44 protein-coding genes, 4 tRNA genes and 3 rRNA genes (2 of these 51 cut by a window edge) are annotated in these 57,671 nt (G+C 36.7%); 42 read left to right on the top strand and 9 right to left on the bottom strand.

Going from position 1 to position 57,671, the window contains the following annotated elements:
- A protein-coding gene (gene alr, locus LB888_RS03890; protein ID WP_318753694.1) for an alanine racemase crosses the window boundary here: on the top strand, positions 1 to 370 show its 3' end. Its footprint begins 791 nt before the window's first position; the window shows 370 of its 1,161 coding nt (coding positions 792-1,161); its start codon lies off the left edge, out of view; its stop codon occupies positions 368 to 370.
- A gap of 9 nt (positions 371 to 379) precedes the next feature.
- Positions 380 to 1,015 (top strand): MBL fold metallo-hydrolase, encoded by a 636-nt coding sequence (locus LB888_RS03885; protein ID WP_318753693.1) that lies wholly within the window; start codon positions 380 to 382, stop codon positions 1,013 to 1,015.
- Positions 1,016 to 1,122: 107 nt separating this feature from the next.
- Here the strand turns inward: LB888_RS03885 and cbpA are convergent, their stop codons facing one another.
- Together cbpA and LB888_RS03875 are read right to left on the bottom strand one after the other, a co-directional pair.
- On the bottom strand, positions 1,123 to 1,701 hold the full coding sequence (cbpA, locus tag LB888_RS03880; RefSeq protein ID WP_318753692.1) for a cyclic di-AMP binding protein CbpA: 579 nt from the start codon (positions 1,699 to 1,701) through the stop codon (positions 1,123 to 1,125).
- A gap of 199 nt (positions 1,702 to 1,900) precedes the next feature.
- Positions 1,901 to 2,362 (bottom strand): low molecular weight protein-tyrosine-phosphatase, encoded by a 462-nt coding sequence (locus tag LB888_RS03875; RefSeq protein ID WP_078755532.1) that lies wholly within the window; start codon positions 2,360 to 2,362, stop codon positions 1,901 to 1,903.
- A 194-nt stretch (positions 2,363 to 2,556) separates the two neighbouring features.
- Here LB888_RS03875 and LB888_RS03870 point away from each other — a divergent pair, with 194 nt between their 5' ends.
- On the top strand, positions 2,557 to 3,720 hold the full coding sequence (locus tag LB888_RS03870; RefSeq protein WP_318753690.1) for a galactokinase: 1,164 nt from the start codon (positions 2,557 to 2,559) through the stop codon (positions 3,718 to 3,720).
- A gap of 36 nt (positions 3,721 to 3,756) precedes the next feature.
- Positions 3,757 to 4,803, top strand: a complete 1,047-nt coding sequence (locus LB888_RS03865; protein WP_318753689.1) for an aldose epimerase family protein — start codon at positions 3,757 to 3,759, stop codon at positions 4,801 to 4,803.
- Positions 4,804 to 5,050: 247 nt separating this feature from the next.
- On the opposite strand, the gene LB888_RS03860 is transcribed toward LB888_RS03865, so the two are convergent.
- The gene (locus tag LB888_RS03860; protein WP_318753688.1) at positions 5,051 to 5,980 is read right to left on the bottom strand and encodes an AraC family transcriptional regulator; all 930 of its coding nucleotides are present in this window, start codon (positions 5,978 to 5,980) and stop codon (positions 5,051 to 5,053) included.
- A gap of 270 nt (positions 5,981 to 6,250) precedes the next feature.
- Here LB888_RS03860 and LB888_RS03855 point away from each other — a divergent pair, with 270 nt between their 5' ends.
- The 3 genes from LB888_RS03855 to LB888_RS03845 all read left to right on the top strand — a co-directional run bounded on the left by LB888_RS03855 (position 6,251) and on the right by LB888_RS03845 (position 9,930).
- The gene (locus tag LB888_RS03855; RefSeq protein WP_276934125.1) at positions 6,251 to 7,318 is read left to right on the top strand and encodes a galactose ABC transporter substrate-binding protein; all 1,068 of its coding nucleotides are present in this window, start codon (positions 6,251 to 6,253) and stop codon (positions 7,316 to 7,318) included.
- Between the two features lie 103 nt (positions 7,319 to 7,421).
- Positions 7,422 to 8,930, top strand: a complete 1,509-nt coding sequence (locus LB888_RS03850) for a sugar ABC transporter ATP-binding protein (RefSeq protein WP_318753951.1) — start codon at positions 7,422 to 7,424, stop codon at positions 8,928 to 8,930.
- Positions 8,923 to 9,930: an ABC transporter permease subunit gene (locus tag LB888_RS03845; RefSeq protein ID WP_318753687.1), complete on the top strand. Its 1,008-nt coding sequence runs from the start codon at positions 8,923 to 8,925 to the stop codon at positions 9,928 to 9,930. Before LB888_RS03850 ends, LB888_RS03845 begins: the two co-directional genes overlap by 8 nt.
- 104 nt (positions 9,931 to 10,034) lie before the next feature.
- Here the strand turns inward: LB888_RS03845 and LB888_RS03840 are convergent, their stop codons facing one another.
- A complete protein-coding gene (locus tag LB888_RS03840; protein WP_318753686.1) occupies positions 10,035 to 10,883 on the bottom strand; it encodes a Cof-type HAD-IIB family hydrolase in 849 nt (282 codons plus the stop codon).
- A gap of 119 nt (positions 10,884 to 11,002) precedes the next feature.
- Between LB888_RS03840 and manA the strand changes: the two genes are divergently transcribed.
- The 3 genes from manA (at position 11,003) to LB888_RS03825 (ending at position 13,018) form a co-directional block, all read left to right on the top strand.
- On the top strand, positions 11,003 to 11,956 hold the full coding sequence (gene manA, locus LB888_RS03835) for a mannose-6-phosphate isomerase, class I (RefSeq protein ID WP_318753685.1): 954 nt from the start codon (positions 11,003 to 11,005) through the stop codon (positions 11,954 to 11,956).
- A gap of 12 nt (positions 11,957 to 11,968) precedes the next feature.
- Entirely contained in the window at positions 11,969 to 12,577 is a 609-nt protein-coding gene (locus LB888_RS03830; RefSeq protein WP_318753684.1) for a class I SAM-dependent methyltransferase, read from the top strand.
- 213 nt (positions 12,578 to 12,790) lie between these two features.
- Complete coding sequence (locus LB888_RS03825; RefSeq protein WP_318753683.1) at positions 12,791 to 13,018, top strand: hypothetical protein; 228 nt, start codon at positions 12,791 to 12,793, stop codon at positions 13,016 to 13,018.
- Here the strand turns inward: LB888_RS03825 and LB888_RS03820 are convergent.
- The gene (locus LB888_RS03820; protein WP_318753682.1) at positions 13,015 to 13,443 is read right to left on the bottom strand and encodes a PPC domain-containing DNA-binding protein; all 429 of its coding nucleotides are present in this window, start codon (positions 13,441 to 13,443) and stop codon (positions 13,015 to 13,017) included. The two genes, LB888_RS03825 and LB888_RS03820, sit on opposite strands and share 4 nt — an antisense overlap.
- 464 nt (positions 13,444 to 13,907) lie before the next feature.
- Here LB888_RS03820 and LB888_RS03815 point away from each other — a divergent pair, with 464 nt between their 5' ends.
- From LB888_RS03815 to LB888_RS03740, 16 genes are all read left to right on the top strand, one after another.
- Positions 13,908 to 16,325, top strand: coding sequence for a beta-glucosidase (locus tag LB888_RS03815; RefSeq protein WP_318753681.1), 2,418 nt, complete (start codon positions 13,908 to 13,910; stop codon positions 16,323 to 16,325).
- Positions 16,326 to 16,817 (top strand): GtrA family protein, encoded by a 492-nt coding sequence (locus LB888_RS03810; RefSeq protein WP_412928254.1) that lies wholly within the window; start codon positions 16,326 to 16,328, stop codon positions 16,815 to 16,817.
- Positions 16,818 to 16,881: 64 nt separating this feature from the next.
- Positions 16,882 to 17,898 (top strand): glycosyltransferase family 2 protein, encoded by a 1,017-nt coding sequence (locus LB888_RS03805; RefSeq protein ID WP_318753680.1) that lies wholly within the window; start codon positions 16,882 to 16,884, stop codon positions 17,896 to 17,898.
- A gap of 167 nt (positions 17,899 to 18,065) precedes the next feature.
- Positions 18,066 to 18,776 (top strand): LytTR family DNA-binding domain-containing protein, encoded by a 711-nt coding sequence (locus LB888_RS03800; protein ID WP_318753679.1) that lies wholly within the window; start codon positions 18,066 to 18,068, stop codon positions 18,774 to 18,776.
- Positions 18,776 to 20,086 (top strand): sensor histidine kinase, encoded by a 1,311-nt coding sequence (locus LB888_RS03795; RefSeq protein ID WP_318753678.1) that lies wholly within the window; start codon positions 18,776 to 18,778, stop codon positions 20,084 to 20,086. The genes LB888_RS03800 and LB888_RS03795 overlap by 1 nt, the downstream gene beginning before the upstream one ends.
- A 21-nt stretch (positions 20,087 to 20,107) precedes the next feature.
- A complete protein-coding gene (locus tag LB888_RS03790) occupies positions 20,108 to 21,997 on the top strand; it encodes a DUF2207 domain-containing protein (RefSeq protein WP_318753677.1) in 1,890 nt (629 codons plus the stop codon).
- Between the two features lie 2 nt (positions 21,998 to 21,999).
- Positions 22,000 to 22,833 carry an MBL fold metallo-hydrolase gene (locus LB888_RS03785; protein ID WP_318753676.1) on the top strand — a complete coding sequence of 278 codons (834 nt, stop codon included), beginning with the start codon at positions 22,000 to 22,002 and terminating at the stop codon, positions 22,831 to 22,833.
- Between the two features lie 631 nt (positions 22,834 to 23,464).
- On the top strand, positions 23,465 to 24,751 hold the full coding sequence (locus tag LB888_RS03780; protein ID WP_318753675.1) for a S1C family serine protease: 1,287 nt from the start codon (positions 23,465 to 23,467) through the stop codon (positions 24,749 to 24,751).
- A 406-nt stretch (positions 24,752 to 25,157) separates the two neighbouring features.
- Positions 25,158 to 26,706: ribosomal RNA gene (locus LB888_RS03775) — 16S ribosomal RNA — on the top strand.
- A 69-nt stretch (positions 26,707 to 26,775) separates the two neighbouring features.
- Positions 26,776 to 26,849 (top strand) — tRNA-Ile (locus LB888_RS03770).
- 42 nt (positions 26,850 to 26,891) lie between these two features.
- Positions 26,892 to 26,964: transfer RNA gene (locus LB888_RS03765), tRNA-Ala, on the top strand.
- A 200-nt stretch (positions 26,965 to 27,164) separates the two neighbouring features.
- Positions 27,165 to 30,045: ribosomal RNA gene (locus LB888_RS03760) — 23S ribosomal RNA — on the top strand.
- An 83-nt stretch (positions 30,046 to 30,128) separates the two neighbouring features.
- Positions 30,129 to 30,244: ribosomal RNA gene (gene rrf / locus LB888_RS03755) — 5S ribosomal RNA — on the top strand.
- The 16S, 23S and 5S rRNA genes sit together here with 4 tRNA genes alongside, the layout of an rRNA operon.
- Positions 30,245 to 30,262: 18 nt before the next feature.
- A tRNA-Asn gene (locus LB888_RS03750) sits at positions 30,263 to 30,335 on the top strand.
- Positions 30,336 to 30,357: 22 nt separating this feature from the next.
- Positions 30,358 to 30,430: transfer RNA gene (locus LB888_RS03745), tRNA-Thr, on the top strand.
- 483 nt (positions 30,431 to 30,913) lie between these two features.
- Positions 30,914 to 31,159 (top strand): hypothetical protein, encoded by a 246-nt coding sequence (locus tag LB888_RS03740; protein WP_318753674.1) that lies wholly within the window; start codon positions 30,914 to 30,916, stop codon positions 31,157 to 31,159.
- 1,116 nt (positions 31,160 to 32,275) lie between these two features.
- On the opposite strand, the gene LB888_RS03735 is transcribed toward LB888_RS03740, so the two are convergent.
- The gene (locus LB888_RS03735; protein ID WP_318753673.1) at positions 32,276 to 34,162 is read right to left on the bottom strand and encodes a heavy metal translocating P-type ATPase; all 1,887 of its coding nucleotides are present in this window, start codon (positions 34,160 to 34,162) and stop codon (positions 32,276 to 32,278) included.
- Positions 34,163 to 34,363: 201 nt separating this feature from the next.
- Positions 34,364 to 34,582 (bottom strand): cation transporter, encoded by a 219-nt coding sequence (locus tag LB888_RS03730; protein WP_318753672.1) that lies wholly within the window; start codon positions 34,580 to 34,582, stop codon positions 34,364 to 34,366.
- A gap of 172 nt (positions 34,583 to 34,754) precedes the next feature.
- Here LB888_RS03730 and LB888_RS03725 point away from each other — a divergent pair, with 172 nt between their 5' ends.
- The 6 genes from LB888_RS03725 (at position 34,755) to tkt (ending at position 42,279) form a co-directional block, all read left to right on the top strand.
- Positions 34,755 to 35,420: a metalloregulator ArsR/SmtB family transcription factor gene (locus LB888_RS03725; RefSeq protein WP_318753671.1), complete on the top strand. Its 666-nt coding sequence runs from the start codon at positions 34,755 to 34,757 to the stop codon at positions 35,418 to 35,420.
- 466 nt (positions 35,421 to 35,886) lie between these two features.
- On the top strand, positions 35,887 to 36,804 hold the full coding sequence (locus tag LB888_RS03720) for an AraC family transcriptional regulator (RefSeq protein ID WP_318753670.1): 918 nt from the start codon (positions 35,887 to 35,889) through the stop codon (positions 36,802 to 36,804).
- Positions 36,805 to 37,101: 297 nt separating this feature from the next.
- Positions 37,102 to 37,914 carry a hydrolase gene (locus LB888_RS03715; RefSeq protein WP_318753669.1) on the top strand — a complete coding sequence of 271 codons (813 nt, stop codon included), beginning with the start codon at positions 37,102 to 37,104 and terminating at the stop codon, positions 37,912 to 37,914.
- Complete coding sequence (locus tag LB888_RS03710) at positions 37,907 to 38,521, top strand: NUDIX hydrolase (protein WP_318753668.1); 615 nt, start codon at positions 37,907 to 37,909, stop codon at positions 38,519 to 38,521. Before LB888_RS03715 ends, LB888_RS03710 begins: the two co-directional genes overlap by 8 nt.
- Positions 38,522 to 38,717: 196 nt before the next feature.
- Complete coding sequence (locus LB888_RS03705) at positions 38,718 to 39,953, top strand: transposase (protein WP_318753667.1); 1,236 nt, start codon at positions 38,718 to 38,720, stop codon at positions 39,951 to 39,953.
- A gap of 334 nt (positions 39,954 to 40,287) precedes the next feature.
- Positions 40,288 to 42,279: a transketolase gene (gene tkt, locus LB888_RS03700; protein ID WP_318753666.1), complete on the top strand. Its 1,992-nt coding sequence runs from the start codon at positions 40,288 to 40,290 to the stop codon at positions 42,277 to 42,279.
- 122 nt (positions 42,280 to 42,401) lie between these two features.
- On the opposite strand, the gene LB888_RS03695 is transcribed toward tkt, so the two are convergent.
- Positions 42,402 to 42,920, bottom strand: a complete 519-nt coding sequence (locus tag LB888_RS03695; protein WP_311920785.1) for a hypothetical protein — start codon at positions 42,918 to 42,920, stop codon at positions 42,402 to 42,404.
- A gap of 168 nt (positions 42,921 to 43,088) precedes the next feature.
- Here LB888_RS03695 and metG point away from each other — a divergent pair, with 168 nt between their 5' ends.
- The 7 genes from metG to LB888_RS03660 all read left to right on the top strand — a co-directional run bounded on the left by metG (position 43,089) and on the right by LB888_RS03660 (position 54,558).
- A complete protein-coding gene (metG, locus tag LB888_RS03690) occupies positions 43,089 to 45,119 on the top strand; it encodes a methionine--tRNA ligase (RefSeq protein ID WP_318753665.1) in 2,031 nt (676 codons plus the stop codon).
- Positions 45,120 to 45,191: 72 nt separating this feature from the next.
- On the top strand, positions 45,192 to 45,971 hold the full coding sequence (locus tag LB888_RS03685; RefSeq protein ID WP_318753664.1) for a TatD family hydrolase: 780 nt from the start codon (positions 45,192 to 45,194) through the stop codon (positions 45,969 to 45,971).
- Positions 45,971 to 46,528 (top strand): ribonuclease M5, encoded by a 558-nt coding sequence (rnmV, locus tag LB888_RS03680; RefSeq protein WP_318753663.1) that lies wholly within the window; start codon positions 45,971 to 45,973, stop codon positions 46,526 to 46,528. Before LB888_RS03685 ends, rnmV begins: the two co-directional genes overlap by 1 nt.
- Positions 46,525 to 47,397 (top strand): 16S rRNA (adenine(1518)-N(6)/adenine(1519)-N(6))-dimethyltransferase RsmA, encoded by an 873-nt coding sequence (rsmA, locus tag LB888_RS03675; RefSeq protein WP_318753662.1) that lies wholly within the window; start codon positions 46,525 to 46,527, stop codon positions 47,395 to 47,397. Before rnmV ends, rsmA begins: the two co-directional genes overlap by 4 nt.
- Positions 47,398 to 47,972: 575 nt before the next feature.
- Positions 47,973 to 48,206: a Veg family protein gene (locus tag LB888_RS03670; RefSeq protein ID WP_066125893.1), complete on the top strand. Its 234-nt coding sequence runs from the start codon at positions 47,973 to 47,975 to the stop codon at positions 48,204 to 48,206.
- Between the two features lie 257 nt (positions 48,207 to 48,463).
- Positions 48,464 to 51,223 carry a glycoside hydrolase family 3 protein gene (locus LB888_RS03665; protein ID WP_318753661.1) on the top strand — a complete coding sequence of 920 codons (2,760 nt, stop codon included), beginning with the start codon at positions 48,464 to 48,466 and terminating at the stop codon, positions 51,221 to 51,223.
- Positions 51,224 to 51,564: 341 nt separating this feature from the next.
- The gene (locus tag LB888_RS03660; RefSeq protein WP_318753660.1) at positions 51,565 to 54,558 is read left to right on the top strand and encodes a glycoside hydrolase family 3 N-terminal domain-containing protein; all 2,994 of its coding nucleotides are present in this window, start codon (positions 51,565 to 51,567) and stop codon (positions 54,556 to 54,558) included.
- A 397-nt stretch (positions 54,559 to 54,955) separates the two neighbouring features.
- Here LB888_RS03660 and LB888_RS03655 read toward each other — a convergent pair whose 3' ends face one another.
- A complete protein-coding gene (locus LB888_RS03655; RefSeq protein WP_276934692.1) occupies positions 54,956 to 55,627 on the bottom strand; it encodes a potassium channel family protein in 672 nt (223 codons plus the stop codon).
- 98 nt (positions 55,628 to 55,725) lie between these two features.
- On the opposite strand from LB888_RS03655, the gene rlmH reads away from it, so the two are divergent.
- The 3 genes from rlmH to LB888_RS03640 form a co-directional block, all read left to right on the top strand.
- Positions 55,726 to 56,205 (top strand): 23S rRNA (pseudouridine(1915)-N(3))-methyltransferase RlmH, encoded by a 480-nt coding sequence (gene rlmH, locus LB888_RS03650; RefSeq protein ID WP_318753659.1) that lies wholly within the window; start codon positions 55,726 to 55,728, stop codon positions 56,203 to 56,205.
- A gap of 14 nt (positions 56,206 to 56,219) precedes the next feature.
- Positions 56,220 to 56,885, top strand: coding sequence for a DNA alkylation repair protein (locus LB888_RS03645; RefSeq protein WP_318753658.1), 666 nt, complete (start codon positions 56,220 to 56,222; stop codon positions 56,883 to 56,885).
- 291 nt (positions 56,886 to 57,176) lie between these two features.
- Positions 57,177 to 57,671 carry the 5' portion of a GNAT family N-acetyltransferase gene (locus LB888_RS03640; protein ID WP_318753657.1) on the top strand. The gene runs 84 nt beyond the window's last position, so 495 of the gene's 579 nt are visible here — the first part of the coding sequence; its start codon is at positions 57,177 to 57,179; its stop codon lies beyond the right edge, outside the window.

Raw genomic sequence — 57,671 nt, 5'->3', positions numbered from 1 at the left:
AGAAATTATTTATACTAAAAAAGTTCCGAAAGGACATTCTATTAGTTATGGCGCAACCTATACAACAACCACCGATGAATGGATTGCAACGATTCCGATTGGTTATGCTGATGGATGGCTAAGACGCTATTCGGTGATTGATGTGCTCGTCGGAGGGGTGGCTTGTCCGGTTGTGGGGACGATTAATATGGATCAAATGATGATTCGTCTGCCGGAAGCATTACCGATTGGTACACCTGTAACCTTAATTGGTAAAGATGGACATTTAGAAAACCATGCAAGTGAATTAGCGAGAAAAGTTGACACCATTAGTTATGAAATATTCTGTGGCATTAGTAATCGAGTTCCAAGAATTTATTTAAAAGATTAGGAGGACGAGATGTTAGAAGTATTTTATCAAACAGTTGGTATAGCAAGTGAGAATACTTATGTCGTTGTAAATGAAAAGAAAGAAGCACTAATTATCGATCCTGGTGCGGGTGCTCAAATGTTAATTCATTGGATAAAAAGTCATCATTGGCAACCGCAAGCCATCTTATTGACGCATTGTCATTTTGACCATATTGAATCAGTAGATGAATTGCGCGATGCATTTGGTATCGAAGCTTATGTTCATCATATCGAGGCAGATTACTTGTCCGATCCGAATTTAAATTTATCAGCTAATATGCCAGTGCAACCCGTAGCAGCACGTCCAGCTGAACATGTGTGGCAAGCGGAGGATATGAAGGAGCAACGAGTAGGAAGCTTTCATTTTAGAGTGGCTCATATTCCAGGCCATAGTCCAGGTCACGTTGTCTATATTTTTGAAAATCAAAAATTTGTGATTGCTGGCGATACTCTATTTCAAGGTAGTATTGGCCGTACCGATTTATATTTAGGAGACTATCATCACTTGATTAATGGAATTAAGACCCACTTATATTCATTACCAGATGATACGACGATTTATCCAGGTCATGGTCAAAGTACGACGATAAAATTTGAGAAAAGATTTAATCCTTATACCAATTAAAAAGATAAGCAGTCTGAGTTTTCATGATGAAACTTAGACTGCTTATTTATTATTTCATTTTATAATGTTTGGTTTTATATTGTTTTCGGTTCAAAAGTCGTTGTAAATCATTGAATTCTGACGACGTCAAAACCACTCGGTAACACAAATAAAAATTTACTTTCGCTACCGTATTTTGTGTTCTCAAATGTTAGAGAGCTGATAATATGCGTATAGCGATTAATTAAGCGAATCAGTTTAGTTAACTCCCCAACTTGCCCTTTAGCAGTCACTTCTAAAACGTATTTCGCATTATCGGATAACCATGCTTCTGCTAAAAAAGTCATCATATCCGTATGTTCGATAATCCCTACAAAAGTATTTTGATCAGATAAAACCGCGATTTGTGGTAAATCATTAATCACAAATAATAAGCGTAAGATACTGTCAGAAGTTCTAACGACTTTGGTTGTATTTTTTAGAAAATGCGTAACAGGTATCTTGCTTAAATCAGCTTGAGGATATCTAAATTTATGTTGATAAATATGATAACGATAAATATTGCCTCTAAAAATAGTGTTGGTGGCATCCAATACAGGTGCACAACGTAAACCGTTTGACTCGAGTAATTGAATCGCTTCTTGACAATTTAAAGATTCATTAATACATAGTAATCGATTTTTTGGAACAATTAATGATTCAATCACTTTGTAGCCTCCTTGATTAAGATTAACGTTTTATTCATCGCAACTGTTTTATAATAAAATAAATATTAAAAAAAGTAAAGTGTAATGAGAAAAATGATATAATTCTAATAAATTGATTATAACAAACTTGGCTCATTTTCTCAATTGTTTCTAATGAAAAATTAATCTTTAGGCTAAAAAGTAGAATAGTGTCATAGGATTATAATGAATGGTTTTCAATTAAATAATCAAGCAAACCCTGACAGCCTTGAAGAACATCTTGATAGGTCGTTTCAAAGTCGCCAGTATAATAGGGGTCCGCAATTTCGTCTTCGCGATTAGCATATTGTAATAGTAATTTGATTTCACCAGTAAAATCATTGCCAGCAAAGCGTTTAATGTTACCGATATTTTGTTGGTCCATTCCGATTAGATAATCGGCAGATAAGTCATTTTCTGCTAAAGGACGTGAATACATCCCGTTAACCGAAATATTTTCTTTTGCTAAACGCTCACGGGTTCCAGAATGAACAGGATTACCATGTTCCCATGAACTAGTCGCCGCAGAATCGATGATGATACGGTCAGATAAACCTTTTTCTTTAACTAAAGATGTAAAAACAGCTTCAGCCATCGGGGAACGACAAATATTGCCTAAACAAACAAAAATAACTTTAATCAAAACAATTCCTCCTTGTAATATATATATATAGAAGGTCTTTAACGCCCTTCTCTTTTCATCAGTTTAACGAATCATTTGGTTGAAAGCAATAAAAGACTTTGTGCAACATTCAACATTTTTTGATGAATGATTGAAGCGATTCCATAAAAACGTTATAATGAGTTTGTATAAAAATTTGTAGGAGGCATGAGCCGATGATTATTGAGCAATTAAATAAAAAATTTAATGAACTATTTCAACATGAAGGTGGCAAAGCTTATTTTGCGCCGGGACGTATTAACCTAATTGGTGAGCATACTGATTATAATGGAGGACGTGTCTTTCCTTGTGCAATTACCAATGGTACTTACGCTGTGGCAGCAATACGTGAAGATGCAACCGTTAATTGCTATTCATTAAACTTTGAAGAAGTAGGGATTATTAGTTTTGACCTTAATGAGTTAGTCAATAAAAAAGAAGATAGTTGGACTAACTTTGTCAAAGGGATGATTAAGTATATGGCAGAGGCGGGCTATGCTATTGATAAAGGATTTGACATTGTTATTTATGGCAATATCCCTAATGGTTCTGGTTTGTCTTCTTCTTCTTCATTAGAACTTTTAATTGGGGTAACCATTCAAAATTTATTTGGATTTGAAATCGACCGAGTTGAATTAGTAAAAATTGGCCAAAGAGTTGAAAATCAATTTATTGGTGTTAATTCAGGAATTATGGACCAATTTGCAATTGGAATGGGCTCTAAAGACCACGCGATCTATTTAGATACCAATACTTTAGAATATGAATTAGTACCAGCAGAATTTGGTGAAAATATTGTTTTAATTATGAACACAAAAAAACGACGTGAATTAGTGGAATCCAACTATAACGAACGTCGTAGCCAATGTGAGGAAGCGCTAAGACGTCTCCAAACCCAATTGGATATTAAAGCGTTAGGAGAATTATCGATTGAAACTTTTGAAGCCAATCGTCATTTAATTGGTGATGAAGTATTGGAACGTCGTGCTAAACACGCAGTGTATGAAAACGAACGTACAAAATTAGCTAAAGCAGCCTTAACTTCAGGAGATTTAGTAGCATTTGGACAATTATTAAATCAATCTCATATCAGTTTACGTGACGATTATGAAGTTACGGGACTGGAGTTAGACACCTTGGTGCATACTGCTTGGGAACAACCGGGAGTATTAGGTGCACGGATGACCGGAGCAGGTATGGGCGGCTGTGCGATTGCCTTAGTGAACCGTAATCAAGTAGAGGCTGTTAAAGCAGCCGTACAGGCAGAATATGAAAAAACGGTTGGTTATTCAGCTGAATTTTATGTCGCTGAAGTTGGCGATGGTGCCAAAGCATTATAATCAATTAAAAGATTAAGAAGAAAGGAGTTAATCTTTGTGAAAGTTGAAATTAAACCTTTTGGTCAATATGAAGGAAGCGACTATTCAGAGATTTTTATTACCAATAAACAAGGAACACAAATTAGCTTCTGTGATCTAGGAGCACGTATCAATCGTTGGGGCCTCCAAAATGATAAGGGAGAGTATGAGCAAATTATTTTAGGGCATCAAAATGCTCAAGAAGTGTTTGATTCAGGTAGTTATTATGGGGCAACAATTGGTCGTGTCGCCGGTCGGGTAGAATTAGGTCAGGCGGTTATTGATGGTCAGTTATATCAACTAGAAACTAACGACAAAGCGAACCATTTACATGGTGGTTTTGATGGCTTTGATTTACAAAAGTTCAATTTTGATATTATTGAAGCAGCAGATGAAGTTCGTGTTGAGTTTTCACTGTATGATAAAGCTGGACATAATCAGTATCCAGGTAACTTAACGTTTAAAGTAACGTATACTTATAATGAACAAAATGAATGGACTATTGATTACCAAGCAACAACAGATGCACCGACTATCTTTAATCCGACAAATCATGTGTATTTTAATTTAAACGGGAATAATACTCAAAGTATAGAAAATCACTTATTACAAGTTCATAGTGATAAATATATGCCATTAAAAAATGACACGATACCTTTAGGACGATTAGAGCCTGTTGGTGATACGGTCTTTGACTTACGTGAAGCGGTCTTGATTGGTGACCGGGTTCATCGACCAGAACCTCAGTTTGATTACACGAAAGGCTTCGATCATCCATGGTTAATCGATAAAACTGTCGAAGGCCCACAAGCAATCATTCAATTACCAGCAAAGAATCGTCGTATTGAGATGACGACAACAGAAAATGCAGTGGTTATTTATACTCATGGCTATTTAACCAATATTAAGGAAATTTGGGGTCAGCCGTTGTTGCCATTTGCAGGGGTCACTTTGGAAACACAAAACTTACCAAATGCTATTAATAATCCACTTCATGGTGATACCGTCTTAAGACCAGAAGATACTTTCACTAGTCGAACGGTTTATCGTTTAGTGACAGCATAATATTAAAATAAACTGACTTAACGAGGTTGGGCAGACGAAGCGAAAATCATTTAATTTTCTACTTCTGGCCCACTCCCTGTTGAGTCAGTTTTTTTATGCAGTCGATAAATAATTAGCTGGATAAAAAATCTTTTTGTAGTTTGATTATAGGAGCTGAATCTTCATGAAAATTATAATTTTGTCTCAAGCATTATCGCAAACATCCTGCAAATAATGAAAGGCTTGATTAACTATTTTGCGTAGGAAATTATAACCAAATTTCAACATTAGGTTTTTTAGTATTTAATAAAGACTTTTCGTGATATAGAATGGGTAATGTTAATACAGAATCATCAATCGTTTCATCACTTAAAATACGATACTGTGATGGACTATGTCCAAAATAATTTTTGAACATCTTGGAAAATTGGAACGTATCTCGATAACCCACTTGTTCGGAAATTTCACTAATTTTTAATTGGCTAGAACGTAGTAAACACGCTGCTTGCGCCATACGACTTTCAAGCAAAATTTGTTTCGGTGATAAATTAAAATATTTCTTACAAATTTGAAAGAGATAATTACGACTGATACCGAAATGTAGAGCAACTTCTTCGATGGTGATAGGAAGATGATAATTCGTTTTTAAATAGTGCCTGATATTTTGAGCGAGTTGTGGTACTTCAGGTAAGGTAAATCTTATAAATGTTGACGGGGCGATTAATTCAAGATTGATTTCTGCTAATAAGTTGTAAAGTAGTCCGATTATTTTTAATTTATTCGAAGTCATTTGTGGATTAATCGTTTCGAGAAAAGTGATTAGCTCGATTATTTGATAATACACAGCACTGTCTTCTTTAAAATGAAAGGTATCACGGTGTGTAATAATAGTATCCTTTAAATAATGATCAATATTTTTGCCACCTAGAGCAATCCAACCAATAGTCCAAGGATCATCATGGTCAGGTTCATAATAAACATGATGGTCTTTCTTTAAAATAAAACAGTCATTCTTTTGAAGTTCATAATGTTGATGATTGACAACAAAGTAACCTTTACCAGATAAAACGATGTGGATGACGTAATCATGGTGCACGGTATAATCATTAATTTGTGAGGGAAGATTTTTTTGAACACCGGCTTCGATTAAAGCAATATCATGATTATCGATAAAATAATGTTTCCAGTAACTTTTCATTTGAACCTCCAATAAACATATTCGTAAATATATTTTACCACAATGTAAGCGATTAAACAAAATGACATATAAACTTTACAAAATGCTATGGAACGGCAATGAAAACGCATTTATAATAGCAGTAGAGCTTGAAAATTACCAGATGAGCACGAGGGACTTTCTAGCATCATTAGATTAACAAAAAGACAGATGAAAGGAGGATATATCATTCTTTAAAGAGGCTCATCGCACAGCTAAATGCTCAGACAATAAAATAAAGGGGTAAATTTAATGAAAACTGTTAAAAAATTATTTGTTGCTTTATTTGCATTCATGATTGCTTTAGTCACAGTATTACCAACTCAAGTAAGAGCAGAAGGGCAAACTTACGAAATTGGGGTTGCAATCTATCAATATAACGACAACTTTATGACATTATTCCGTAATGAATTGGAAGCTTATTTTAAAGAATTAGGCGAAAAAGATGGCAATACTTACAATCTTGAATTTCAAGATGGAAAAAATGACCAAGCAACACAAACAGAGCAATTAAATAACTTTATCGCACAAGGTAAAGACTTGCTAATCGCGAACTTAGTTGACCCTACTGGTGCAGACCAAATTATCTTATCTGCACAATCAGCAGATATTCCAGTGGTTTTAATTAACCGTGAACCAGACGTTTCAACAATGGAATTATGGCCTGGTAAAACAACTTATGTAGGGGTTGATGCTCGTCAATCAGGTGTTTATCAAGGTGAAATCATTGCTGACCTAGAAAACAAAGGGGATATTAACGGTGATGGTGTTGTTAAATATATCATGATCCAAGGGGATGCTGGTAACGTTGACGCTGAACAACGTACTAAATATTCTGTTGAGACATTAGCTAAATCAATTGATGTTGAAATCCTAGGTGAAGCACAACGTGGTAACTGGGATCAAGCAAAAGGTCAAGAGATTGCTGCCAATGCTTTAAGTCAATATGGTGAGGATTTAGAAGTGATCTTCTCTAATAATGATGGTATGGCTTTAGGTGCTGTTCAAGCTATCAATGGCGCTGGACGTAAAGTGAACGAAGACATCTATATCGTTGGGGTAGATGCTTTACCAGAAGTTGTAGAGTTAATTGGTAAAGGTGAATTTACTGGAACAGTATTAAACGATCATTTCAACCAATCACATACAGCTGCTGAAGTTGCAGTGAAATTATTAAATGGTGAAGAAGTAGCACCTTATTTCTGGCATGATTATGTTAAAGCAACTAAACCAGAAGATGCTGAATTAAAACGTTTAGACTATCGTGAAGAAACGATTGAAGAATACCAAACACGTCTAGAAGAAGCATACGGTGAATAATCTTTAATTTAATAAACAGATGGGGCTTCTGATCACAATGAGCGGGAGCCCTCTTTATAATTATAAAGGATGTGATACAGTGGAAAATAATGTAATTTTAGAAATGAAAGACATTGATAAAATTTTTCCAGGGGTTAAAGCACTAGATAAAGCCCAATTGACTGTTAAAAAAGGAACAGTACATGCCTTAATGGGAGAAAATGGTGCAGGTAAATCAACCTTAATGAAATGTTTGTATGGTATTTATTACCGGGACAATGGGTCAATTAAAATAGAAGGCGAAGAAGTGAATTTTTTAACTTCTAAAGAAGCTTTGGACCATGGAGTGGCGATGATTCACCAAGAATTACAACCAATTCCTGAAATGACAATTGCTGAAAACATGTTTTTGGGAGATTATCCAAAAAAAGGCCTATTTGTAGATCATGAAGCAATGGAAAAAGAGACTAAGAAATTTTTAGATATTATTGGATTGAATGTTTCGCCGCGCACACGCTTAGGTGATTTAACGATTTCACAACAACAATCAGTCGAAATAGCGAAGGCCATTTCTCACCGCGCTAAAATATTAATTATGGATGAGCCAACATCGTCTTTAACTGCAGCGGAAGTAGAGAACTTATTTAAAGTTATTGATGCTTTACGTGCGACTGGCATGGGTATTATTTATATTTCTCATAAAATGGATGAGATTTTACGTATATCGGATGAAATTACGATTATGCGTGATGGACAATATGTTGGTACTTATAATTCTACTACCATTACGATAAATGAAATTATTCGACATATGGTGGGGCGTGAACTTGCCAATCAATTCCCTGATAAAGATTTTGGACCGGGTGAGCAAAATATTTTAGAAGTTAAAAATTATACATCTCCGAATCCAAAATCATTTCAAAACTGTTCTTTTGAGTTAAAAGAAGGTGAAATCCTCGGAGTCGCTGGTTTAGTAGGAGCCCAACGCTCAGAACTAATGGAAGCTATTTTTGGATTGCGTGATCATATCGAAGGTGGCAAAGTAATCCATCGTGGCCAAGAAATATTGAATAAAGATCCAAAAGATGCGATTAAAAATGGTTTTGCATTAGTGACAGAAGACCGACGAGGTTCAGGGATTTTTGGCGTATTATCGGTTAGTGATAATATCATTACGGCGTCGGTATCTAATTATAAAAATAAATATGGTTTACTAAATGAAAAATCAATTGCTGAAGTGGTGAAGAAAGGCATTGACAGTATGCGAACCAAGACACCTAGTCAACACACAGCGATTGAAAATTTATCTGGAGGTAACCAACAAAAAGTGATATTAGCCCGGTGGCTGGCAACAAATCCGGATATTTTAATTTTAGATGAACCGACACGTGGGATTGACGTTGGAGCGAAGTTTGAAATTTATGAAATTATTAATCGTTTAGCCAAACAAGGCAAATCTATTATTGTTATTTCTTCTGAAATGAGTGAAATTTTAGGGCTATCTGATCGGATTATGGTAATGTGTGAAGGCAAGATTTCTGGATTTTTATCGAGAGAAGAAGCAACGCAAGAAAAAGTCATGGATTTAGCTACCAAATTCATGCAAACAAAGGAGAGTGCAGCGAATGAGTGAAATCATTAAACCAAAACGTAGCTTTAAAGAGCAAATTATTGAGAATGCCTTAATCGTGGTCATTGTTTTAATGGTCATTTATACGGCTTTTAGTGCCAATAATTTTTTGAGTTTTAATAACTTAAAAAATATTTTAGCCAATGTTTCGGTACGTTTTATTATTGCTTTAGGTATCTCAGGTCCACTTATTATCCGTGGAACAGACTTATCAGCAGGGCGTATCGTTGGGATAACATCAGTTGTGGCAGCGGTCTTTTTACAAAGAGCAGATGCTTCAAGTGTTATGTATCCGGGTATTGCAGGGTCGCCAATTATTGTGGCGTTATTGGCTGCTTTAGTGGTCGGATTAGCTTTAGGGGTTGTCAATGGTTTAATTATCTCGCGCTTACATGTACCGCCTTTTATCGCGACATTGGGGACACAAATTGCCATCTATGGATTAAATATGATGTTATCTAAAAACGCACCTATTGGTTCATTGAATCAAACCTATACACGTTTTGGTGCACAAGGGGTCAAGTTAGGTGGATTACAAATACCTTATTTAACTTTCGTAGCAATTGTAGCGGGGATTTTTATGTATATTCTATATCGATACACCGTTTATGGTAAACAAATGTATGCGATAGGTGGTAATGAAGTCGCTGCCGAGGTGTCTGGTGTTAACACTGCCAAATCTAAACTATTGATTTATGCTTTAGCCGGAACCATGTATGCTGTCGCAGGGTTTTTATTAACCGCTAAAACAGGTTCAGCAGCCGTAACGGCCGGAACCGGGTATGAGTTAGAAGCGATTGCAGCAGCCACTATTGGTGGGGTTTCAACCTCTGGTGGGGTTGGACGCGTACCGGGAATTTTAGTCGGGGTATTGGTATTTGAGTTATTAAAAACGTGTTTACAATTCTTGGGTATCACACCAGAAATGACCAATGTTTTCCAAGGTATTGTCATTGTGGCCGCCGTAGCATTAGATATTCGCAAAACAATGCGTAAAAAATAAAGATTGCTAGTCAATATCAAATAGAATTCACAAAATACTAAAAAGGAGTGAATTACTCGTGATAGCTTCCAATGCTCACGGGCAATTCACTCTTTTAATGAGGCCTATTTTTTCATGTTTTCTAATAATTCTTCGATGACAACCGCCACGCCATATTGATCATTACTAAAGGTCGTATGCGCAGCCATTTCTTTGATTTCTTCACTCGCATTCGCCATGGCATAACTATTAGGACAAAGTTGTAACATGGAACGGTCATTTAAAGAATCACCAATCGTGACGACATTATCCATCGTATAACCTTGTTTTTCAATATATTTAATAATGGCAAGACCTTTTTGAGCATCTTTATGGGTAATTTCAAGATTTCCTGGTCCTGATGAAGTGACATCGAGTTCAGGGAATTTTTCAAGGTAAAGACGAGTTTGATGCAATTTGTCATCATTTTCATTCATAATCATCATTTTTAAAACTCGGTTTTCTTTCGAAAAAGTAAATTCTGAAGCATCTTTGTTTTCCATTAAATTATCTTTAATCTGAGCCGCAGTTAAATCGTCAAAGTCAAAGCGTTTTTGTAAATTTTTAAAGGTGTTTTGGATATATTCATCACGGTTATAAAAATAGGTATAAGCTTCGGTATAAATAGTATACAATAAGTCATGGTCATTTAAATAAGTGATGACGCTTTTGATTGTGTCTTGTTCGAGGGGACAATCATAGATGACGTTTCCGTTTTTGTCGTGCACTAATGCACCGTTTAAATTAATCATCGCGCAAGATATATTTTGAGCTTTCGTTAAGCGGCTGGCAGATTGGTAGTCACGTCCAGTTGCTATCATAAATTCTACTCCAGCTGCTTGCAAGTCGTGGATGGCTTTAGCGGTGCGGTCATTGATAGTATGTGTTTCGTCTAATAAAGTTCCGTCCATATCGGAAGCGAATAATTTGATCATCATCAAACCTCCAAAATTAATCTACTATTAGTTTACCATGAACTAGGAAAAAGTGTTATAATATCGAATGAAAAGATGTAAGTTTATTGAAAAGTTGTGAAAGGAAGGAAAGCTGTTTTATGAAACCAATATTTTTAAAACCGGTATTGCAAGAGAAAATATGGGGTGGTAATAAATTAGGAATTTATTTTGATTTACCGATTCCTAGTAATCAAACTGGGGAAGGATGGATGATTAGTGGTCATCCAAACGGTGTTACAGAAGTAACGTCGCCAGCTGAGTTAAAAGGGCTACCTTTAGACCGTTTGTATAAAGAACACCCCGCATTGTTTGGCAATCCTAAAGAAGAAGTATTTCCTTTATTAACTAAAATCATTGATGCTTCGCAAGCCTTATCGGTACAAGTTCATCCAGATGACCAATATGCTGCGGCCCATGAAGGAGCTGGCGAGTTAGGTAAAACGGAGTGCTGGTATATTATTTCGGCGGCCCCTGGTGCTAAAATAATATATGGTCATACTGCTAAAACGAAAGAAGAATTTATTGAACAAGTTGAAAAAGATAATTGGGATGAATTATTGACCGAAGTACCGGTTAAAGATGGTGACTTTTTCTATGTGCCACATGGTACCATTCATGCGATTGGTGCCGGTATTGTTATTTTAGAAATTCAACAAAGTTCGGATACTACTTATCGTGTCTATGATTATCATCGTACGGATGCAAACGGTCACGAGCGTGAATTACATTTACAACAGTCTTTCGATGTGACGATGATTCCGCATCAAACGCCAGAATTAGAAATTACTATCGATGGCAATCAAGAGGGGCAAGTGGTGCACTATTTAACCAATGAGTATTTTAGTGTTTACAAGTGGGACTTGAAAAAAGAGCTAGTGGTTGATTTACCTAAGAACTATTATTTGGCAACAGTCATTACCGGTGAAGGTGAAATGGAAGTCGATGGAACTGTGTATCCACTTAAATTAGCCGATTCATTTATTTTACCAACAGATATTCAATCAGTGACTCTACGTGGTGATTTAGAAATAATGGTAGCCAATCCAGAATAAAGGAAGCAAGCAATGTCTAATCAATATTTTGAAAATAATGAGCATTTGGATCACAATGTCAGAACGATTCAATTTCAATGGTTAAATTTCCCTTTAACCTTTAAAACCGATAGTGGCGTTTTCTCTAAAAATCAAGTCGATTATGGATCTAAAGTGTTATTAGAAGCGGTTGTGGAAGATTTATCTTCGCCGTTAATGGGGCCGATAGTTGAATTAGGGAGTGGGTATGGGCCGATTGCTATCAGCTTAGCTAAATGTTATCCTACTATTGAGGTGATTGGGGTTGAAATTAATCAACGAGCGCAATTACTTTCACAGGAAAACGCTGAACTTAATCGTGTGTTGAATTGTAGTTTTATTCATCATGATGCGACAACTGTTACATTAGAAAAATCAGCTCAGGTAGTCGTAACGAATCCACCGATTAGAACTGGAAAAGCGGTTATTCAAGCGTTTGTTAAGCAAGCACACCAAATACTGCAACCAAACGGAAATCTCTATGTCGTTATTCAGAAGAAACAAGGTGCCCCTTCGATGGCTAAATATATGGAAACATTGTTTGACAATGTTGAAAAAATCACCCAAGATAAAGGGTATTGGATTTTAAAGAGCGTAAAATGAACGAGTATTAAAGGATGAAACTGTCCGTCATTATGAAAAAGGAACTGAACCACAGGATACTGCTCCTTACTTAGCCGAAAGTGTAGTTAAGTGAGAGCGTACGAGTGGTCAGTTCCTTTTTTGATGTTTTTAATGGTTCTATAAATTTTTGGTGTTTGGCAAAAACTTTTTAAATTCTGTTCAGGCATATCTATTTAATTCAAAGCGCAGTGGTTGAGTGGCCTCAACCTGCGTCTTAACGAGGTGAGGTATCACTTTGATAAATTCAATCAAGTGATTGCTATTAAATTAAAAACGCAGTGGTTGAGTGGTCTCAACCTGCGTCTTTCGACTTGTTTGAGGCCTACTCAACTGTGCGGGGATGGGCAGATGAAGCGAAAACCATTCGATTTTCTACTTCTTGCCCACTCCCATTATTATATACAAAAAGTCCGTGATTAAGCGTCAAATTTCATATATTTAAAATTGTTAATATTTTTGTCGTCCTCACGAATCATCTTGGTATGAATGATATCGATAATAACTTCTAAAGTGATACTCACTCTGGCATCAAGTAAATGTCCTCCGATTGTAGAATAATCACTTCTACCAAGAACCGTATGCAAGTGAAGATGTGGCTCTCCATTATTTTGAGTAATGTTTCCATTCATCGATAAAACTTCAAATGCTTCTTCAAAATCAACGGTTTTATAGTTTTGTAAATTTAAAAAGAAATAATTAAGTTGTGCCAAATCAACTGCTCCAATGGCACTAACGAACCCAGTGTGAATCGCTTCTTTTTTCGCCACTTCTTTCAAGCTATCCATCACATAATCGCCTCGGTCAAGGCGGACAATAATTTTTGAGTCAAAACGTTGGTATTCCATATTTTAGCCTCCTTCAAATAATAACTCTATTATAACAAAAGATAAACTAATGTACTATTAATGTAGCAGTAGTTTAAAACTTAATTCATATAAATGCTTATCATGTATCTATTATGAATAATGAAGTTAAACATGTTCTAAAACTCGAACTAACTATAATTTTTGCGTTTGATTGAGAAAGTTAAACCTAAGTGGAACTTTTTCTTATTTTGAAAAGTTTGAAAAACGTGGTCATTGTGAGAAGGTCTTAACAGTTTTAAATAGAAATAATGGAGGTGAATTTCTTCAGTTCAATAAGTTGTTTTTAAAACTGCTAGCTGATTTACTACACTCCCCATTGTCAGCATTATCCAGTATTCCACCAATTATGTATGGAAGGCGACCAAAAATGAAGTTGTCCATTTGACTTATAAAGGGGCATGGTAGAATAAAATTAAGGAAAAATAGGGTAAGGAGCTGGACAAATGAAATATCAATCGATTATTGAACAAATGACAGTATTTGAAAAAGCCCAAATGATGACAGGAAAAAGTACTTGGGAAACAAAAGATTTTGAAAAATATAATATACCTTCTATCTTCCTATCAGATGGTCCTCATGGTATTCGTAAACAATTGGGGAGTGCCGACCATTTAGGGTTAAATGAAAGTATTCCATCAACATGTTTTCCCACTGCAGCTACCATTGCGAACAGTTGGGACTTAACACTTGCCGAAGAAATTGGCGAAGCTTTAGGACAAGAGGCAAAAGAATTAGGCGTTAATGTTATTTTAGGGCCCGGCATGAATATCAAGCGAAATCCTTTATGCGGACGTAACTTCGAATATTTTAGTGAAGATCCTTTATTAACAGGGAAATTAGCCGCGCAATATGTTAAAGGGATTCAAAAAAAGGGCATTGCCGCCACACCGAAGCATTTTGCAGTTAATAGTCAAGAATTAAGAAGGATGTCCAATGATTCAATTGTTGATGAACGAACATTAAGAGAGATTTATTTGAGTGCGTTTGAATATGTTGTAAAAGAAGCCCAACCACAATTTATGATGACTTCTTATAATCAATTAAATGGTGAGTATACCAATGAACACCATCATTTATTACAAGATATTTTATATGGTGAATGGCAATACGATGGAGTGATTGTGACCGATTGGGGCGGTAGTAATGATCATGTAAAAGGTGTTATAGAAGGCAGCCATTTAGAAATGCCTGGCACGGGTGTTCCAAGTGCATTAGAATTAGTGGCGGCGATTGAAAAGGGTGAGTTATCAGAATCACTTTTAGATCAAAGAGTTGATGAGTTATTAGACATTGTGATGACGTTGACTAAAACCGAAGTGGAAAATCGAACAAGCTTAAAAGCGAGTACAGCAACCAAACATCATCAATTAGCATACCGAGCGGCACAAGAAAGTATCGTGTTACTTAAAAATGAGGCGGTATTACCACTAAAAAGCACAACGAAAGTTGGTTTTATCGGCGATTTTGTTAAAGTACCTCGCTATCAAGGAGCAGGCTCATCGGTAGTAAACCCCACTCAATTGGATACGATTGAAAAAGTGAAACAGGAATATGGATTTGAGGATGCACCTTATTGTCAAGGTTATCATCGTTCTGGTGTTTCCGAAGAGTTATTAATTAATCAAGCGATAAATTTGGCGAAAACGGTAGACGTGCCATTGATTTTTATGGGACTAACCGAAATCAACGAGTCAGAAGGTATGGACCGCACGCACCTGTCATTAAGTGAGGATCAATTATTGTTGGTAGAGGCTGTTGCTAAGGTTAATCCTAAGACGGTTGTGGTTTTATCGGGTGGGTCAGCTGTTGAAATGCCTTTTGCCAATAAAGTAGCTGCGATTGTTCATCAATATTTAGGAGGTCAAGCCGGAGCAAGAGCGGTGTTGGATGTGTTAACTGGAAAAATTAATCCATCCGGAAAATTAGCAGAAACATATCCTCTCTCTTTAGCTGATGTGGCAAGTTCCAATTATTACCCTGGTTTAGAAAAAACGAGCGAATATCGTGAAGGTTTATTTGTTGGTTATCGTTATTTCAATACTGTTGAAAAAGAAATTTTATATCCTTTTGGTTTTGGTTTAAGTTATACTCAATTTGAATATAGTCAATTAGCCATTAAGGATAATCAATTAAGCTTTGTTTTAACTAATATTGGTGAAACGGATGGGGCCGAAGTGGCTCAAGTTTATTTGGAACATGAGTCTACCCAAAGAATTTATGTTAAGCAACAACTCATTGGTTTTGAAAAAGTGTTCTTAAAGGCTGGTGAAAGCCAAACGGTTACGATTGAATTACCAACACGCGCGTTTGAATATTTCAATACAGCCAGTGAACAATGGGAAGTTGATGGTGGTCAGTATAGTATTGGGGTAGGTGCACATTCAAGAGCTATCTCATTAAAAGTTAGCGTTGAAAAGAATGCCACGACGGAAGTGGTCGAATTACCACTTGCACAAGTACCACATTATTTCGCGGGTAAAGTCAGTCAAATTAGTGCAAAGGAATTTGAAACATTATTAGGACGCCCAATACCGGAGTCGAGTTGGGATAAAACATTGCCCTTACAGGAAAATGATACGATTTCTCAATTATATTACGCCAAAGGTTGGGTAGGACGAGGCATATATCACGTCCTCAACTACTTCTTAGAACGTAGTATTAAAAAAGGACAGCCGAATTTAAATCTTTATTTTAATTATAATATGACTTTTAGAGCTATTAGTAAAATGACCGGTGGCATGATCAACAAAGAAATGGTCAATCATATTTTAACAATAGTCAATGGGCAGTTTTTTAGAGGACTAGGGCGCTTAATCAAAGCCGCCTTTCATAATCATCAAACAAACAAGAAGGTGAGTTAATTGGAAAGAATTCAAACATGGATTGATGAACATCCTGATTTATGGGAATTTATTAAATTTAATGTGTTATCAAATATCGCAACGATTACGAATTTTATTGTGTTATGGTTGGGGACAACGATTTTGTTTCCACAATTTAGCCAACAACCTTTTCATTGGACTATCTTTGACTATAGCGTCGAGAATGGAGGGTTAACCGGCTTTTTATCTTTCTTATTAGCCTATGTGGCGGCACAAGTGGTCAATTATTTGGTGCAACGAATCTTAGTATTTGGAGCGACTAATGATATTTCGAGTACTCTTCATTGGTATCTCTTAACGATTATTGTGGCAGGCGTCCTTTCAATCGTTTTACCACCGTATGTAATCGGGCTATTAACAAACGCAGGGTTAAGTTTAGGTTTGGCCCAAACATTAGCGAATGCGGTAAATATTGTAGTCCAAGTTGTGATTAATTATCCGATGATGAAATTTGTTATCATGAAAAAATAGGCTTGTTTAATTCCTATAGTATTTGATAATATTAGAATACATGAATAATATGAGAGGAATTACGATGAAGTTATTAAGTATCGTTGTACCGAGTTACGATTCACAGGATTATCTAAATAAAGCAATCGAATCAGTGACCGATTTAAATGATGTGCGAATCGAGCTATTGGTTGTAGATGATGGTTCAAAAGATGAAACGTTCGCAGTAGCAAAACGCTATCAAGCGAAATTTCCAGATATTGTCGTTGCGATTCGTCAAGAGAATAAAGGTCATGGTGGAGCGGTAAACACCGGATTGCAGCATGCGACCGGTAAATACTTTAAAGTATTGGATAGTGATGATTGGCTCAATGAAGAGGCATTGAAACGTGTCATGGATACTTTAACGGAGTTTGAAAATAATCAACAAACGGTGGAAGTTCTGTTTACCAATTATGTTTATGAGCAAGAAGGTGCTGAAGCCAAAAAGGTTGTTCGCTACCGCTATATTTTCCCTGAAAATAAAATATTTAAATGGGGTGACACTCGTCCATTTCCAACTGGAAAATACATTATGATGCATTCGATTATTTATCAAACGCAAGCATTGAAAGCTTCTGGATTACAATTACCAGAACATACCTTCTATGTGGATAATTTGTTTGTATATGTACCCTTAACCAAAATGACCACGATGTATTATTTAAATGTTGACTTTTATCGTTATTTTATTGGAAGAGATGATCAATCTATTAACGAAAAAGTGATGATGAAACGCATTGATCAGCAAATTAAGGTAAATAAATTATTGATTGATTCATATGATTTTAGCCACCAACTTCATCCTTTTCAAGAGCGTTATTTATTGAAGCATCTAGAAATTGTTACCAATATTTCGAGCGCTTTATTAAATCGGATTGGTACCGATGACGCTTTTGAAAAAAGACAGGAATTATGGCGTTATTTACGAGAAAATAATCCTCGTGCATTTAAAAAATTGCGTTTAGGTTTATTTGGTTTTTTAACCACCTTCAAAACAAAAATAGGAATAAAGCTTTCTAATCAATTGTATAAATTAATACGACGATTTGGTGGCTATTAGCAAGCTGGAGTCAAAGCTCCAGCTTCTTTTCGATTTTTTAGAGTACATGATGGTTTAGTATTATAGAAATTAAATAATGTGATTGAAGATATTACTTCGAAGGTAAACCAGTATTGTCCATTACAGAATTAGTGTATAATAAAATAAAGAGTATGAGGTGATGATTGGTGAGAATCGCAATTGTAGACGACCATAAGGAATTTAGAGGAAGGTTAGTAAGATATATCGAAGACAATGCCGCTAACTTAGAAATACCAGTGGATATTACTTGTTTTGCAGATGGGATTGAATTGGTCGATCGTTTTCAATCGAGTTTTGACATTATTTATTTAGATGTTGAAATGGAATTTATGGATGGCATGTCAACCGCCAAAAAAATTAGGGAAACCGATTCAGAGGTGCTGATTGTATTTATTACAAACCATGCTCAAGTTGCCATTCAAGGTTATTCTGTCGAAGCATCGGATTTTTTATTAAAACCATTAAATAAGTTTACTTTCGAAGAACATTTCAAAAAGATTATCAAAAAAGTTAAGAAACAAGATGATTCAATCGTGGTTCGAGTCAGTGGAACGGTTAAAAGAGTAGATCAACATTCGATACTATATTGTGAAAGCCAAGGACATTATATTGATTTTGTAACCTTAAATGGACGCTTTACTCTGATTGATTCAATGAAAAATATTGAAGAAAAACTTGACCCAGTACGTTTCTTTAGATGTAATAATTCGTATATTATTAATTTTGAACATGTGGAACATATTGATAAATCAGCTGGGACCGCACACCTAGGAGAACATGAAATCCAAATAAGTCGTGCACGTAAAAAAGAATGTGTTGAGAAATTTACCCATTATTTAGGGGGACAAGTTTTATAATGTTTGAATCTTCCTTACCAGATATTCCCCGCATTTATACGGCGCTTACGGAATGGATTGCGTGTATCATATGTGTTTATCCTATAAAAAAGGAAATTAATCGTCGTTTTGTTATTATTTCGATTTTAACTTTATTAGGACAAATAGCGCTGCAATTATTAGTTGCCAATTGGCCTTTAATGTTATGGATTCCGGGAATGTTATTAAATATTTTATGGATGGGATTAACAATCTATTTATTAGCGGAGCTACATCCTAGTATGTTGTTCATGTTTTTAGTCAAAGCCTTTATACTTTCAGAATTTTTAGCATCGATCGTATGGCAAATATATGTGACCTTTATTTTGGAAACAAGATTGGCTAACAATCTATTCGTTGAGTGTCTCAATTTTATTGGTATTGTTGCACTTATTTTAGCTATAATAATTTTTTGGGACTATAAGATTAATTATGTAAGTTTAAAAAATGCCGTTAACCGCAAAACTGTTATTATGTTTATCATGACCGGTATTTTAATATTTTTAGCTAGCAATATCGGTTTTTTACTCACTAAAACGGCTTATCACTTAGGGAATTCTTATTCCGTCTTTTTTGTCAGAACGGTTGTGAATATCTCTGGTATTTGCTTATTATACATGCAACAATATCAATTAATCGATCAAAATCGTCGACGTGAATTGGATGCGATTCAGAATTTGTTTCAAACGCAATATCATCAATATAAAGCTTATGCAGAGAATACGAATTATATAAACCGGAAAGCCCATGATTTAAAGCATCAAATACAAGTGATTTTAGCGGAAGATGATGTTGAAGTTCGCCGTCGTTATTTATCAGATTTGAACGATGCGATTCAAAGTTTGAATCATAAAATTGAAACGGGTAATGGTGTTTTGGATACGATTTTGACACGAAAAAATATGTATTGTCAAGAACACGATATTAGTCTTACTTGTATTGCTAATGGTGCTTTACTTCATAATATGGAAATTATGGATATCTGTAGTCTATTTGGAAATGCATTAGATAATGCGATTGAGCACGTGGAGAAAATTCCTGAAACAGAGAAAAGATTAGTGACTCTTAAGTTACAAAATCGTGGAAAAATGGTAATATTAAGAGTAGATAATTATTGTATCGATGACCAATTGAACTTAATGGTTATACCCGAGACCTCAAAAAAGGATAAGGAAAATCATGGTTATGGTCTTAAAAATATTGATTTTATCGCTAAAAAATATGGTGGTAGTATGACGCTAGAGTTAGAAGACAACTGGTTTAGTTTGTGTGTAGTGTTCCCAATTGTTTAGGAATTAAAAGGAGTGAGTTGTTTGAAACGTTTAACGAAAGTTTGTATTACTTTATGGTTAGCGCTATTGGTAATATTTCCTAGTTTAGTCAGTGCGCAAGAGGTAGACTTTAACATTATTAGCGAAAAAATACATGCCCAGATTAGCTCAGACGGCAGTGTGCGTTTTAGAGAAGAGTATGTTTATGATGTTGATTATATGAATGGTGCGTTGTTTCAAATCGATCGTACAGGATATGAGTTAAAAGATTATCAAGTGGGTGTCAAAGATAATCAAACACAAGAGGACGAAATATTTGAAGAGACGCCGACCGGTGCTAGTGAAACTTATCAAGTATCACAAGCCAGTGATATCTATGAATTTAAAGTTTACTATCCTGCCCAAAATGAAAAAGTAACCTTTGTTTTAGAATATACTTTAACCGATTTGGTGACCAATTTCAGTGATACAGCAGAATTTAACCGTAAAATTGTGGGACAAGGCATTGATGATTATTTGGATGTTGAAGCTTTGATTGTTTTACCTGGAAAGGTAGCGAACCAAGAAGATTTTAGAGCTTGGGGCCATGGTGCACCTCAAGGAGAGGTAGAGTTGGTAGAATATGAAGGAAAAAGTGCCATTAAAGTGACGGTGCCAAACAACCCACCGAAACAATTTGTGGAAGTGAATTCTATTTTTCCGATTGCGCTAACACCAAATAATCAAAATAAACGAGAAGTCGCGAAAAAAGATGAAATTATCGCGCGAGAGAACGATCAAGTCGAACGAGATCGTGAATCTTATGCGACTCAATTAGGTTGGATTCGACTTTTTGGAATGTTAATATCGATTCTGATGCCGGCTTTACCAATTGGGTTGTTAATTTATTATTTGAATAAAAAGAAAACTCTCAATCCCAATCCGATAAAGCTACCGGATCATATCTATACTTTACCTGAAGATATAACACCAGCATTAATGACGACATCCGTCTTTAAGGGAACACCAGCCACAGAAGACTTTACCGCTACAATTGTGGATTTAGCTAGAAAAGGATATTTAGTTCTTACTGAAGTTACCAAAGAAAGACGCGGTCTGTTTTCAAGAGGCGACCAATCAACTGTTTTAATTGAACCAGGTGAAAAATATGGCGATGATAGCCAATTGCAAAAACATGAAAAGTACGCTTTAAAGTATGTAATGCCAACGAAGCAACCGGTGACGCTACAAGAGTTAGAAGAATCTGCCTCAAAGGATCGTAGCTTAGCTAAGAAAAACTATAATCTTTGGACCCGATTTATCAATTTCACCCAAGTAAGAGGGATGCAACTAAAAGGCAATAACAAAGAGCAGAAGATAGCGTCGGCAAATGGCGTCATGGGGTTGGTTTTTATCCCAATTTTTGTGGTAATTGCCATTAGTCTGATTAATCATACAGCGTATCAACATTTTATCCCTTGGATTGTGATCATTGGAGGAGCTAGTTGGATAGCGACATTAATTATCTGGTTAATTGTATTGTTTAAACCAATCCGGACAGCTGACCAGGATCGTCGTATCAAAGAGTGGACTGGATTTAAAAATATGTTGAATGATATTGGTAATTTTAATATGCGAGAAATTGGTTCGCTTGAGCTTTGGGAAGAGTTTTTGGTTTATGCTATTTCTTTAGGTGTCGCTGATAAAGTAGTTGAAGCCATGAAGATGGAGTTTAAACCAGTTGAATTAGAACAAATGCGTGTAGGAGGAGGATTCTATTCAAATCCATATATCTTAACACGTGGGATGAATCAATCCATTAGTAATACAATAGGAAGTGCTCAACCACGAACAACCAAATATAGTGGCACCAACACCGGTGGATTTGGTGGTGGATTTAGTGGTGGAAGTTCTGGTGGATCTGGTGGTGGATCAGGAGCTGGAGGCTTCTAAAGATGTTAGAAAGTGATGATAGAGTGTTAGAAACAAAAGATGAAAGATTGCGCTTTGCTATTTTAGCGAGTGGGAGTAGTGGTAATTGTACATATGTCGAAACAGATAACCAAAGAATTCTGATCGATGCAGGACTCAGTGGGAAGAAAATTCATGAGTTAATTAAGCAAATTGACCGCGATTTATCCAAGGTGGATGCTATTTTAGTAACCCATGAGCACAAAGACCATATCCATGGAGTCGGCGTTTTATCACGAAAATACAATATTCCTGTTTATGCTAACCGTCAAACATGGTTGGCGATGGAAAAACAAATTGGTGCAATTGCACTAGAGAATAGAAAATATATTGAACCCGAACAAATGATGTCAATGGGTGATATTGATGTATTAAGTTACAATGTCAGCCACGATGCTGCTCAGCCGCAGTTTTATGCCTTTCAAAAAGGTGATAAACAATTTGTCATGTTGACGGATACGGGGTATGTAAGTAATCGACTTAAAAGTCAATTGCGCAATGCAAGTGCTTATTTAATAGAAAGTAATCATGAAATCGAGATGCTCCGCTATGGACAATACCCTTGGTCATTAAAGCAACGAATATTAAGTGATAAAGGCCATTTAAGTAATGAAGCGGGCACTAATGCCATGATTGAAATGATTGGCGATCAAACTAAAGAAATCTATTTGGGTCATTTGAGCCGTGACAATAATACTAAAGAACTAGCGATGTCCACAATGTTCAATTCGATGTCAGCTAAAGATATGCGAGTGAATGAAGATTTTACTCTCCATATGACCGATCCAGTCCAATCAACAAAATTAATGTATTTATAAAAAAGCTCTACTTAGGATTAGGAAAGCTAATGATTTACTTGTATTATCCTTGAAGGTGGCTAAAAAATATTTTTAAGCCGGTCAAAATATTAAAGTTAAAAATGTTGAGCAAAAACGATTATCATTTAAACTCAGCCTTATTTTAATCATATTAGTAAGATTATGAAAAATAAGTACAAAGAAATAATGTAATGACAGTGCGCAAGTGGTAGAAAAGTGATTGGTTTTCGCTTCGTTAGTTTACCTTCGCACAGTTAGGAGCTCGCCAGAAGTAGAAACTTGAATAATTTTCGCTTTGTTTACCTACCCCTGGACAGTGGAGTAGGTTTCAAACAAGACTTTAAGACGTTGGTTGAGGCTACTCAACCACTGCGCTTTTAATTAGCGAGTAATCATTTGACTGAATTTCTCAAGTTTATGCCAGCTTCATTAAGTCGTAGTTTAAGACTTGCGCGATCGCTGCACTGTAAAATAAATAGCTAGAACCAAACGGAATTTTTTTAAGATTTGCTTAGCCACTAAACATAAAAAATAGACATTTGGTAAATGTTTTATAGAAGAATGTTCAATGATTATTCATAAATCAGTGATATATTAAATACATAATCAAGATTAGTAAAGGAGAATTACTATGGACACCAAAAAAATAAATGATGACTCACAAAACATAATCCCATTGAATTCAAATAAAAAAGATAATCTATTTTGGAAAAGTGTGTTTGGCGGTATTTTAGGTAGTGCAATTATCATTGGAATGGTGTTTTTACTTGCATTTAATGGACTATTTCAATCATCTGAAACAATGAAAGCATATTCGCAAGAAAGTGACAACAATAGTCAAACATTAACGGACTTTGAATCAGCGATTATGGGTGCCGTAGAAAAAACAGGTGATGCGGTAGTTTCAGTTAATAATTTACAATCTCAACATATGAACCAAATTGGTAATTATGGATTTGGATATGGATATAGCTCAAATAGTCAAGGGACTGTTGATTTACAAGATCCAGAACAATCTTTAGTATTATCCGGAACGGGTAGTGGGGTTGTATATAAAATTGAAGGAGACACAGCTTATATTGTAACTAACAATCACGTTATTGATGGGGCGGATAAATTACAAATTATCACTGCTGAAGGTGACACAGTCGACGCAGAATTAGTCGGATCAGATGTGTTTACAGATTTAGCAGTCCTAAAAGTTTCTTCAGGTAAATTAAAGACAGCCATTACTTTTGCTGATTCAGATCAATTAAAAGTAGGAAGTTTAGCGATAGCGATTGGATCTCCTTTAGGAAGTGAGTTCTCAAGTTCAGTAACTCAAGGTATCGTATCTGGAACCGATCGTGTCGTGCCATTTGATATGAACAATGACGGCGAAGATGATTGGGAAATGAACTTAATCCAAACCGATGCAGCGATTAACCCAGGGAACTCAGGTGGTGCGCTTATTAATAAAAACGGAGAATTAATTGGTATTAACTCAAGTAAGTTAAGCTCAACTGAAATCGAAGGAATGGGCTTTGCTATCCCAAGTAATGATGTGCAAAATGTCATTTCACAATTAGAAGAAAATGGTAAAGTAACAAGACCGGTTTTAGGTGTAAGCTATTTAATTCCTGTTAGCCGATTATCAGTGAGATCAAAAATTGAAGTGCTTGGTTTAGCCGAAGATGCTGAAGAGGGTGTCGTAGTATCCGAAGTCGTTTCAGGTACAGCCGCCGATAAAGCAGGTATGGAAAAATACGATGTCATTACTGAATTTGATGGTGTTGCTATTAATGGCATGATGGACTTAAGAAAAGAACTTTACAAACATCAAGCAGGCGACCAAGTAGAATTAACCATTATTCGTAGAGGTGAAACTCAAAAGTTAACTATCACGTTAGAAGCTGATGAAACAACGCCACAAAACTAATATCTATTAAATAGATAAATAAATATCCACTCGATCAACTAAAATCATCGAGTGGATATATTTTTGTAAAAAATGTAAAAATAAAGTAAAAAAGGTGTTGACGAGTGTTGGATAACATGATACTATAAGGGAGTTCCAAGCGAACAAGACGAAAGATTGAAAAAGAAATAAAAAAAGTTGAAAAAACTTGTTGACAGTTTCAATCAAACGTGATATTATATAGAAGTTGCTTAACCAAGCAACAACGAAGCTCATTGAAAACTGAACAAAGACAAACACCAAAAATGTGTAGGGGATAATTCATTTGAATTATCACAACATACCCGAATATAAATTCGAGACAGAGTGGTAACTCTATAAATATACAAGCTAGTAAATAGTAAGAGTCTGAAACGACTCATGAAACTTTCATGAGAGTTTGATCCTGGCTCAGGACGAACGCTGGCGGCGTGCCTAATACATGCAAGTCGAACGAACCGCGACGAGAACTTGTTCTGGTCAAGGTTAGTGGCGCACGGGTGAGTAACACGTGGGGAACCTGCCCTTTAGTGGGGGATAACAGTCGGAAACGACTGCTAATACCGCATAGACAATTTAACCGCCTGGTTAAGTTGGGAAAGGTGCTACGGCATCATTAAAGGATGGCCCCGCGGTGCATTAGCTAGTTGGTAAGGTAACGGCTTACCAAGGCGATGATGCATAGCCGACCTGAGAGGGTGATCGGCCACATTGGGACTGAGACACGGCCCAAACTCCTACGGGAGGCAGCAGTAGGGAATCTTCCGCAATGGACGCAAGTCTGACGGAGCAACGCCGCGTGTGTGAAGAAGGTTTTCGGATCGTAAAGCACTGTTGTTAGAGAAGAACGGCTACTAGAGGAAATGTTAGTAGATTGACGGTATCTAACCAGAAAGCCACGGCTAACTACGTGCCAGCAGCCGCGGTAATACGTAGGTGGCAAGCGTTGTCCGGATTTATTGGGCGTAAAGGGAGCGCAGGTGGTTTCTTAAGTCTGATGTGAAAGCCCACGGCTTAACCGTGGAGGGTCATTGGAAACTGGGGAACTTGAGTGCAGAAGAGGAAAGCGGAATTCCATGTGTAGCGGTGAAATGCGTAGATATATGGAGGAACACCAGTGGCGAAAGCGGCTTTCTGGTCTGTAACTGACACTGAGGCTCGAAAGCGTGGGGAGCGAACAGGATTAGATACCCTGGTAGTCCACGCCGTAAACGATGAGTGCTAAGTGTTGGAGGGTTTCCACCCTTCAGTGCTGGCGTTAACGCAATAAGCACTCCGCCTGGGGAGTACGACCGCAAGGTTGAAACTCAAAGGAATTGACGGGGACCCGCACAAGCGGTGGAGCATGTGGTTTAATTCGAAGCAACGCGAAGAACCTTACCAGGTCTTGACATCTCTTGCATATCTTAGAGATAAGAGAAACCCTTCGGGGCAAGAAGACAGGTGGTGCATGGTTGTCGTCAGCTCGTGTCGTGAGATGTTGGGTTAAGTCCCGCAACGAGCGCAACCCTTATAACTAGTTGCCAGCATTCAGATGGGGACTCTAGTTAGACTGCCGGTGACAAACCGGAGGAAGGTGGGGATGACGTCAAATCATCATGCCCCTTATGACCTGGGCTACACACGTGCTACAATGGATGGTACAACGAGTCGCTAACTCGCAAGAGCATGCCAATCTCTAAAAGCCATTCTCAGTTCGGATTGTAGTCTGCAACTCGACTACATGAAGCCGGAATCGCTAGTAATCGCGGATCAGCACGCCGCGGTGAATACGTTCCCGGGTCTTGTACACACCGCCCGTCACACCACGAGAGTTTGTAACACCCGAAGCCGGTGGCCTAACCAATAGGAGGGAGCCGTCGAAGGTGGGATGGATGATTGGGGTGAAGTCGTAACAAGGTAGCCGTATCGGAAGGTGCGGCTGGATCACCTCCTTTCTAAGGAGTACTGGAACTACACGGAGTTAGGATTTGTCATTGTTCAGTTTTGAGTGAGGTTCACTAAACGGGCCTATAGCTCAGTTGGTTAGAGCGCACCCCTGATAAGGGTGAGGTCGATGGTTCGAATCCATTTAGGCCCATTGCTCAACAAGCAACAATATGGTATAATAAAATACCAGCACGGGGGATTAGCTCAGCTGGGAGAGCGCCTGCTTTGCACGCAGGAGGTCAGCGGTTCAATCCCGCTATTCTCCATTGTTAGTTAAGACTAACATCATAGTTCATTGAAAACTGAATAACGAAACAAACGATATTGATTATTTTAACAGGAGTAATCAATATAGATTATATAATTTCAAGAGAAAGATATAATAAACCGAGAATTGACCGAGTCTATATAATAATATAGAGAAATTAAGAGTAAAGGGGAAGAGCCTTTACGAGCGCAAAAATGTGGTTAAGAAACAAAGGGCGCACGGTGAATGCCTTGGCACTAGGAGCCGATGAAGGACGTGACGAACGACGAAACGCTTTGGGGAGCTGTAAGTAAGCTATGATCCAGAGATATCCGAATGGGGGAACCCACTGCTAAATGCAGTACGCGTAAGCGAGGAAGACGCAGAGAACTGAAACATCTAAGTACCTGCAGGAAGAGAAAGAAAAATCGATTCCCTAAGTAGCGGCGAGCGAAAGGGAAGAGCCCAAACCATTGTGCATGCACAATGGGGTTGTAGGACTCCGATATAAGACTGAAGTGAGTAGTAGAATCTGATGGGAAGCAGAGCGAGACAAGGTGAGAGCCCTGTATACGAAACTGACTGACGCTTTAGGAGTATCCTGAGTACGGCGGGACACGAGGAATCCCGTTGGAATCCGCCAGGACCATCTGGCAAGGCTAAATACTCCCTAGTGACCGATAGTGAACCAGTACCGTGAGGGAAAGGTGAAAAGCACCCCTGGAGGGGAGTGAAAGAGTACCTGAAACCGTGTGCCTACAAGTAATCAGAGCCCGTTAAGGGGTGATGGTGTACCTTTTGTAGAATGGACCGGCGAGTGACGATAACATGCGAGGTTAAGTTGAAGAAACGGAGCCGAAGCGAAAGCGAGTCTGAATAGGGCGAGAGTATGTTGTTGTCGACCCGAAACCAAGTGACCTACCCATGAGCAGGTTGAAGGTGTGGTAAGACACACTGGAGGACCGAACCAGGACACGTTGAAAAGTGTTTGGATGACTTGTGGGTAGCGGAGAAATTCCAATCGAACTTGGAGATAGCTGGTTCTCTCCGAAATATATTTAGGTATAGCCTCAGAGTAAGAGTGATGGAGGTAGAGCACTGTTTGGACGAGGGGGACGCAAGTTTTACCGAATTCAGATAAACTCCGAATGCCAAGTACTCATCTCTGGGAGTCAGACTGCGAGTGATAAGATCCGTAGTCGAAAGGGAAACAGCCCAGCCCACCAGCTAAGGTCCCCAAGTAATTGTTAAGTGGAAAAGGATGTGGAGTTGCACAGACAGCTAGGATGTTGGCTTAGAAGCAGCCATCATTTAAAGAGTGCGTAATAGCTCACTAGTCGAGTGATTCTGCGCCGAAAATGTACCGGGGCTAAACAATACACCGAAGCTGTGGATTCTAGTTTAAGACTAGAGTGGTAGGAGAGCGTTCTATATGCGGGGAAGGCATACCGTGAGGAGTGTTGGAGCGTATAGAAGTGAGAATGCCGGTATGAGTAGCGCAAGACGGGTGAGAATCCCGTCCACCGATAGACTAAGGTTTCCAGGGGAAGGCTCGTCCGCCCTGGGTTAGTCGGGACCTAAGCCCAAGCCGACAGGCGTAAGCGATGGACAACAGGTAGAGATTCCTGTACTTGATGTTATCGATTGAGTGAAGGAGGGACACAGGAGGTGACTCCACGCATCCGGATGGAAGAGGATGTGCAAGCAGTAAGTTTTAGTAAGAGTTAAATGCTTTTACTTAAGAGAATGAGCTGTGAAGCGTAGCGAATTAAAGTAGCGAAGGTGGATAATCAAACTGTCGAGAAAAGCTTCTAGCGAGATAACATGAACCCGTACCGCAAACCGACACAGGTAGTCAAGTGGAGAACACTAAGGTGATCGAGAGAACTCTCGTTAAGGAACTCGGCAAAATGACCCCGTAACTTCGGGAGAAGGGGTGCTGGTAGCAATACCAGCCGCAGTGAATAGGCCCAGGCGACTGTTTATCAAAAACACAGGTCTCTGCCAAATCGAAAGATGACGTATAGGGGCTGACGCCTGCCCGGTGCTGGAAGGTTAAGAGGAGAGGTTAGCGCAAGCGACGCTTCGAATTGAAGCCCCAGTAAACGGCGGCCGTAACTATAACGGTCCTAAGGTAGCGAAATTCCTTGTCGGGTAAGTTCCGACCCGCACGAAAGGCGTAACGATCTGGGCACTGTCTCAACGAGAGACTCGGTGAAATTATAGTACCTGTGAAGATGCAGGTTACCCGCGACAGGACGGAAAGACCCCATGGAGCTTTACTGTAACTTGATATTGAGTGTTTGTGTGACATGTACAGGATAGGTAGGAGCTTAGGAATCGTGAACGCCAGTTTACGAGGAGGCGTTGGTGGGATACTACCCTTGTGATATGAACCCTCTAACCCGCGTTGTAAGGCAACGGGAGACAGTGTCAGGTGGACAGTTTGACTGGGGCGGTCGCCTCCTAAAGAGTAACGGAGGCGCCCAAAGGTTCCCTCAGAATGGTTGGAAATCATTCGTAGAGTGCAAAGGCAGAAGGGAGCTTGACTGCGAGACCAACAAGTCGAGCAGGGACGAAAGTCGGGCTTAGTGATCCGGTGGTACCGTATGGAAGGGCCATCGCTCAACGGATAAAAGCTACCCTGGGGATAACAGGCTTATCTCCCCCAAGAGTTCACATCGACGGGGAGGTTTGGCACCTCGATGTCGGCTCATCGCATCCTGGGGCTGAAGTCGGTCCCAAGGGTTGGGCTGTTCGCCCATTAAAGCGGTACGCGAGCTGGGTTCAGAACGTCGTGAGACAGTTCGGTCCCTATCCGTCGCGGGCGTAGGAAATTTGAGAAGAGCTATCCTTAGTACGAGAGGACCGGGATGGACGCACCGCTGGTGTACCAGTTGTTCCGCCAGGAGCATCGCTGGGTAGCTATGTGTGGGAAGGATAAGCGCTGAAAGCATCTAAGCGCGAAGCCAGCTTCAAGATGAGATTTCCCATTCGAAAGAAGTAAGACCCCTGAGAGACGATCAGGTAGATAGGCTAGAAGTGGAAGTATAGTGATATATGGAGCGGACTAGTACTAATCGGTCGAGGACTTAACCACGAAGATTTAAGGTTTACGAGTTTGTGAGTTATTCAGTTTTGAGTGAACTATAATAAGTTTACTAAAAGAAAATAATGTACCTGTGTGGTGATGATGGCAAGAAGGATACACCTGTTCCCATGCCGAACACAGCAGTTAAGCTTCTTAGCGCCGATGGTAGTTGGACCTTTGGTCCTGTGAGAGTAGGACGTTGCCGCGCAGGGTATATTTTTTTCATTCCGCAATAGCTCAGCTGGCAGAGCGCATGACTGTTAATCATGATGTCGTAGGTTCGAGCCCTACTTGCGGAGCTTTTTTTATTTAAATTGGATTGCCGTTTTAGCTCAGTAGGTAGAGCGCTTCCATGGTAAGGAAGAGGTCGCCGGTTCGATCCCGGCAAATGGCTTTTTTATTTTTCTTAAATAATGTAATATTATCAACGTTTATAAGACATTTAGTGGTCTTATGAACGTTTTTTATTTTGTCTAGAAAAGGGATTAAAAGGGATTAAAAATGATATAGATTTGGCAAATTTTTAATCTATATTTCTCATGTTATTCGTGGCCAACATAACATTCTTGGCTGATTCAATTGAACTGTCTGTATAGTGTTCTGTCATATCTAGGACAGAAGCAACTTTTCTTCAAACTGAAATTCAAAATCTAAATTATTTGGAGTATGGTGTTGAAGAATATGAGTATAAAGTGGAGTTAAATCCTTGTCCAATATGTTAGGGGCTAAGTGGAAAAGCCTATAAATTAGAAAACATTGTTCTTGGATTAAATGCTGCCTCTATGCATCCATGGTGTAAATGTCGGACATCACCTTTAACGGATAGGTTGAAGGAGAACAAAGGATTAAAATTAGAATAAAGGAGTGAAAAAATCAGATGGTAAAGAATATGTATTTAACTGATTATTGGTTAGATGACTCAATTGATGTATTATTTATTGATTTTGATGGTATTACTTCAGGTGGGTATGGAGTTTATGATTTACCAGATGATGTTAAGTCAGAACTTTGGATTAAAGGAACTGTTGATCATGCACATTATTGTGAAATAGTATCTCCACAAGAATTTATAAATTCATCTTTGACAAACATTATTATTATTAACGGAATGAATTTGAAATAATTGATTTTAGATAATTTTACACAATTTACGTAAATACTCACCACTAATTGAATTAGTATGAGTACTATTTTTGTACTCAAAAGTCCTATGCATGACTATAAATGGCTTGTTTTTTTGGATGGAGGATATCTTTTTGTTTGTCTCTTTTGTTTGTTAAAATTTATATCCAATTTCTCGTTTTAAATCCGTGATTAATGGCTCGAGTATTAATGAAAAAGTTAAGATATCTAGATTAAGAGCACAAACAATTATTAGAACTGACGGAACCATGGAGATTAATAACTCAATTGCAATGGATGATTATCTTTCAAATTAGGAATGATCATGGTTTAGTATGGTATAAGAAAGAACATTGAATATTAGAGAAAAGGGTATATAGTGCTGAAATGGTTTTGTAAATGGAATATCAATTAGCAAGAACAAATATGAACGATTTGTTGTATAAAAAAACGCTGACCCACCGCCTCCACAGAAAACTGCTTCATGGGCGTTAGACCAGCGTCTTTCATTACCATTATCATACGCTAAGAAAATAAATGTCGAAAATTACAAGAAAGTGATTTAACAGCTTAGATTTACACAATAAAGTGATTTAACCGATTGGATAGACATTTCGACCATTGTTCAAAGAAGAACGTTTCATTTATTTACTGTCGATCACTTCTATGTCAATTGGCTTTAAAATTTCTTCTAGATTCATTGTAAAATATTCTTGGATTATTTTGATTTCTCCTGGCTTGTTTATTTTCCCAAAAACATTGTACCAGTTATGAAGGTATAAAAGTTACAATAAGATTACCCAATTTGTTGCACGTAACTTTCCCCAGTTACAAAAATAATTGAGGTAATTTTTTTACACAATTATATGGACTCTATCCGGAGAAGTCTTCTGTAAGTGTATAGTTAAACCATTTTAATCAATTTCCTAATTAACTTAATTCAATCATTCAGCATGGTCAGTTTAGTCATTTTCGTTTATTATAATCAACCATAGATATATCCTAGTTACTCTATTTACCATTCCTAGTAAATTAGATTTCCCGAATGAATTTAGCTAACCAAGTACCTAAAAAAATCTCAGGCTACAACTTTCAAAAGCTATGGTTTACATACCAATTATAGATCATGGACACGGAGTGCTCGAATGGCATTTAGGACAGCGATAATCATGACACCAACATCTGCAAAGATTGCAAACCACATGTTAGCAATGCCGACGGCGCCAAGTGCTAGACACCCGAATTTAATCATTAAGGCCAAAGTAATATTTTGGTGGACAATACGCAGACATTTTTTAGAAATCTTGATGGCTTTCGCAATCTTAAGAGGATCATCATCCATTAATACTACATCTGCTGCTTCAATCGCAGCGTCAGAACCCATCGCACCCATCGCAATACCAATATCAGCACGAGTTAAGACAGGTGCATCATTGATTCCGTCTCCAACGAAAGCTAGCTTTTCTTTGTCTGCTGCTTGTGCCAATAATTCTTCTACTTTAGTGACTTTATCGGCCGGTAATAATTCACTGTAAACTTTATCAATGCCAAGAGAATGTGCTGCCTCATCAGCAACCTGTTTAGCGTCTCCTGTCAACATCACTGTTTTTTTAACACCGGCTTTTTTTAATTCGTTTAAGGATTCGTAGGCATGAGGTTTTAATTTATCAGAAATAACAATATGACCCGCATATTCACCGTCAATCGCGATATGGATAATCGTACCAACTTGATGACAATCAGAGTAGCTAACACTCAGCTTATTCATCAACTTATTATTACCGGCTGCGACTTCATGTCCGTCCACTTTAGCGATAACACCGTGGCCACTTATTTCATTAATATCCGTAACACGATTGCGATCAATGGTTTTTCCATAAGCTTTTTGCAAGCTTTGACTAATCGGATGGGAAGAGGCAGATTCTGCTAAAGCAGCATATTCTAATAGCTGGTCCTCGGATAGTGTATTATGGTGAATACCATTAACTTCAAATACACCTTGGGTTAGAGTACCAGTCTTATCGAAGACAATATATTTAGCTTGAGATAAAGTTTCCATATAATTGGAACCTTTAATCAAAACACCTTCCTTACTAGCACCACCGAGACCAGCGAAAAAACTAAGTGGAATACTAATGACAAGGGCGCATGGACAGCTAATGACTAGGAAAGTGAGTGCCCGATAAATCCAAATACCCCATTGAGCAGCTTGTTCTAAAAACAATAGTTGAACGAGTGGTGGTAGTATCGCTAAAGCTAATGCACTATAACATACAACCGGTGTATAAATTCTAGCAAATTTCGAAATAAAGTTTTCTGATTTTGATTTACGAGAACTAGAATTTTCAACTAACTCTAATATTTTAGAAACGGTGGATTCACCAAATGGTTTGTTTGTTTGAATTTTTAAGACGCCTGTCATATTGATACATCCACTGATAATTTCATCGCCTACTTTGACATCACGGGGCAAACTTTCACCGGTTAAAGCACTTGTATTAAGGCTTGAGCTTCCTGCTAGGACGATGCCATCGAGAGGAACTTTTTCACCTGGTTGAACCACAATCACGCTGTTAACGTCAACTTCATCGGGATCGACTTTTTCAAGTTGTCCATTTTTTTCGATATTAGCATAATCAGGTCGAATATCCATCAGCTCATAGATATTCTGACGACTTTTTCCGACAGCATAACTTTGAAAAAACTCACCTATTTGATAGAACAACATGACTGCAATGGCTTCATTGTAATCAGCGCTACCAGAATAGATGGCTAATGCAAAAGCACCAATAGTTGCGACAGCCATTAGAAAGTTTTCATCGAAAACTTGACGGTTTAAAATACCAAGCCAGGCCTTTCTTAAAATATCATGGCCAATGATTAAATAGGTCGCTAAATACAGTGATAATTGAAGAAAACCGCTTACCGGAATAACATTCAATAGAACAATCATGACGGTCGCGACAATAATTCTCGTTAACATTTTTTTCTGTTTTTTTGTCATCATCCATTCCTCCTCTATTCGTTTGAATGGCTATTTTTTAAATACTTGTATGGAAGTTTTAGCTTAACTGTGCCATGAGTTGATATAGGCACCATTAATACAAATTCCGTTAATCCTGTTAGACATTCTACAGCATGAATGTGGTTATCATTAAGTGTTATTTGTTGAAATATTCTCATTTCAATTTAATTAAACTAATGGTTAAAAGGCAATTTCACAATCAGGTTCTACTTTTTTACAAGCTTTTAAGACTTCATTCATAACGGTTTTTGGATCGTTTCCAACCTCAAATTCAACCATCATTTTCTGTGTCATGAAGTTGACAGTCGCATTTGCAACACCATTAATTTTTTTGGTTGCATCTTCCATTAAGTTGGCACAGTTAGCGCAGTCTACTTCAATTTTATATGTCTTTTTCATATTTAATCGCTCCTTTTAGAAATTAACTTTAAACTCGATTAAACAATTAAGTATTTGTTTAATCGTTATAGCTGTAGTATAATTCTAACATAAGTTGAAGTCAATGCAATCGGAGATTCCCTACCAAACGGGCCAAAGATATTGCTAAATAGAGCAAAGAAAGGATTATCTAATGTCTGAAAGTAAATTATCACCAAATGCAGAAAATAAAGAAGCAAGTGCTTTTTCAGCTGATACAGTAAAAGAAGGAAATCATAAAGCAGCACTGAAACTGGCAGAAGACTTAGATGAAAGCTTGTTATCTGACAAGCAAGATGAGATAGATAACGCTTTGTCAGATAACGCACCAGATGCAATGAATAAGAAGGAAACATCCGTGCCTCTAAACAGTCAAAATGAAGCAACGAACTTGTCACAAAGCAATCATAATACAGATGTGACTAACTTTTCTCAAACACCCCATAGTCAATCAGCGATAAAGTTACCGCATGACCACCATGAAGTGATTGATAATACCTTATTAGCACAGCTTAATGATATTGAACACTTTCAAATCGTTTCTGAGTTGTTTAAGCAATTGAGTGATTCAACCCGTATTCGTTTATTCTGGTTAATATGCCACTGTGAGGAATGTGTCCTGAATCTTTCAGCGATGATGAACATGTCTAGTCCAGCTATTTCACATCATCTGAGAGCTTTACGTAATAAAGGTTTGGTTTCAAGTCGACGGGTCGGAAAAGAGGTCTACTATAGAGCAGCTAATACTGAGCAAAGTATGTTATTACATCAAATGATTGAAAAAGTTTTGAAGATTACTTGCCCAGAACATAAAAAATAGCAATTATCGTTTGTTAAATGTGCGAAAGTGAAAGAAAAATGAATAGGTAAATGATGCGTTCTCAGTTCTCCTTTGATGAAGTTCTGCATCATTCAAGTCACACAATTAATAGTACTCTGTCATCATTCAAGTCACACAAATAATAGCACTCAGCTAATAATCAAATCACACAATTAATAGCAAATAACTGCTGTTCATGTCGGAGCGTTTACGTCAATCATCTATTATTTACGTCAATCATGATATATCAATCAGTCCTACTTTACGTCATGCATGCTATATCAATCAGCCCCATTCAAATCATAAAGTTTGTGTCAATCACTTACCGTTCAAGCGACAGAAAAAATGTAATGTTCATTGCCAAAACGTTTGCTAACAATAATAGGAAGAATTGCAATCAAGACTATCGACCACCGCAAAGACTATCAAAATTAAAATAAGTGCTAGAAAATAAGGAGTAGAGCATATGATCGATCATCCTATCACACCATTAGAAAAGAGTATTCAATCCATTACTCATTCAGATAATGTCGTTAGTTACGATTTATATGACGGTATCAAGCTGGCTTTTATGACTTTAACAGGTGATCAGCGAACTGATATTCATGAGCCTTTAGACCATATATTAGAAATCAATTATTGTTATAAAGGGCGAATGGGGTGGAAAATGAATGATGGTAAAAGCTTTTATTTAGGCGAACATGATTTTTCAATCCATACAATGGATTGTTGTGCTCGTTCAACCATTACTTTGCCCAATGAATATTATGAAGGGCTGACAATTTATATTGATTTGGACCGTCTTTCAAATAATCCACCGGCACTATTAAAAAATACCGGTATCACTGGCACTGCTTTATTAGATAAATTTTGTCAAAATGATGGTTTTTCAGCTTTAATCGGGAATCAGGACAGTGATGCTATCTTTTCGGCATTTTATGATCAACCTGAAGCTTTACAATTCGTCTATTGGCGACTTAAAGTTATCGAGCTCCTATTATATTTGAGTAAATTTCCGATGGAGCGTCAACATCGCTTAACAGAATATCAGTCTGAGCAAGTAGAAGTTATCCGTAATATTCACCAGTATTTATTAGATAACTTGCATCAGCGCATTACTATTGAGGAACTGGCCAGTCAATTTTTAATTAATCCAACGACATTAAAATCAGTATTTAAGGCCGTTTATGGAACATCGATTGCTTCGCATATTTCGGAACATCGCATGCAAGCAGCCGCTCGCTTATTAACTGAAACACCAAAAAGTATTAAAGAAATTGCAAATGCAGTTGGTTATGAGAGTCAGAGTAAATTCTCAAAAGTCTTCAAGGAATATTATGATGTCATACCTACCGAGTATCGCAACTTACATACCCAACATTAATCTTAGAAATAAGCTATTTGCTATTACGATTAATACTAAAAACTTTATTCGAACAGGCACCCTCAGTTTTTGATGTCCGTAGCACATTAATGAAGCGACCAAGATTGGTTGATGGTGCTATTGGTCTATTTAAGAAAGTGACAATAGGACTATAGAAGGACTAAAATAAGTTAGGGATGTAAGTCTATCTTACAAGCACGAATCAGCTTCTTTTCGCAAAAAGTTTTTCTTTGCATTGAATCTTTAAAATCCGTATACTTTATTTGTATCAAAATTTTTGTAAAGCGAGGTATCCAAATGACGAATGAAACAAACGATATGAACAAAAAGAATTTTAATCAATATAATATTACTCATTATGAATCAATTAGAACGGAGTTAGATAATGATAATCAATCAGTTGTCATCATAAATGATGTTGAGGTACCTAATCGGAAAAATATACCGGCATTCCAATCTAAATTGCGTTCTAGAATTGTTGAGGTACCTGAGGAAATTTATGAAGCATCAGGTATCTTGATTTTTGGTAAGAGAATTAAATCGTTACTATTTTCTACCGATGTTGCCATTATTCGTAATTCTAATGCACAATCGGTTATTGCTGTTTATCCTTTTACGCCTCAAACGACGATTATGCAATCAATTATTGATGTTTCTTCGGTACCAGTTTTTGTTGGGGTTGGTGGAGGAACCACCACTGGTTTAAGAAGTGTTAATTTGGCCTTTCAAGCGGAACAATTGGGAGCCTATGGCGTTGTTGTGAATGCTCCGATGGAGAACGAAGTGATTTCTCAAATTAGAGAACACATTGATATTCCATTGATTGCAACCATTTCGAGTTTTCAAGATGATTTTAAAGGTAAATTAGCAGCGGGTGCTACGATGTTCAACATTTCAGGTGGTGCTAAGACGGTTGAGTTAGTAAAACATATACGTCAAGAAGTTGGACCAGATGTCCCGATTATTGCAACTGGTGGACCAACTGGTGAACTAGTAAAAGCAACGATTAGAGCTGGCGCCAATGCTATTACATATACACCGCCTACTTCTGCAGAAATTTTTGCAGAGTTAATGAAACGTTACCGGGAGGGGCAAAAAGCGCATGACTAACTGGTTAGAGTGGGCGAGAGAACTTCATGCTTTGGCTCAATCAGGTTTGTATTATACGAAAGATATATATGATGAAGAGCGTTATAAACGGATTAAAGAAATGTCTCATCAGATGATGTCGGAATTAGCCAATACTAGTCCTCAAGTGATAGCGGAATTAAGATTAGAAGATTCTGGATATCAGACACCTAAGATCGACACACGTGGAGCAGTTTGGAAAGATGACCAAATATTATTAGTACAAGAAAAGGATGGACTATGGGCTTTGCCCGGTGGTTGGATGGATGTGACGGAGACTATCAGTTCTAATGTATTAAAGGAAATTTATGAAGAGTCAGGTATGGAAGCTGAAGTTGTTAAATTAGTTTCACTTCAAGATCGTAATCTTCATAATCCAGGCCAGAATCCATATACGATTGTCAAAGTTTTTGTGGAATGCCTATATAAAGCGGGCTCTTTTAAAGAAAACTCAGAAACAATTGCAGCGAAATTTTTCTCAGTTGATGAGTTGCCTGAATTAATGGTAAATAAAACATCAAAGGAACAAATACTTTTATGTTATCAAGCACGCCAACAAGGCAAAAACTGGCAAGTGACTTTTGATTAATAGAGAATGTTTGTTTTAATTGTTCATTTAATCATATCGTTTTCATTTACAAGCTGTCAGCTAAGGAAACCTCGGTATTAATACCTAGGAGGAATTAGCGAAATTGACAGCTCTTTTTGTTGATTTTACTAGGTTATCGTTAATGTTTTCACTAATATAGTTGGTATAATGTATTTAAGAGAAATGAGGTGACAAGATGCTGTTAACGAAAACGATTAAAGTGCAATTATACCCAAGTGCTAGTGATATTAAAAAATTCGAAGAAACCCAACAACAGTTTTTAAACGCTTGTAATTTTGTTTCGACATATATCTTTGACCATGACTTTGAATTAGGTCAAACGACTTTACATAACGCCTTGTATCATCAGATACGTCAAGATTTTGGACTGCAATCGCAAATGGCCCAGTCCGTGATGCGTACGGTAATCGCGAGATATAAGACCGTGAAAACACAGTTTAAACAAAAACCTAAGCGTTATAAAGATATCCATACAGGTAAATATCATACGCTATATAAAGACCTTTACCATTTAACGAAACCCCTAGGGTTTAAGCGACCAGTCGCTGTGTTCGTACGTAATCGTAACTACACTTATCATCAAGATGACACCTATTCACTGACGACTAATCAAGGACGAATTAAAGTGTCTTGTGATAAGCAACATATCGCTTATCTTCAACAATTTAGCCAGAATGATTACAAGTTCGGTCAAGCTGAATTACTCTGTCGTAAGGGTAAGTGGTTCTTACACGTGTCCGCAAGTAAAGAGATAGACAACCCAGCTGAAGCTAATATTCAACGGATTGTAGGCATTGACCGTGGTTTAAGACAGATACTAACGATTGCGGATGATACAGCTCATACTACCTTCTATTCGGGTAAAAGCTTGATACAGAAAAGACGGCATTTTAAGAAATTGCGCCAGTCCTTACAAGCGAAGAACACCAAATCAAGTCGTAGACGCCTTAAAACAATTGAAAGACGAGAGAACCGCTGGATGAATGATGTGAACCATCAATTATCAAAGACACTCGTTGACCGATACGGGGCCAATACCTTGTTTGTGGTGGAAGATCTTACGAACGTTACTTTTAACACGACTCATCACCGTAAGCAAGATGCACGGTATGAACACCATTCTTGGCGATTCTTCGATTTTGAAGAAAAGATAATGTATAAAGCTTTAGAAAGTGGTTCGCAAGTTTTAAAAGTATCCGCACAATTTACGTCCCAACGTTGTCCAAAATGCGAATCAATTGATAAAGCTAATAGACAACAAGATAAGCACTTGTTCACTTGTCAGAATTGTGGGTATCAATCAAATGATGACCGTGTGGCAGCTACCAATATTAAAGAATTGGGTCACCGATATCTGTCGAGTGAGAAAAACCCACGGTTTGAAAAAGTTGTGCCAATACAAAATTATTAAACATAAAACAATATTCAGTAAGTGTCTACAGACTGCTTATTGATGGGGTGCCAGTCAACCATCCCTTAATGTCTTTAAACGGTTGGAGATATGACATCGTTTGTACAACCACCATGTTTAGGACAAACTCTCTGTTTTAACAGGGAGTAGTTGATATTAATAAAAACGAACATATAAAGTTTTAATATTGGAACATTAAAAATGGAAATAAACCGCTATTATTTGTATAATGTAGACAATATGAGCCGTCTTGTTTATCAATATTAATTTTATAGTTAATAAATTTATATACAGATGGTATAATATAAGTATCAATTTAGGAGGTTATGACTGTATGAATTACCAATTATCTATTAATACACTTCGTGCTTTGAGCATCGAACAAATTGAAGCGGCTAACTCTGGGCACCCAGGCTTACCTATGGGAGCTGCTCCAATGGCTTATGCATTATGGACAAAGCATTTAAATATTACGCCAACTGAACCAAAATGGGTGAACCGTGATCGTTTTGTTCTATCTGCTGGTCATGGCTCTGCTTTACTTTACAGTTTATTACATGTTGCTGGTTTTGATGTAACGATTGAAGATTTAAAACAATTCCGTCAATTAGGTAGTAAAACACCTGGACATCCTGAAGTAGGACATACGCAAGGGGTTGAAGCGACAACGGGTCCATTAGGACAAGGGATTGCACAAGCAGTAGGGATGGCTTTAGCAGAAACTCATACTGCTGCGATTTTTAATACTGAACAACATAAATTAATCGATCATTACACTTACGCTTTAGTCGGTGATGGTGACTTAATGGAAGGTATTTCTTATGAAGCTATTTCATTTGCAGGAAGACAAAAACTAGATAAATTAATTGTCTTATATGATTCAAATGATATTTCATTAGACGGTGATTTAAACATGGCGTTTAATGAGGACATTAAGAAACGTTTTGAATCACAAAATTGGCATTATCTACGTGTCGAAGATGGTAATGACGTGGATGCGATTTCTAAAGCAATTGAAGAAGCGAAAGCTCATACCCAAGCGCCTACAATTATCGAGATTAAAACGGTTATTGGATACGGTTCACCATTACAAGGGACATCAAAAGTCCATGGAGCACCATTAGGATCCGCTGATTGGGCGACTACTAAAGAATATTATGGATGGGAAAATGAAGCATTTACGGTACCAGAAGAAGCAGCAGCTGATTTTAAATTAAATATCCAAGAACGTGGTTTAAATGCTTACGAGGAATGGAATAAAGTATTTGAAGATTATAAAGCAAGTAATCCTGAAAAAGCAGCTGAATTTGAGGCAGCCTTTAATGGTGAATTACCAGAAGGCTTTGAAACAACTTTAGAATATGTGGAGTATGGTAGTAAAGCAGATGCGACGCGTAATTCCAATGGTCGTGTTATTCAAAAATTATCAGAAGCGATTCCTTATTTCTGGGGAGGTTCTGCTGATTTATCTGGTTCAAACAAAACAATGGTAAGTGCTGAAACTGATTTTATGCCGGAAAACCGTGCCGGTCGTAATATTTGGTTTGGTGTTCGAGAGTTTGCAATGGCAGCTATTATGAATGGCGTACAATTACATGGTGGCACACGTGTTTATGGAGGAACGTTCTTTGTCTTTACTGACTACTTAAAAGCAGCGGTAAGATTATCAGCTATCTCTAATATTCCGGTTACTTATGTCATGACCCATGATTCCATTGCGGTGGGAGAAGATGGGCCAACTCATGAACCAATTGAACAATTAGCAGCCTTTAGAGCATTACCGAACTTAAATACAATTCGTCCAGCTGATGAAAATGAAACAATTGCAGCATGGAAGATTGCGGTAGAATCTAAAGACCGCCCAACGATGTTAGTACTAACTCGTCAAAATGTTCCAGTATTAGACGTTGATAGTAAAACTTTAGAAGCAGGCGTTCGTAAAGGCGCTTATGTGGTATCACCAGCTAAAGGTGATGTGCCAAGTGGTATCTTATTAGCAAGTGGATCTGAAGTAAGTTTAGCTGTTGAAGCTCAAAAAGCGTTAGCTGAAAAAGGACATGATGTTTCAGTCGTTTCGATGCCAGCGATGAATTTATTTGATGAACAATCAAAAGAATATCGTGAAACGGTTTTACCTAATGCTGTACGTAATCGATTATCGATTGAAATGGGAGCAACATTCGGATGGGCAAAATATGTCGGCTTAGATGGTGTTACCATCGGAATTGATCGCTTCGGATCATCTGGAAAAGGTGAAGAAGTAGTGGCTGATTATGGCTTTACAGTAGAAAATATTGTCGAACAATACTTAGCAGCCTTTAATTAATCTCTAGTAAGTTAAAAAAGCGTCGGTCTTTTACGACCAGGCGCTTTTTTGACTTATTTTAAGTTTTTTTAAACCTTAATCAAGATTTCAGGAAATTAGTTGAGAGTGTGTCAATAAAAAACTTAACGAGATGTCAGTTTTGATTCAATTAGTTCGGCAAAGGGATTTTCCGTTTTACTAAAAGTTTTATAAAAGTTAAATTGAAGTTCATCTTGTTTTAGTGAAAAAACAGAAGGTTCTTGGACGTTTTCAATTTGAAGTTGGAAAGTTTCATCGGATAAGTTTTCTGGAAAAACAACAAAATCTATTTCTTGTGCGGCTAATTGAACTGTTAATACTTGAAATTGCTCCATCGAATAAAAGTTATTCAAATCGATAGCGACGGGTTCTTCGAATTGATCATTCAATTGTGATTTTATACCCTCTAATGTTTGCTCAGAAATCGGGACATCACTTACTAAGCGAATGGTTAAGTCCGGTTCTTCTTTAAATAAGATACTGAATGCTATACTAATTATAAACATTAAAATAATCGCAATCGAAATAATCCATTCTTTATAAGCATAAAGTAAATAGCTAATTTTTTCTTTTGGTGTTTCCAGTTTATCTAAATTTTCTTGAATAATTGGACGATGTTTCATATTGGGACTCCTTTAGCTTCAATAAGCATAGTGTAACATAAAAACAGAAGATTATTAAGCGTTTTACATGATGTAAATATTAAAGCTTTATTCGTAGTATTGTTTCACAAAAAGTGGCGTTGTGCTATAATATGAAAGAATGATAAAAATAGAAAGGGGCACTCATCTGTGACCAATCAAACAAAACCAACTTACTATATTACAACACCTATTTATTATCCAAGTGGAAATTTACATATCGGAAATGCTTATTCAACCTTAGCTTGTGATGCGATGGCACGTTACAAACGTCTAATGGGATATGATGTCTATTTCTTAACCGGAACTGACGAACACGGACAAAAAATTGAAACAAAAGCTGCTGACTTAGGTCAAACTCCAAAGGCTTATGTCGATGAAATGGCTGAGCGTATTAAAAAATTATGGCAAGATTTAGAGATTAGCAATGATGGCTTTATCCGTACAACTGATGATTATCATGAAAAAGCGGTACAACAAATTTTTGAACAATTATTAGCACAAGATGATATTTATTTGGGCGAATATGAAGGTTGGTATTCTGTTAGTGATGAAGAATACTTTACAGAAAGTCAATTGATAGAAGTTTATCGTGATGAAAATGGTAAGATGATTGGTGGTAAAGCTCCAAGTGGACATGATGTAGAATTAGTCAAAGAAGAATCGTATTTTTTCCGTATGAGTAAATATGCGGATCGTTTATTAGAATATTATGAATCACATCCGGACTTTATTACACCTGAATTTCGTAAGAATGAAATGATTAATAACTTCATTAAACCTGGTTTAGAGGATTTAGCTGTTTCTCGAACTACGTTTTCATGGGGAGTACCTGTAAAATCTAATCCTAAACACGTGGTGTATGTTTGGATTGACGCATTGACAAACTATATTACAGCGCTTGGTTATGGTAGTGAAAACACAGAAAATTACGATAAATTCTGGCCGGCTGATGTGCATGTGATTGGAAAAGACATTAGTCGTTTCCATATGATTTATTGGCCAACTATGTTAATGGCATTAGGATTACCTTTACCTAAAAAAGTTTATGCTCATGGTTGGTTGCTAATGAAAGATGGCAAAATGTCTAAATCCAAAGGCAATACCATTTATCCTGGACAATTAATTGAGCGTTACGGATTAGATGCGACTCGTTTTTATTTATTGCGTGAAATGAGTCAAGGTAATGATGCTATCTTTACGCCAGAAGATTTTGTAAACCGAGTAAACTTTGAATTAGCAAATGATTTAGGTAACTTATTAAATCGAACCATCGCGATGATGAATAAGTACTTCGGTGGTCAAATTCCAACCACAGAATTAGTTGCCAATGACGTCGATGCAATTTTCGAAAACTTTGTGGAAGCAGAAATTAAAGCTTATCATCAAAGTATGGATTCAATGAGCTTTAACTCAGCGCTAGACCATGTCATGAAAATCGTTTCACGTGCGAATAAATACATCGATGAAACTACCCCTTGGGTTTTAGCCAAAGATGAAGCGTATGTAGGTCAATTGCGTTCCGTTATGAATCACTTAGCTGAAGTATTACGTATTGTCGGACATTTACTAAGACCGTTTATGACCCAAGCACCATCAAAAATCTTTGAACAATTAGGATTAACTCAAGAATTAGAACAAGATTTACAAACTGTTAAATGGGGCGACTTACCAGAGAATGCTCAAGTAATTAAAAAAGGTGAGCCTATTTTCCCACGTTTAGAAGTTGAAGAAGAAGTTCAATATATTAAGAACTTAATGACAGGTGGCAATGAGACTGCTTCAGAGAATCCAACAGTGGATGATCCAACATGGAACCCTGAAGAGACTGAATTAGTTCATGAAGAAGTGGCGAATATTGAATTTGATCAATTTATTCAAGTTGAAATGAAAGTAGCTGAAGTCATCGATGTGGCTCCTGTTAAGGGTTCTAATAAATTATTGAGATTCCGATTAGATGCAGGAGACAAAGGTCATCGTCAAATCTTATCCGGGATTGCTAAATATTATCCTGAATATCAAAATTTAGTTGGTAAAAAAGTTACGATTGTAGCGAATTTAAAACCACGTAAAATGATGGGATATGTGAGTCAAGGAATGATTTTATCAGCAGAAAACCAAGGAAAATTAAGCTTATTATTTGCACCAGATGATGCTCCGAATGGCGCATTAATCGGGTAAGCATAAACCGAGTGTGAACCCGAAAAGTATACGTTGCTTTTCGGGTTTAGTTATCAAAAGAAAGGATTCAAAATGAAATTATTTGACACCCATACCCACTTGAATGCTAATCAATTTGATGGGATAGAAGCCGAAATCATTGAAAATGCGAAACAACAACATGTTGAGTATATGGCGGTAGTTGGTTTTGATGAACCGACCATCCACAAAAGCCTGGCTTTAAGTAATCAACATTCTAATATTTTAAGTGTAGTAGGCTGCCATCCAACTGAAGCGGGAAATTATAATCCTGAATTTGAAAGAAAATTAGAAGAATGGTTGACCTTGCCGAAGGTTAAAATGCTTGGTGAAATAGGATTAGATTATTATTGGATGAGTGACGCAAAAGAGGTGCAAGAGAAGGTCTTTAGAAGACAAATTGCCATCGCTAAAGAACATAATCTGCCAATTACCATCCATAACCGCGATGCCACCGAAGATACTTATAAAATACTGAAAGAAGAAGGTATCCCCAAAGCTGGGGGAATCATGCATAGTTTTGGTGGCAATGCAGAAGAAGCAGAACAATTTTTAGACTTAGGGATGCATATCAGTTTTAGTGGCGTTCTAACTTTTAAAAAAGCCAATGAAGTAAGAGAAGCAGCTTTAGTCGTTCCAGAAGACCGATTATTAATTGAAACGGATGCCCCTTATTTAGCTCCAATGCCATATCGCGGGAAACGTAATGAACCAGCGTATGTATATTTTGTAGCAGAACAAATGGCTCAAGTAAAAGGCTGGTCGATTGAAAAAGTGGCCGAAGTAACAACCCGTAATGCGTTTAAACTATTCAGATGGGAGCCAGAAGCATAATGGTACCAAATGAAGTCATCATTGTTGAAGGTCGTGATGATACCAAACGATTGGTAGAAACATTTGGTTCAAACATAAAAACGATCGAGACGAATGGTTCAGCTGTTAGCCGTAAAACTCAAGAACAAATTAAAGCGGCAAGTGAAAAATTTGACATCATTATCTTTACGGACCCTGACTACCAAGGAGAACGAATCCGGAAAATTGTCACTCAAATTGTCCCACAGGCCAAACAAGCTTATCTGACCCAAGAAGAAGCCGACAGTGGTAAAAATGGCGCCAGCTTAGGCATTGAACATGCACAACCAGATGCCATCAAGAAAGCTTTATCGAATTTAATAAGTCCACAAATAGAAAATTTGGTGTCAATACCGATGATTGAATTGGTAAAATTAAGGTTGATCGGACACAAAGATGCCAAATCCCGTAGAAAAATAGTCAGTGAGCATTTTAGATTAGGCCATCTCAATGGTAAGCAATTGCAAAAAAAATTAAGTCAATATAACATTACCTTAGAACAAATCCAAGCTGTATTATATGAAAAGGAGTCATTATGAGAGAGTTTCGTCCTATCGCAACCCCGACCCGAACGGTTGATATTATGCGTCGTTATGATATCAAAATGAAAAAAAGTTTAGGTCAGAATTTTTTGATTGAACCCCAAATTTTAGATAAAATGATTGAAACTGGTCAAATCGATCACCATACAACTGTGGTAGAAATAGGACCAGGAATTGGAGCTCTTACTGAATTTTTAGCTAGAAATGCTAAAGAAGTGATTGCCTTCGAAATTGATTCACGATTTGTTGAAATATTAAAAGATACTTTAAGTGATTATGATAATGTCACGATTCATCATCAAGATATTTTAAAAGTGAATTTCAACGACCCAATCTATCAAAATCTACATGATGCTGAGCGACTAGTAGTTGTGGCTAATTTGCCATATTATATTACGACCCCGATTATTATGAATTTAATCGAAAGCAACTTAAAATTTGATCAATTAGTGATGATGATGCAAAAAGAAGTAGCCGAAAGAATGACAGCTACTGTTAATACAAAATCATACAACTCATTGACCTTAGCTATACAAAATACGATGGATGCGAAAATAGCCTTTATTGTACCTAAAAGTGTGTTTATTCCACAACCCAATGTCGATTCCGCTGTCTTAAGCTTAACGAGATTAGAGCACCCCATTGCTGAAGTTGATAATTTAGAAAAGTTTCATCATTTAATTCAGACTTGTTTTGTTCAAAGAAGAAAAACAATCTGGAATAATTTAAGAAATGCTGCAAAAGATTTGGGCTTAAGTGTAGAGCAACTGGAGACGGCTTTAGATGAAGCTCATATTGAAAAGGCACGTCGAGCGGAGTCCTTAACCTTAGAGGACTATCAACGATTATACAATGCAATCTATTAAACACTCGCTATTTTCAATACAGAGCTTTGAACGAACTAAACAGTCTTTTGAAAGAAGGAAGACGGCTCAGGAGTAACAGTATTCTTACTTAGATTATGATTAAGGGACTGGGCAATAGGTAGAAGAACGATTGAATTTCGCTTTTTTTGTCCAACCCTCGCATAGTTGAGTAGGTCTCAAACAGTTCCTTAAGACGCAGTGTGATGCTGCTCAACTCCTGAGCTGTTAATTAACGATCAACAACTAGATTGAATTTATTAAGTTGATGACCAGACTTGTTAAGACGCAGTATGATGCCACTCAGCTTCTGCGTCATAAAACAAACAGAATTTTTAAAGATTTGCCCTTTCCGATCCTCACCTCTTTGGCAGAACTCTAGATAGAATAGAGATTCACTACAGCCACGACCCCTTATGTTCTAGTTTATGTAAAACATATTTTTGACAATTCTCGACAAATTTAGGCAAAAAAGTAAGGAGAAATTTTTAAAATTTGCTTGCCATGATATATATGTTATGTTAAAATTGATTATTTATCTAAAATATGTTATAATGGTTTGTGAAGGGGTTGAGACAATGCCAAAAGATTTAGTTGAAATCAAGTCACTTTTAGATGAAAACTTAGGTGAAGAAATCATCGTCACCGTCCAAATGGGCCGTAAGAAAAAACGCGAGCGTCGTGGCGTTTTGAGGGAGACTTATCGTTCAGTATTTGTCGTAGATTTAGACCAAGATGATAATAATATCGATCGTGTGTCTTATAGTTACAGTGATGTATTAACACACTCGATTGATGTTGAGTTTGTATAATCATATAATGTAAATGCGCTTATCCGGAAGGGTAGGCGTTTTTTTTACTTTTCGACAGCAGTAAATGTTACATTAAATTCAAAAACGACTTGTAAAAAGAAGAGTTGAATTTTTATAAGAATATCATATTGAGCGAATTTGCTGAAAATATGACCGATTATGAAGTCGTTTATACAAGTTATGAATGCGCTATTTATTTGAGAAAGAAATCATATTATATTAAATATATAAGGATTTTGTATAAGGAGGAAAAAGGGATGAGTGTAGAAAATGTTACAAAATATTTGGCAATTGGTATTACAATATTGTCCGTCATACTATTAGGTTACTATTTCTTTGTTGCAAAAAAGAGTAATGGGAAAGTATTAAAAAATAATAAGGTGTTTGCTGTGATAGTACCTTTATTCTTAGTATTGCTTTCCGTTGCTAACATTGCTGTTAATTCCTTTAGTAATGTTATTAGTCTTTATCTTTCAAGTGGACCATCAGACACTGAAGCTTTAGAATTAGCACAAAAAGCTTCAAAAGATTTGGTAAGCAAAATTCAAGGTGAGGGAACAGTTTTATTAGAAAATAAAAATAATAGCTTACCTCTTGCAAAAGGTACCAAAATTAATGTATTTGGAATTGGTTCGGTAGCTACTACTTATGGTGGTTCTGGATCTGGAGCATCTGACGAATCAAATAATATCACAATTTATCAAGGGTTAGAGGAAGCTGGATTTGAATTAAATCCCGATTTAGTATCTTTTTATGAATCTAATAAACCAAAAAAAGATGAACAAAATAACTTCAATTTAACTGGAGGAGATTATAACATTCATGAACTCTCTTCAGTAACTAGAGAAATGATGGATTCTGCTTTAGATTACTCAGACACTGCTATTGTAGTATACTCTCGAAACGGTGGTGAGGGTGGTGACTTACCGATGGATATGGCAGAGTTTCAAAATGGTGATGAAGGAAAGTCATACCTTGAATTACAAGATATAGAGTTGAATTTACTTGAAAAAGTAAAATTAGCAGGATTTAAAAATGTCATTGTATTGATTAATTCAAGTAATGCAATGGAGTTAGGTTTTTTAAATGATGAAGAAGTAACGGCTGCTTTATGGATTGGTGGGCCTGGGTCAACTGGTAATAGAGCGATAGGTCAAATTTTAAATGGTACAATTAATCCTTCTGGAAGATTGGCGGACACTTATGCATACGATTTATCGACTGCACCAGCTTATTATAACGCCGGTGACTTTGCTTATTTAAACGGAAAACATGAATTAGGACCAAAAACAGATTATTTTAAATTTTTAAATTATTCTGAAGGTATTTATGTCGGTTACCGATTTTATGAAACTCGTTTCGTAGATAATGAAACGGGAGAGATTGATGAAGAAAAATATAAAGATTTCGTCCAATATCCATTCGGTTACGGATTATCTTATACTACATTCGAACAATCAATTGAAAACTCAGAAGTAAAAGATGGAAAAGTAAACGTAAAAGTTAAAGTTAAAAATACTGGTGATGTAGCCGGAAAAGAAGTGGTACAAGTTTATTATACAGCGCCATATTATGAGGGTGGAATCGAAAAGTCTCATGTGGTATTAGGGAACTTTGGTAAAACATCTTTATTAGAACCGGGTAAAGAAGAAACGGTCGAAATTAGTTTTAATGTTGATGATATGGCTTCATATGATTATATGGATACAAAATCTTATGTATTAGAAAAAGGTCAATATGAAATAAAATTAATGAATAATGCTCATGATGTGATTGATGCCTTTATTTATGATCAAGCTGAAACAGTTGTATTTAATGAAGAACCTCGTTCGGGTGATGAGATTGTAGCTACTAATCAGTTTGATGATGCAAGAGGTGATATCAACTTTGTAAGTCGTTCAGATTGGGAAGGAACTTTACCAAGAGAAAGAACTAATCACCGTGATGCATCAGAAGAACAATTGGATATCTTTACAAATCCTGATATCGAAGCTAAAGATGAAGGAGACGATATTGTTTTCGCTGATCATGGTTTAACAGTAGAAGATCTTATTGGAAAAGATTATAATGACCCAATTTGGGATCAATTGCTAGAACAACTGTCGATAGAAGATATGGTTAAATTAATTGGTTATGGTGGTTTTGCGACTCAAGGAATAGATTCAATTAAATTACCTGCAACAGTTAACTCAGATGGTCCAGCGGGAATTAATAATATTCTTACAGGCGTTTCAGGAATTCAGTTTACTTCAGGAGTTGTAATTGCTTCTACATGGAATCAACAATTAGCTCAAGAAATAGGTACAACGATGTCAGATGAAGCGAAAGCAATCGGTACAGTTGGACTCTACGCACCGGGTAACAATATTCATCGTACACCATTTTCTGGACGTAACTTTGAATATTACTCAGAAGATCCAGTATTAACAGGGAAAATTTCAGCGGCAACTGTTAAGGCGGCGAAAGATAATGGTGTGTTTATGTACATCAAGCATTTTGCTTTAAATGATCAAGAAACTAACCGCTTAGGAGTGGCAGTTTGGACTAATGAACAAGCAATTCGAGAGTTATACTTAAAAGCATTTGAGTTACCAGTTAAAGAAGGAGAGTCCACTGGTATTATGTCATCATATAACCGTATTGGTACTAGATGGACTGGTGGAGATGATCGCTTATTAAATACTATATTACGCGATGAATGGGGATTCAAAGGGACAGTTATTACAGACTATAATAATCGTTGGTTTATGGATCCTACACAAGCGATATTAAATGGTGGCGATTTAATGTTAACACCGGTTGGTAAGGAACCAACAGCAGCGACTAAGACAATAGAAGGTCGTCAAGCATTAAGAAAAGCATCGAAAAATATCATTTACACGGTAGTTAACTCTGCTGCAGTTGAAAATTATGATAAGAGCTTCCCAATGTGGTTATCACTTTGGATTGGAGCTAATGCAATTTTCTTAGTATTGATTGCATTATGGATTAAAGCGAAAGATAAGAAAGCAAAGTAACATATTTTATAATTAGAGAGAAAAAGTAGAAAGTTTATTTAATTTACTTCGTCTTCCTCATTTACGAACAGCTGAGTCGGTATAAAATAAATCTGAAAAAATCTATTTTATACCACTCATTAGCTGTGTCATTATGTAATTAAAAATATAAATTTATGATTATTTGTAATTAGTAAAGCTAGATAACCAAAAATGAAATAGTTTCGACCATTATTGAAAACGTTCTAAAAAAATATGTAGTTTTATATTAAGATGGATTTAAAGAAAAAGTTTGAATACGAGGAGGGAGTATTAAGGTTTATTTTAAAGTTGCATTGCTTATTTTAGAAAGAGGGGTAAAAATGGAATTTAATTTAAATAAAAAATTATTAAGAAATGCCTTGTTGCTATCAGCGTCATTAGTCTTAGCAGCTTGTTCTTCAGAAGGAACAGAAAACACAACATCTACTACAAGTGATACACAAGTTGAAACAACAGTAGCTGAATCGAAAGATCCATACGCTGAAACGGATAAAGAAGAGTCAAAAGACCCATACGCTGAAACGGATAAAGAAGAGTCAAAAGACCCATATGCCGAAGCAGATAAAGAAGAGTCTAAAGATCCATATGCCGAAGCAGATAAAGAAGAATCGAAAGATCCATACGCTGAAGCGGATAAAGGCGAGTCGAAAGATCCATATGCCGAAGCAGATAAGGAAGAAGCCAAAGACCCATATGCCGAAGCAGATAAGGAAGAACCCAAAGATCCATATGCCGAAGCAGATAAGGAAGAAGCCAACGATCCATATGCCGAAGCAGATAAAGAAGAAGCCAAAGATCCGTATGCTGAAGCGGATAAGGAAGAAGCCAAAGATCCGTATGCTGAAGCGGACAAGGAAGAATCGAAAGATCCATATGCCGAAGCAGATAAAGAAGAAGCCAAAGATCCGTATGCTGAAGCAGATAAAGAAGAATCAAACGATCCATACGCCGAAGCGGACAAGGAAGAAACTGTTGAGTATGACTTTGAATACAAAGAAGTTACGGATGGAACAACAAAATTTGGAGTTGTAGAAAATCCTCAAGATGGTCCTACAATCAGTTTCTCTTTAGAAAGTGGTATTAAGATTATAACTGAGGAAGTCGATGGTGAAACATATTACTTTAAAGATCTAAATGGTAATGGTAAGTTAGACCTATTTGAGGATTGGCGTGAAGATTCAGAAGTACGTGCAGAAGCACTATCAGAGGTAATGTCTATCAATCAGATTGCTGGTTTAATGTTATTTAGTGGTCATGAACGTGATCAATCAGCAGGTTTAACTGACGACCAAAAAGATTATATTGAAAATGATTATTTAAGAAATATTTTACATGCTGGTCCAAATGATGTAGAAGCATCAGTGAAGTGGACAAATCAATTACAAGCATTTGCGGAAGGATTAGGAACTGAAGAAGAACCAATTATTCCAATTAATATTAGTTCAGATCCACGTAGTACTGCGACTTCAGGCATTTATAATGCTGAAGGAGAAGATATTTCACGTTGGCCATCAAACTTAGGTTTGGCTTCAACATTTGATGTTAAACATATGCAAGAATTTGCTAAAATGTCTTCAGCTGAATATCGTGCTTTAGGTATTACAATGGCATTAGGCCCACAAATTGATTTAGCAACAGAACCACGTTGGTTACGTGTTAATGGTACCTTTGGTGAAAGTTTAGCATTAGCAACGGACTTTACTCAAGCTTATGCTAATTTCTCACAATCAACATTTGCAGATGATGGGTCCGATTTAGGATGGGGATTAGATTCTGTTCCTGTTATGATAAAGCATGCACCTGGTGATGGAGCGGGAGAAGGTGGACGTGAATCACACTTATTCCAAGGTCAATATGCGGTTTTCCCTGGTGGAAACTTTGATCAGCATTTAGAATTATTTGTTAAAGGCGGCTTGAATTTAGAAGGTAAAACAGGTTCAGCTGCTGCTATGATGACAAACTATTCAATTATGGTTGATAAAGATGGTAAACCATTATTTGGAGATAAATTATTAGGAACAGCATATAATAGCGAGATCATAAATATCTTCCGTAAAGACAATAATTATGATGGCTTACTAGTTACTGACTGGGGAGTAACTCGTTATGATGCAGAAAATATCCGTTCAATGGGTACTGCATGGGGGGCAGAAGACTTAACCTTAGAACAACGCCACTTTGAAATTATTAAAGCTGGTATGGACATGTTTGGTGGTAATAACGCAGTCGCTCCAGTATTAGAAGCTTATAAACTTTGGGATGAAGCAAACAAAGCTGGAGAATTGGAGCAAACAGCAGAAGAACGCTTCAGAGAAAGTGGAAGACGAATTGTAAACAACATGTTTAACTTGGGATTATTTGAAAATCCATATTTAGATTTAGAACAGTCAAAAACAATTGTTGCTAGTGAGGAGAAAGTAGAAGCAGGATATCAAGCGCAGTTAGACTCTGTCGTAATGGTTAAGAATAAAGATAATGTTATCAAAGCGGCTTCAGAAGACCGTAAAGAATATAAAGATATGACTGTTTATATTCCAGCAACTATTCAACATCCATTTGATAGTTTATTTGGTCCTGCTGAACAAATTAATACACCAACAATGAACATTGAAGCAGCAGAACAAATCTTCGGTAAAGTTATTACGGACGAAGAAATTAAGAATGAAGAAGGTGTCGTAACAGGTTATAAACAACCAGATTCATTAGAAGATGTGGATATGGTGATTGTAGGTATGACAAGCCCTAATAATGGACATAATTTCTCATTTGCTGGGGTTGAAGAGGATAACAAGACATATTATCCATTATCTTTACAATACCGTCCATATACAGCCGATGGAGAAAATGTACGTAAGGAATCTATTGGTGGCGATATTTTAGAGGATGGATCTAGAGAAAATCGTAGTTATTTCGGTAACACTTCAAAAATTGCCAATGAATATGACTTAGATGCAGTATTAAACGCAGTTGAACTAGTAGAAAAATCAGGTAAAGATATTCCTGTAGTTGTCGCTATGAAAGCAGATAACCCAGTGATTATGTCTGAGTTTGAGGACAAAGTTGATGCGATTGTAGTCGGATTCCAAGTAAGTGACTCAGCACTATTTGATATTATTACTGGAAAACAAGAACCTAAAGGATTACTACCAATTCAATTCCCTGCGGATATGGACACCGTTGAAGCGAACGAAGAAGATGTACCATTTGATTTAACACCATATAAAGATAGTGAAGGTAATGAGTATGATTTTGGTTATGGATTGAATTATAGTGGTGTTATCCAAGACGAAAGAACAGAATTATATAAAAAATAATTCTTAATCAATGCCCTTTTTCTTAACGACAGACCTTTGGTCTGTCGTTTTTATATATTTATGATCAATGTATACCAAAAAAACAATTATAATGATAGTTCAAAAATTAATTATAATTAATTTCACCACATATCCACACACTTATGCACAGAAATCTGTTGATAACTAGATTCCTATGTTGATAAGCTTAGTTTGTAAATAGTAACTATTTCGTTAACATGAAAATAATGATGTATCAAGCTTTAGAAAGGTTTTTAATAATAAAAAGAGTTATGCACAATTTTTGTGCATAACTCCTGTTGATAAGTAAAAAATTCATGCTAAAATGAGCATATCATATATTATTTTTAACATAAAACCTTATGGCTAGTAATAGGAAATATTGATGACTAATAGATTAATTAATACGATCTAAATAATCATGTTCTTCAAATCGATGCGAATCCGTAATCGCAACAAAAATCATTCCTTTTTCAATCGGTGTTTGAATATTTAAAGTTGAAGTCATTTTTGCGCCTTTGTATGGACGATACCCAATGACATTCATGTCGTAGTTTTTTCGTAATTCTAAAGCTAGGATTGATTTGCCTACCCATTTATCTGGAACAGAGAATTCAACGATTGAAGTGTTGTCATCAAGTGATAAAACTTCCCCGATATGGGTTCTCAACAGTTGAGAAGCTAAACGTTTACCTGAATCACGTTCAGGTGAAATAATTTTAGTTGCTCCCAATTCTTTTAAGGCTTGTTCAAAAACTGCACTATGTGCTTTGGCAATAATATGAGGTACGCCTAATCTTTTACAGTGCATGACTGCAAGGACCGCACTTTCCAAATTAGTACCCGTTGCGACAACCACTGCGTCGCAATTAGCGATACCAATATCCTCTAATAAATCATAATCGGTAAAGTCTCCGATGGTGGCCGTTGTGACATCATCGGCTACTAAATCAATGTTATGTTGGTCTTTGTCAACAACAATCACTTCACGGCCAAAACGACCAAGTTGTTTTGCAATAGTTCTTCCAAAGACACCTAATCCTAAAACACCAATAATTGTGGGTTTCAAAATATTTCCTCCATTCAAATGTATCATTCGATAGTATAATGATACAAAATATTTTCAATAAATGCTATGATTATTATGAAAAGATTGAAGGTGATCAAATGAATATTGAAATAATTTGTGTTGGTAAATTAAAAGAAAAATATTTGAAACAGGGTATTGCTGAATATATTAAAAGATTAGGTAATTATGCTCAAGTTAAAATATTCGAAGTACCTGATGAAGCTACTACTGAGTCAATGAGTGATAATGAAATCCAGTTGGTTTTAAACAAGGAAGCTGAAAAGATTAGTGCTCGAATAGATGCGAATCGCAAAGTAATTGTATTAGCAATTGAAGGGAAATTAATAACCTCTGAAGAATTAGCCAATACCTTGGAAAACTATGCGACCTATGGTCATAGTAAAGTGACCTTTATTATTGGTGGGTCTCTTGGACTAGCAGAAGAATTAAAACAACGGGCCGATTTGAGTGTTAGTTTCGGGCGCATTACTTTGCCACATCAATTGATGCGTTTGGTATTAGTTGAACAGATTTATCGGGCTTTTAGAATTATCAATGGACATGCTTATCATAAATAGAAGAGGGAATGAAAATGGAAAACAAAAAACCGTTATCTGAAAATGCACAAATTATTTTAAAGTCAATCGATGATTCCACAAAATTAGGGGATTTACGTAAGATTGCTAAAGAGATAAGAAAAGATCATTTATTAGCAATGGAATTATGGACATCAGCTTTATTTAAACCGAGACAATTAGCCATTTTAATTATGGATAATAAAGAGTTAGATGAAGCAAAAGTAAATTCTTTAGTTGAAGAGATGGCTATTCATGATGAAAATGAACAAACTCAATTAATGGATTGGTTATTTGCTAATCAATTAACGAAATCAAAAAAATTAGTCCAATTGATTGAATCGTGGTGTGAGAGCAAATTGCCTCTTCAACGACGCACCTATTGGTATTATGAGGGGAGACGTCGTTGGATGGGGAAAACTCCACCTGAAAATTCAGGCGAGCTTCTTTCGATTATTGAGCAAACAATTATGGATGAAGAAGCTGTGGTTCAATGGGCCATGAATTTTGTTGCGGGTTGGATTGGTGTTTATGAAGACCAATACCGAGCACGATGTGTTCAACTTGGCGAAGAGACTGAACTTTATAAAGGGATGAAGGTATCAAAAGGTTGTACGCCTAATTACTTACCTGAATTTATTGAAATTGAGTATAACAAGCGACTAGCAAAAGAACAAAAATAAATTTTACTCCCCACTAGAAGTTGTTGAGACCCCAATCCCCTGGAGAAGTTGTTATTCTTATAAATATGGTAGTAACGTTAGTTACGGTATTATTATTACTAACCAAAAAAGTACCGGCACCGTTTATCGTCTTAATGGCCATTTTACTTGGAATATTTTTATAATTTGAATATATTGGAGTGGCCAGATTAGGAAAGCTATATGACTGTTTTCTGTTTGGACAAACTCATTTTTTTATTGCCAATAGGTTAAAGGAGTAATAAAATTATTCTAAAAGAAAGAAGTGGCTAGATGAGAATTAGAAATGCATGTTTAAAAGATGCTTCCAAATTACTACCAATATATGCCCATTATGTAAAGAATACGGCTATTACTTTTGAAATAGAAGTACCGTCAATTTTTGAGTTTGAAGAACGAATGGTGACGGTTTTAAAGCGATATCCGTATTTGGTGTTAGAAGATGAGAACAAAATCATGGGGTATGCCTATGCCAGTCCATTAAATTCCCGACAAGCTTATGATTGGTCTTGCGAGATTTCAATTTATTTAGATTCGTCCAGCACCAAAAAAGGTTATGGGCGTCAATTAGATCAACAAATGGAAATGATTTTAAAAGAAATGGGTATTTTAAATATTTATGCTTGTATTGCCTTCCCTGAAAATGAGGATGAATATTTATCAAAAAATAGTGTTGAGTTTCACCACCATCTTGGTTATCAAGAAGCCGGTGTTTTTCATTATTGTGGATACAAATTTAATCGTTGGTATCACATCATGTGGATGGAA

This window comes from Globicatella sp. PHS-GS-PNBC-21-1553 (genome assembly GCF_033564055.1).
Taxonomy (GTDB): domain Bacteria; phylum Bacillota; class Bacilli; order Lactobacillales; family Aerococcaceae; genus Globicatella; species Globicatella sulfidifaciens.
This window is presented reverse-complemented; position numbering and strand designations above follow the sequence as displayed.

Coding starts and splice junctions, on each gene's coding strand:
- LB888_RS03885 (WP_318753693.1), top strand. CDS start 380: ATGTTAGAAGTATTTTATCAAACAGTTGGTATAGCAAGTGAGAATACT.
- LB888_RS03870 (WP_318753690.1), top strand. CDS start 2,557: ATGATTATTGAGCAATTAAATAAAAAATTTAATGAACTATTTCAACAT.
- LB888_RS03860 (WP_318753688.1), bottom strand. CDS start 5,980: ATGAAAAGTTACTGGAAACATTATTTTATCGATAATCATGATATTGCT.
- LB888_RS03855 (WP_276934125.1), top strand. CDS start 6,251: ATGAAAACTGTTAAAAAATTATTTGTTGCTTTATTTGCATTCATGATT.
- LB888_RS03850 (WP_318753951.1), top strand. CDS start 7,422: ATGAAAGACATTGATAAAATTTTTCCAGGGGTTAAAGCACTAGATAAA.
- LB888_RS03845 (WP_318753687.1), top strand. CDS start 8,923: ATGAGTGAAATCATTAAACCAAAACGTAGCTTTAAAGAGCAAATTATT.
- LB888_RS03840 (WP_318753686.1), bottom strand. CDS start 10,883: ATGATCAAATTATTCGCTTCCGATATGGACGGAACTTTATTAGACGAA.
- manA (WP_318753685.1), top strand. CDS start 11,003: ATGAAACCAATATTTTTAAAACCGGTATTGCAAGAGAAAATATGGGGT.
- LB888_RS03830 (WP_318753684.1), top strand. CDS start 11,969: ATGTCTAATCAATATTTTGAAAATAATGAGCATTTGGATCACAATGTC.
- LB888_RS03820 (WP_318753682.1), bottom strand. CDS start 13,443: ATGGAATACCAACGTTTTGACTCAAAAATTATTGTCCGCCTTGACCGA.
- LB888_RS03815 (WP_318753681.1), top strand. CDS start 13,908: ATGAAATATCAATCGATTATTGAACAAATGACAGTATTTGAAAAAGCC.
- LB888_RS03805 (WP_318753680.1), top strand. CDS start 16,882: ATGAAGTTATTAAGTATCGTTGTACCGAGTTACGATTCACAGGATTAT.
- LB888_RS03795 (WP_318753678.1), top strand. CDS start 18,776: ATGTTTGAATCTTCCTTACCAGATATTCCCCGCATTTATACGGCGCTT.
- LB888_RS03785 (WP_318753676.1), top strand. CDS start 22,000: ATGTTAGAAAGTGATGATAGAGTGTTAGAAACAAAAGATGAAAGATTG.
- LB888_RS03780 (WP_318753675.1), top strand. CDS start 23,465: ATGGACACCAAAAAAATAAATGATGACTCACAAAACATAATCCCATTG.
- LB888_RS03740 (WP_318753674.1), top strand. CDS start 30,914: ATGGTAAAGAATATGTATTTAACTGATTATTGGTTAGATGACTCAATT.
- LB888_RS03735 (WP_318753673.1), bottom strand. CDS start 34,162: ATGACAAAAAAACAGAAAAAAATGTTAACGAGAATTATTGTCGCGACC.
- LB888_RS03730 (WP_318753672.1), bottom strand. CDS start 34,582: ATGAAAAAGACATATAAAATTGAAGTAGACTGCGCTAACTGTGCCAAC.
- LB888_RS03725 (WP_318753671.1), top strand. CDS start 34,755: ATGTCTGAAAGTAAATTATCACCAAATGCAGAAAATAAAGAAGCAAGT.
- LB888_RS03720 (WP_318753670.1), top strand. CDS start 35,887: ATGATCGATCATCCTATCACACCATTAGAAAAGAGTATTCAATCCATT.
- LB888_RS03715 (WP_318753669.1), top strand. CDS start 37,102: ATGACGAATGAAACAAACGATATGAACAAAAAGAATTTTAATCAATAT.
- LB888_RS03710 (WP_318753668.1), top strand. CDS start 37,907: ATGACTAACTGGTTAGAGTGGGCGAGAGAACTTCATGCTTTGGCTCAA.
- LB888_RS03705 (WP_318753667.1), top strand. CDS start 38,718: ATGCTGTTAACGAAAACGATTAAAGTGCAATTATACCCAAGTGCTAGT.
- tkt (WP_318753666.1), top strand. CDS start 40,288: ATGAATTACCAATTATCTATTAATACACTTCGTGCTTTGAGCATCGAA.
- LB888_RS03695 (WP_311920785.1), bottom strand. CDS start 42,920: ATGAAACATCGTCCAATTATTCAAGAAAATTTAGATAAACTGGAAACA.
- LB888_RS03685 (WP_318753664.1), top strand. CDS start 45,192: ATGAAATTATTTGACACCCATACCCACTTGAATGCTAATCAATTTGAT.
- rnmV (WP_318753663.1), top strand. CDS start 45,971: ATGGTACCAAATGAAGTCATCATTGTTGAAGGTCGTGATGATACCAAA.
- rsmA (WP_318753662.1), top strand. CDS start 46,525: ATGAGAGAGTTTCGTCCTATCGCAACCCCGACCCGAACGGTTGATATT.
- LB888_RS03670 (WP_066125893.1), top strand. CDS start 47,973: ATGCCAAAAGATTTAGTTGAAATCAAGTCACTTTTAGATGAAAACTTA.
- LB888_RS03665 (WP_318753661.1), top strand. CDS start 48,464: ATGAGTGTAGAAAATGTTACAAAATATTTGGCAATTGGTATTACAATA.
- LB888_RS03660 (WP_318753660.1), top strand. CDS start 51,565: ATGGAATTTAATTTAAATAAAAAATTATTAAGAAATGCCTTGTTGCTA.
- rlmH (WP_318753659.1), top strand. CDS start 55,726: ATGAATATTGAAATAATTTGTGTTGGTAAATTAAAAGAAAAATATTTG.
- LB888_RS03645 (WP_318753658.1), top strand. CDS start 56,220: ATGGAAAACAAAAAACCGTTATCTGAAAATGCACAAATTATTTTAAAG.